The following is a 55,246-nucleotide window of genomic DNA, read 5'->3' on the forward strand; positions in this document are numbered from 1 at the left end:
GTTCGACGCGCGCGACGCCCACGGATGGAACACGATCGTGTTCATCTGCGCGGCCCAGACCGCACCCGCCGGTTCGTCGAGCACGACCTGCGGATGCCGCCGGCCGCTGGGGTAGGTGACGGTCACCGAGCGCAGCCACTCCGGCGCCCCGCGCGGCGGGTTCTTCGAGAAGAACTGCTCGCCGTCGATGCCCTCGGGGAACCGCTGCAACGACACCGGCCGCCCGCCGTTCGCCTCGATGAACGGGCCCCCGACTGCGACGAGGTACTCGGCGAGTTCGAGCTTGGTGATGCCGACCTCGGGCCAGAGCACCCTCGAAGGCGACGACACGCGCACCTGACGTTCGCCCTCGGGGCCCGGAACGGTGAGCTGTGCCGCGTCGCCTGCCATGCCTGCGACGCTACTCCACGCCCCCGACGCCGGGCGAGGGCGGCGACGCGGCGGCCGGGGTCGGCGCAGGCCGGCGCGTCAGCAGCCGGCGACGGCGGTCAGGACGCCTCGGTGCGCCGTGCCTCGCGCGCGCGCTCGCGTTCGGCGTCGGCCGCCGCGGCCTCTTCGGGCGTCGGAGCCGTGCCGCCGAGATGCCGGGGCTGCCACCACTGCCCGGTGCCGTCGACGGGGTACTCGCGCTGCACCCGGTCGACGAGTTCCTGCAGCCGCACCTTCAGCCGCTCGGTCGCGACGTGGGCCTCCTCGTCGGCGCCGACCGTGATCGGCGCCCCGAATGCGAAGCTCACCGGCACGCCGAAGCGTTCGAAGAAGCCGACCTTGTGACGCTTGGTGAGCAGGCGGTGGCCGCCCCACACCGCGACGGGGATGATCGGCACCCCTGCCTCGGCTGCGAGTCGCGCCGCACCGGTCTTGAGGTCGCGGACCGTGAACGAGGCGCTCACGCCGGCCTCGGGGAACACGCCGAGCAGTTCGCCGCTGCGAAGCGCCTCGACCGCCTTCGCGTACGCCGCAGCTCCCGCCTTCATGTCGACCGAGATGTGCCGCATGCCGCGCATGAGCGCACCGACGACCGGCTTGTCGAAGACGCTCTGCTTCGCCATGAACCGGATGCGCCGACGATTGGCGAGCCAGGTCACCCACTCGACGAGCGCGAACTCGAGGTAGCCGAAATGCGTCATGGCGAGCACCGCGCCGCCGCTCGTCGGCACATGCTCGACGCCGGTCACGCGGCGCTTGACCCCCAACGCCCCGAACAGCCCGCGCCCCACGACGATCGCCGTGCTGTAGATGGGCTCGCTCGAGCGTCGTGCGGTCATGCGTCAATCGTACGGCGGCGCCCTGGAGCCCCGCTGCACGGGATCGGGATCACAGTCGCGACGCCTCCGGCTCGCGGTGCTCGCCCGCGTCCGGCCGGCCCGGGGTGCCGGCCACCGGCGCGGTGCCGGCCACCGGCGCGGCACCCGTCACGGGCTGCAGGCGGAACAGTCGCACCACGCGTCCCGAGTCGCGCTCGTACGCCCGGTAGCCGGGCCACTGGGCCTGGATCAGCGCCCAGGCGGCCTCGCGCTCGAGGTCGTCGTCGATGAGCGAGGCGTGCACGGCCAGGTCGCGCCCGCGAACGGTGATCGCGGCATCCGGCCGCTTCATGAGGTTGTAGGTCCAGCCGGGGTGCCGCTCCATCGCGAACGTCGTGCCGGCGACGATGGCGCGGCCGCGTCCGTCGGGCGTGTACATGAGCGGGGTGTCGCGCGCCTCGCCGGTCTTGGCGCCCACGGTGTGCAGCACGAGCGAGGGCACCAGCAGCGCGCTCAGCTGCACGCGCCCGCCCGTGATCCCGCCGAGCACCGCCTCGATCGGCGGCAGCAGCACCGGGGCGACGGCCCGGAACGCGCGGGTCCTCGTCAGCGGCGCGATCACGCTGCGCACGATGCGCTGCACCGCGGACGGACGTCGGCGGGCGTCGGGAAGGCCCTCTCGCGCTCCGACGCCCCGGGCACGACGGTCGCGGGTCCGCACGCGCTGCAGCACCTGCCGGTGCTCACGCCCCGACTCCCGCAGGCGCCGGTCCTCGACGCCCGTCACGATGTACGCCGACGCGATGAGGATGACCTGCGCCGAGAGGTTCAGCCAGAGCAGGAGGGCGATGAGCGAGCCGAACGAGGCGAGCAGCGGATTCGAGGTCGCGCCGCCGACGAACAGGCCCGACAGCTGCTGCAGCACCGTGAGCCCGACGCCGCCGAGCAGGGCGCCGACCCAGAGGGAGCCCGCGTTCGGACGGATGCCCGAGAGCATCAGGAACATTCCGGCGACCGCGAGTGTGTCGATCGCGAAGATCACGAGCACCCCGAGCACGCCCGTCAGGAAGGCGTAGCCGTCTTCGCTGCGCGACAGCCCGAGCCACCCGAACAGCTGGTCGAGCGCGGCCGTGCTGAAGAACGTGACCGCGGCGGCGACCACGAAGGCGGCGCCGAACCCGATGGCGAGCAGCAGATCGCGCAGCATGGTCCAGAGGAAGAACGCCTGCGGATCGGGTTGCCCGCCGATCCTGCGCATCGCGACGCGCATCGAGCCGATCGCGCCGATCGCCGCGGTCACGAGGCCGACGAGCGCGATCGCGCCGGCGATGCTCAGCGTGACCGGTTGCACGAGGTCGTCGGGGTCGATGAGCGCACCGTCGCCGACGAGCCCTGGGATCGCCTGCTGCACGGTCGCGACGAGCGCGTCCATCGCCTTCGGGTTGCCGGCGAGCCAGATGCCCGCGATCGCGAACCCGAGGAAGACGCCGGCGAACACCGAGAAGAGCGTGCGGTAGGTGACGCTGTCGGCGAGCACCGCGCCGTGGTACCGCTGGTAGAGCAGGAAGGCGCGCACCGGCCTGAGCGACATCGCCCAGTCGATCAGGGCGCGGATGCGCGCCGCGAAACCGGTCTGCGGCGGCAGCCGCTCGGGCTCTGCGAGGTCTCCACCCATGCCCGTCAGGCTATCGAGTGCGGATGCCGCGCACAGGTGCTTGACACGGCGCGCGCCGAATGCGGGCCGGTCGTGGTCGCGTCACCCGGGCGAACGCCGGCCCGCGGCATCCGCGAGTCGCACGGCGACGCGCATCCGGAGACGACGATGGCGCCCGAGCCGGAGCCCGGGCGCCATCGAGGCGATCACCGCTGAGCGGTCGAGGGTCAGTACCAGCCCTGCGACTCGGAGGTGTTCCACGCGCCGCAGGCGCTGCCGTAGCGGCCCGCGATGTAGCCGAGGCCCCACGAGATCTGGGTGGCGGCGCTGGTCGCCCAGTCGGCACCGGCCGAGGACATCTTGCTGCCGGGGAGGGCCTGCGGGATGCCGTAGGCGCCGCTCGGGTTCGAGGCGTAGACGTTCCAGCCCGACTCCTTGTTCCAGAGGGCGACGAGGCAGCCGAACTGGTCCTCGCCCCAGCCGTAGCGGGCCGCCATCATGTCGCGGGCGATGGCCTGGGCCTCGCTCGGATTCGACGGCGCACCCGGAGTGGATCCGCCGGTCGAGCCGGACGAGCTCTCGGATTCGGCGGCTTCGGCGGCGGCCTTCTCTGCGGCGGCCTTCTCGGCAGCAGCAGCGGCGGCGGCGGCGGCCTTCTCGGCGGCGACGCGGTCGACCTCGGCCACTGCGGCGCTGACCTGGTCGGCCTGCTGCTTCGTGGTGTCGACGAGCTCGAAGACCTTGCTCGGGCTCAGCCGCTCGTAGGAGTCGAGGGCGGCGACGCTCGACGCGAGCGCCGACGCATCGGTCTTGCCCTGTGCGGAGGCGAGCGCGGCACCGGCGACCGTGAGGGTGTCCTTCGCCTGCTTCGCGGCGCGCATGTCGAGCACGGCTCCGTGGTCGACGGCGAGGCCCTGACGCGAGTCGCGCTCCGCGGCGAGCGCGAGCGCGGCCGTGTCGGCGACGCGCTGCGCCTTGGCGGTGCTCTCGCTCTGCACGGCGTAGCCGCTTCCGACGAGGGCGCCGACGGCGATGATCGCGCCGGCGGTCAGGATCGGGGTGCGGTACCGGCGGAAGGGACCGGTTGCGCGGCGTGCACGGCGGGTGCCTTCGATCTGGGGGGTCGTCTGGACCGTCTCGGTCTGGGTCGTGCTGGGGGAAGGAGTCTGGTTCTGCATGTCTTTCACCTGGGCGGCACGTCGCACCGGTGGGCGCTTCGAACCTTGCTTGGCGTTCCACGGACGCGGGGGCGGCCGGGCGAAGTCGCCAGTCTGCCGAGAGGTTCTGTACAACCCCTCACTTCTTCCTGTGAAAGTCATCCGAGGTATTGACGGATTCTCATTGATCACGTTTTGGAAACATCACCTGATCGGCGACGCAATTCCAGGCTGATCTGCACGGCATCGAGGGCCGCGAGCGCCTCGGTGAGCGCCGTCGAGCTGAATCCGCCTTCGTCGCGCAGCGCCGAGAGCGCCTCCCGCTGCTCGGTGATCACGCGCATGCGCAACGCCAGTCCGCCAGAGGTCCGCGCGCGCACCGCGTCGGCGGGATCGTCGCCCGCGGCGTTCGCGGCGGCGGTCGCCTCGGCGGTGACCCGACGCGCGATGTCGCGCAGCAGGTCGTCGAGTTCGTCGCGGTCCGCGTCGACCGCCGCCTGGTCGAGGCGGGCCGGTCGCACCCAGCGCACGAGCATCGGCAGCGTGCCGCCCTGCAGGATGAGCGACGCGGCCGCCACGACGAACGCGACGAACACGAGCAGCGAGCGTTCGGGGGTGTCGGACGGCAGGGTCTGCGCGGCCGCGAGCGTCACGGCGCCGCGCATGCCCGCCCAGATGATGACCGTGCCCTCGCGCCAGCCGAGCGGTTCGGCGGTGAAGTAGTCGATGTCGGCGACCTTGCGCCGGATCCTGGTGCGGAACACCGCGAGACGCGCCTTCGAGACCTGGCGTTCGGGTCCGGGCTCCCCGGCGCGCGAGCCTCCCGTGTGGTCGAGCCGGACCGCTCGATCCGAGTCGGCCAGGTCGAGCCGGTCCTGCATGTTCGCGAGATGCCCGCGCATCTCGGCTCCGCGGCGCGCCCGCCGTCGCTGCAGGCCGAGCGTCGGGAAGACGTAGGCGGCACGCACGAGGATCACGGCGGCCAGCGCGATGCCGGCGATGACGAGCCCCGTGACGATGCCGGCACGACCGCCCTGCACATCGGCGACGATGGCCGACATCTCGAGTCCCATGAGCAGGAAGACGGCTCCCTCGAGCACGAGTTCGACGGTGCGCCACGCCTGGGTGTCCGAGGCCCGATGCTGCGGCGAGAGCCGTTTCAGCGCCCCGCGCCCGGTGACCAGGCCGGCCACGACGGCGGCGACGAGTCCCGACGCGCCGAGCGCCTCGGAGGGCACCGCGGCGATGAACGGCACGGTGAACGAGATGACGGTGTTCACCGTGGGGTCGGTCGTGCGCTCGCGAACCCAGAGGTTCGCCTTGCCCACGAGATAGCCGATCACGAGCGCGACGACCACGGCGAACACGAAGTCGCCCAGCACCTCCCAGAAGGTGACGGATGCCGCGGTCGCGACGATCGCCGACCGCAGGAGCACGAGCGCCGTCGCGTCGTTCAGCAGGCTCTCCCCCTCGAGCACCGTCACGATGCGGGGGCTCACGCCGATGCGCTTCACGATGGAGGTCGCGACGGCGTCGGTCGGGCTGACGATCGCGCCGAGCGCGATGCCCGCCGCGAGCCCGAGCCCCGGGATGAGCAGCGCGAACACGATGCCGAGCACGACCGAGCTGACGACGACGAGCCCGACCGACAACCCGCCGATCGCGCTGAACTCGCGGCGGAACTCCATCGCGGGCATCGACACCGACGCCGAGTAGAGCAGCGGCGGCAGCACGCCCGCGAGGATGAACTCCGGGTCGATCTCGACCTCGGGCACGAACGGCAGCAGGCTCGCGAAGATGCCGACGATCACGAGCAGCAGCGGCGACGCGACGCCCAGCCGCGGCCCGAACGCGGTGGCGGCGGCGATGCCGAGCAGTCCGAGCACGGCGACGACGAGCAGTTCCACTGGCCCTCCCTCCGCAGCCGCGCCCGGATGCGGCATCCGGCCCGCGGCGCTGGGGAAAGTCTGGCGCACCGTCGGCGACGTGTCACGGCCCGCCGACGTCGAGTCCGCGGCGGCTCACAGCGAAGTCACAGCGTGCAGGCGCGACATCCGGAACAGCACGCCCCGCTCGATGGTTTTCTCTGATGTCGCGCTTCGCCAGGCGACCAGCGACCCAGCGGGTGCCGCAGCCAGCGGTTCCCCATGAAGGAGGAACGAATGTCGAACGACTACCGCAGCACTCCCGAGGCGCTCGCCCGCCTCACGCCCCTCCAGCGCAGCGTCACGCAGGACGACGGCACCGAGCCGGCGTTCCGCAACGAGTACTGGGACAACCACGACGAGGGCATCTACGTCGACGTCGTGTCGGGGCAGCCGCTCTTCTCCTCGACCGACAAGTACGACAGCCGGTCGGGCTGGCCGAGCTTCACGAAGCCGCTCGACGCCACCGCCGTGACCGAGCATGTCGACCGCACCCTCTGGATGAAGCGTGTGGAGGTACGCTCGTCGGGTGCCGACAGCCACCTCGGCCACGTGTTCGACGACGGCCCCGCCGCAGAGGGCGGACTGAGGTACTGCATGAACTCGGCGGCACTGCGCTTCGTGCCCGTCGCCGAGCTCGAGGAGCAGGGCTACGGGGACTTCCTCAGCCTGTTCACGACGACGGATGACGCGGCCGCGGCATCCGAGAAGGAGAACGCATCATGACGAACACCGAGACCGCGGTCCTCGCCGGCGGCTGTTTCTGGGGCATGCAGGACCTGATCCGCAAGCGCCCGGGCGTCGAGTCCACGCGCGTCGGGTACACCGGCGGCGCGAACGCCGAGCCCACGTACCGCAACCACCCGGGTCACGCCGAGGCGATCGAGATCGTCTACGACCCGACCGTGACGAGCTACCGCGAGCTGCTGGAGTTCTTCTTCCAGGTGCACGACCCGTCGACCCTGAACCGTCAGGGCAACGACATCGGCACGAGCTACCGGTCGGCGATCTTCCCGCAGAGCCTCGAGCAGCAGGAGGTCGCGCTCGACACGATCGCCGACGTCGACGCCTCGGGCCTCTGGCCCGCGAAGGTCGTCACGACGATCGAGGAGGCGGCCCCGTTCTGGGAGGCCGAGCCCGAGCACCAGGACTACCTCGAGAAGTACCCCAACGGCTACACGTGCCACTACGTGCGGCCCGGCTGGAAGCTGCCGAAGCGCGACGCCGAGACCGTCGCGTAGCGCATGATCCCCGGATGCCCCGTCGAACCTCGGTTCGGCGGGGCATCCGTCGTTCGCGCTTGGTGCCGACGCGCAGCTTCGCGAACGTAGGCTTGAGGTCATGGCCGTGCCCGATCCGAATCCCCTCGCAGACTCCCTGCCGACGGATGCCGCGCCGCCGACCCTCCTCGAGGCGAACGCCGAGGCGTTCAAGGCCGCGTTCCGCGACCACCCCGCCGGTGTGGCGCTCATCACGGCGATGACTCCCATCGGTCCCGTCGGCCTCACCGCCTCGAGCGTCGCGTCGGTCTCGGCGGAGCCCGCCGCGCTCTCGTTCTCCGTCACGCGCGCCACCGGCTCGGCCGGCGGCCTGCTCGCCGCCGAGTCCGTCGTCGTGCACCTGCTCGCGGCCGACCAGGTCGAGGTCGCGCGGGCGTTCGCGCGCTCGGGCGCCCCGCGCTTCACGGCGGAGCAGGGTTGGGCCTGGCTGCCCACGGGCGAGCCGTGGCTCGCGTCCGCCCCGGTGGCCCTGCGCGCGCGCATCGCCCACACACTGCCGGTCGGCGGCTCGTCGCTCGTCGTCGCCGAAGTGCTCGACGTGCACCTCGGCGACCGCGCCCCGTCGCTCGTGTACCGCGATCGCCGGTTCCACGTGCTCCACGACGACTCGCCGCGGGTCTGATGTCCGAGCCGACTCCCCCGCGACGCCGCCGGCGACGGCGGCCCGTGTCGGTCGCGCTGCTGTCGGTGCAGCTCCGCCGCTACGGCCTGGTCGCCATCATCGCGCTCACCGCGATCGGCACGATCATCGCGGCGCTCGTCAGCTGACGCCCAGCCGGTCGAGTGCGTCCTGCACGATCGTGAGGCCGGCGAGGCCGGGCATGCCGCTGATGCTGTCGTCGACCTTCCGGGCCGACCGTCGCCCCTCTGGCCCGCTCATGAGGTGCGTCATGACGTGCCGCACGTCGTCCTCGGTCGAGATGCTCGACCCGACGGGCGCCCAGAACCGGCTGAGCGCGAACCGCGTCACCTTCTGCGCCTTCGTGTTCGCCGCGAGCCGCTCGCGGGCCTGCGAGGTGTAGAACGCGACGTGCCTGGCCTCCTGCTTGGCGATGCGCCGCAGGAGCTCGGCGAGCACGGGATGCTCCTCGAGCTCGGCCATGCGCTGGTACGCGGTGATCGCCGACCACTCGTTCGCGGCACCCCACGACATGTGCACGGCGACGAAGTCCTGTCCGACGAGTCCGCCGAGCACCGACTGCTTGATCGGGTCGAGCCGGTCCTTCCAGCCGAGCTTCATGCGGTTGGCCTTCAGGGCGTCGTAGTCGACCGTGATGTCGTGCACGGCGAGCACCGCCGCGAGCGCCTCGCCGTGCCAGAACTCCTCGCGGTTCCACATCGTCATGAACGCGCTCACGTCGGCCTCGCGATGCGACGGCGTCGTGAGCAGGTCGCGCGTGTAGCAGACCGTGTGGTACTCGACGTCGGCCATGTACCGCAGTGTGCGGAGCGACGATTCGGGCAACGGGTCGCGCCGGAACACCTCGAGGTCGAGGTCGCTCCAGTTCACGCTGACGGAGGTCTCGGTGTACCGGTCGATGTCGAAGGCCATGGCTCGTTCCCCTGCCCTCAGGCGCCCAGCCGTCGCACGACGGCGGTCGCGGTGCGGTCGTCGAGGCCCGGGAGCGAGCGGATGCCTCGGGCGAGCGCCGCGACCGCCGCTCCGTCGGAGGTCGCGAACCGCACGAACGCCGCACGTTCGGCCGCTCCGACGGCGGCACCGCCGAGCGGCCAGGGCGAGCGCCGGATCTCGCGCCGCGCGAGACGCGCCGCTCGCGGCGACGCGCCGAGCCTGCGGCAGGTCTCGCCCTCGAAGAACGCGGTGTGCCTGGACTTGATCGCGCGGATGCGGGCGATCAAGTCACCGAGCGCCGGCCCGGCTGCTCCCGGATCGGTCGCGATCGGGATCGCCGCCGCCGCGAGCCGTGCATATGCGAGGTCGAGCACGAGGTCGTCGACGTAGCCGAGCGCGAGGTGCGCGCCGATCACGTCGAATCCCTGCACGAAGCCGGCCAGCGCGCGGCGGACCGGGCCCCGCCCCGACGTCGCGATGCCCGCGGCGCGATCCTCGGGATCTTCGGCCTCGCCCGCGATGCGCCGCAGTGCGTCCGCGATCCAGTACTTCTCGTACGCCCACGAGACGAGGAACGCCGTCACCCGGGCGTCCTTGTGCGTGGCGGTCACGAGCACGTTGCGCAGGTACGCCATCGTCGCGCCCTCGAGCTCGGCGAGGGCGGCGAGCGTGCGCCGGCACTCGGGTGCGAGCCCGGCGCGGGCGATCGCCTCGAGGTCGAACTCGTCGCGCAGGCTCCCCTGCGCGGTGCGGGCGAACCCCCGGACGTCGAACGGCGCCGGCCCGCGCCCCACGGTGGGGGCGCGGCCGACGCCGGTGGACGGGTTCATGTGCCGAGGTTACTCCGCGACCGGCCGCCCGGCACGGGGTGCCGGTCGGCAGTTCGCGAGCCGCGACATCCGCCCGCGATTCAGAACTTGCTGCCGAGGGCCTTGGCCTTGATCGCGTCGAACTCGCCGTCGCTGATCACGCCCTGGTCGCGCAGCGCCGAGGCCTTCGCGATCTCGTCGGCCGGGTTCGCGAACGAGACCTTTCGCACCTCCTCGTCGGAGTACTCGACGATGTCCGGCCTGCTGCCCGCCGATCGCTCCCCCATGCCCTGGCCGCGCACGATCAGGTAGACGAGTCCGGTGATGAACGGCAGGAAGACGAGCAGCACGATCCACAGCGCCTTCATCCACCCGTTGATGTCGTGGGAGCGGAAGATGTCGATCGCGATGTAGATCAGCGCGAAGAGGTAGGCGACGTAGGCGAAGATCAGGAAGCTGAACCAGATCCAGTCCCACACGGTGGCGAACATTCCCATATTCGGGGCCCTCTCGATCGGAGCACGCAGCGGGCGTGCCGTCTGGCGCTCAACCTATCGCCGCACCGCCCGCCGAGGAAGAGGCGCGCCCGGGCGTTTCGTCGGCATGCGGGCGCGGTGCCGTCGCGGCGCGCGCTAGGCGATCGCCGGCGCGGTCGCGGCCCGTGCTCGCCGGGCGCGCGCACCCCAGCGCCCGTCGCGGTACTCCACGTCGATCGGATGATCGAACGCCGAGGAGACGTGGGCGCTCGTGATGACGTCGCGTGCCGGGCCGGCCACGACCACCCGACCCTGCGCGACGAGCAGCGCATGCGTCGTCGTGCTCGGCAGTTCCTCGAGGTGGTGGGTGACGAGGATCGAGGCGATCTCGGGATGGGTCTGCTCGAGCAGGTCGATGGTCTCGAGCAGCTGTTCGCGCGCGGCCACGTCGAGCCCGGTCGAGGGCTCGTCGAGCAGCAGCAGCCTGGGTTCGGCCACGAGCGCCCTCGCGATCAGCGTGCGTCCGCGCTCGCCCTGCGAGAGCGTCGGCCAGCGGCTGTCGCCCTTGCCTCCGAGGCCGAGCATCTCGATGAGCGCGTCGGCGCGGGTCGCCTGCTCGGGCGTCGCCTGCCAGCGCATCGCGGTCTCGATCGTGCCGGTCAATCCGGTGAGCACGACCTCGCGCACCGACAACGGCGACCGAACCGGATGCCGCGGGTTCACGTGTCCGATCTCACGGCGCAGCGCCTGCAGCTCGACGTGCCCGAGTCGGCCGCCGAGCACGTCGACGGTGCCCGACGACGGATGGGTGACCGCGCCGCAGAACCCGAGGATCGTGCTCTTGCCCGCGCCGTTCGGGCCGAGCAGCGCCCAGTGCTGCCCGGCCTCGACGACGAGGCTCACGCGGTCGAGGATCGTGCGGCCGTCGCGCACGAACGTGACCTCGTCGAGTCGGAGCACGGGTGTTCGTGCGGGGTCGTGCTGGGCTCGTCCGTTCACCCGTGCGATGCTACGGGACCGGCCGCACCCGCCCGACCGCCCGCCCGCCCGCTCAGACGGTCGCCGGCTGCTCGGCCGCGTCGTCGCCGACGGCGGCCGCGGCGTCCGCCCGATCGCGGATGAGGAACCCGAAGCCGAACGCGATGAAGAACATGAGCACGCCGTAGACCGCGGCCGGCAGGCTCAGCTCGGTCGAGAGCAGCACGGTCTGCGCGATCACGATCGCGAGGGTCGCGTTGTGGATGCCGATCTCGAACGACGCGGCGATGGCCTGCCGCTTGCCGACCCGCAGCCAGCGCGGAACGAGGTAGCCGATCGAGAGGCTGATCAGGCAGAACACCACGGTGATGAGCGCGAGCTGGGCGAAGTTCGCGAGGAGCAGCGCCCAGTTCGACGCCACGGCTCCGGCGATGACGACCACGAGGATCACGACCGAGGCGATGCGCACGGGCTTGTCCATGCGGTCGGCGAACGTCGGCGCGAAGCGTCGCACGAGCATGCCGAGGGCGACCGGCAGCAGCACGATGGCGAACACCTCGAGGGTCTTCGACCATTGCAGGCCGAGCTGGTCGTCGAACGGGTTGAAGAAGAGGATCGCGAGGTTCGTGATGATCGGCAGGGTGAAGACCGCCAGCACCGAGTTGACCGCCGTCAGCGAGATGTTCAGGGCCACGTCGCCGCGGAAGAGGTGGCTGTAGAGGTTCGCGGTCGTGCCGCCGGGCGAGGCCGCGAGCATCATCATGCCGACGGCCAGCACGGGCGGCAGCTGGAAGGCCAGCACGAGACCGAAGCAGATCGCCGGCAGCACGATCAACTGGCAGAGCAGGGCGATGATCACCGCCTTCGGCTGCTTCAGGACCCTGGCGAAATCGCCGAGGGTCAGACTGAGCCCGAGACCGAACATGATGATGCCCAGGGCCACGGGAAGGCCGATGGTGGTCAACGCTGACATGCACACAGTGTGCCGGATGTCGCGGGCGGGCGTGAGGCCCCTGTGGAGGGGGCCGGCGCCGTCGGTCAGTCGAGCGAGTCGAGCCAGCCCTCGAGCGTCGGCAGCGCGAGGTAGGCGATGGTGCTGTGGGTCGCGAGCGGCACGACCTCGTAGGTGACGTCGTCGCCCAGTGCACGCACGTGTTCGACGAATTCCGCGGTGTCTGCCGGCAGCACGAGCGCGTCGTCGGCGCCCTGCGCGATGTACACGGGCGCCTCGACGGCGCGCTGTCCGGCCGAGTTGTCGGCGAGCAGGGTCGCCCACGGCTCGGTCTTCGTCGGGTCGTGTGCGAAGAAGTCGCCGATGAGCGGTTGCCCGATCTCGTGCAGCCGGTCGAGGTTCGTCAGCAGGCAGAGCTCGTTCATCTCGGGCGATGCGGCGACCGCGGCCGGCGTCAGGATCTCGTCGAGCTCGGCGCCCGGCGTGCTCGGCCCGTACACCGAGGCGAACGCCGGGAACGCGTAGGAGCCGATCGTCACGCCCGAGATGTCGTCGAGGTGCGAGCCCATGAGCGCCGTGAGGTCCGCGGCGGGTGCTGCGGCCGCGACTCCGGCGACCGTGAGCTCTGGCGCGTAGTCCGGCGCCTGCTCGGCGGCGAAGAGCACCGCCTGCCCGCCCTGCGAATGACCCCACAGCACGACCCGGTCGCTCGCCTCGGCTGCCTCGAGGTGCTGCGCCGCGCGCACGGCGTCGAGCACGCTCCGAGCGGCGGTCTGCGCGACCAGGTACGAATCGGGGCCCTCGGTGCCCATGCCGGCGTAGTCGGTCGCCACGACCGTGTACCCCCGATCGAGCATGAGCCGGAGCCCCTCGATGCCGATGAACGGGTCGAAGCCGCGCGACGGCGCGCACGAGGCATCCGTTCCCGTCGTCGGATGCCCCCACGCGAGCACCGTGCGCCCGTTCTCGGGCGCGGGGCCGAGCGGGGTCACGACGATGCCCGTCACGACGATCGGGTCGACGTTCAGGTCGGTCGAGCGGTACATGATGCGCCAGGCCTCGGAGGCCGCGGGCACGCCCTCGAGCGGCTCGCTGCGCACGAGGGTGCCCGGCTCGCCGTCGGCCGCGCCGTCGGGCTGTTCGTAGAAGTCGGCGAGGCCCGGCTGCTCGGCGGCGTCACCGGCAACCCGGATGAGCTCGACGGCGACGAGCGCGCCGACCACGGCGATGACGGATGCCGCGACCACGGCGACGACTCGGCGAGCCCGCATGCCACTCCCCCTGCGACGCGCCCGGAGCACCGCGAGTCCAGCATCGCCCGTGAACTCGGCTCGGCGCAATGGGCTCGCCGGGTGCACCGATGCCGCGGCGGCCGGCCGCCCGTCGCGACCGACCGCCCGATCCGGCTCGCGACCCCCGCAGTACGCTGGAGCCGAGTCCCGACGAGGAGGCCCCATGGCCGAGAAGCAGCCCGCGATGTCCCCGTCCGACCTGCCGGTCGAGGTCGTGCTCGACCGGGCGACGGGCGCGCGCCGCGCCGAGGCCGACGAGCTGAACGCCATGCTCTGCGAGATCAGCGGCGAGGAGCCGGTCGTCTGGGCCGGGCGGATTATCGGGTTCGGCGAGTTCGAGTACCGCTACGAGAGCGGACACGGCGGGCGCTCGCCGATGCTCGCGTTCGCGCCGGGACCGACCAAGCACACGATCTACCTCGCGGAGGACTTCGCCGACCGCTGGCCCGACCTCGTGGCCGCCCTCGGCCCGCACCGGGCGAGCAAGGTCTGCCTCTCCCTCACCCGGCTGACGAACGTCGACCGCGCAGCGCTCCGCGGCCTGCTCGAACGTTCGCTCGCCGACGCGCGGTCGCAGGCGGATTCCGCCGACTGACGCGGAGCACCGCGCCCGCGACGAGGAGCCCGCTGAACAGGATCGCCGAGACGGTCCTCCGGTTCGCACGCTCGAGCCGGGCGATCCGCCGTTCGAGGGCCGGGGTCGCGACGACGACGTCTCCCTGCTCGATGCGCGTGATCACGGCGTCGAGCCGCTTCGGCAGACGCCAGGCGAGGCCGACGACCTCGAACGCCTGCTGCGCGACATCCTGCACCACGTTGCCGCGCTCGTCGCGGATCAGCTTCGTCGCGTACGGCTCGATGGAGTCCCACAGGTTGAACTCGGGATTCAGCGCGCTGCACACCCCCGAGGTCAACGACATCGCCCGGATGATGAGCAGGAAGTGCTCGGGCAGCTGGAACGGCAGCGAACGCACGACCTCGCCGAACTGCTCCGCGAACTCGCGGAACTCCCGCGGATCGACCTCGCGCAGCTCGGCGAACCCCATGCCCCCGAACCGGGCGAAGAGCTGGGTCATCGCGCGCTCGAGCTCTCCGGTGTCGGCGGAGGGCAGGAGCACTCCCACGTCGCGCACCGCGTCGATGAGGCCCTTGCCGTCGCGCGAGGCGGCCGCGATCAGCAGTTTGCGGAGGCCGCTGCGGGTGCCGGCCGGAACCTCGCCCATCATGCCGAAATCGATGAAGGTGAGCTTCCACGGGCGGGGCGCCGAGGCATCAGAGCCGGCGACCCGCTCGAGCGGCGTCACGAAGATGTTGCCCGGGTGCGGATCGGCGTGGAAGAAGCCGTTCGTGAACAGCTGGTCGAACATCACGGCCGCGAAGACCGGCGCGACCTCGGCCGGATCGATGCCGGCTGCGGCGAGCGCCGCGGCATCCGTGATCTTGACGGCCGTGACGTCTTCGAGCGTGAGCACGCGTCTGGTCGATCGCTCCCAGACCACGGTCGGCACGCCGACCCGGTCGTCGTCGGCGAAGTCGGCGGCGAAGCGCTCGGCGTTGACGGCCTCGTGCACGTAGTCGATCTCCTCGAGGCTCGTCTGGGCGAACTCCTCGACGAGGGCGTGCGTGTTCACGCGGTCGGAGACCAGCCGCACGTGGCTGAGCCAGCCGGCCACCTTGCGGAGCGCCGCCAGGTCGACGTCGACGATCGCGTCGATGCCGGGTCGCTGCACCTTGACGACCACGCCGCTCAGCCCGGTCTCGGCCGCATCCACCGGACCCAGCAGGGCTCGATGCGCCTGCCCGAGGGAGGCCGCCGCGATCGGCACCTCGTCGACCGACGCGAACGCCCGTTCGAGCGGCATGCCGAGTTCGGCCTCGGCGAGCGCCCGGATCGCGTCGAAGGGCACGGGCGGCACCTCGTCCTGCAGCCCGGCCAGCTCGGCCGTGATCTCGGGCGGCAGCACGTCGAGCCGCGAGGACATGAACTGGCCGACCTTGATCATGAGGCCGCCGAGGTCGACCGCGAGGGCGTGGAAGCGTCGTGCGAAGCGTCGCATCCGCTTCGACCTGGTGCGCTCGGCGAGCCTCGCGAGCCCGATGCGCGGGAGCAGCAGTTCGTACCACCACGTCACGGCGAGGTTCCAGCCCGCGAACCGCAGGATACGGCGGTACCGCGCGCGGGTGTCGCCTGCGCCGGGCATCGACTCGCCTCGATCCCGACGAACGGATGCCACCCTCGTCAGTCCTGGGCGAGGATCGAGTAGAGGCGGCGACGCGCCTCGTCGAGCGCGGCCACGGCCTGCTGCACCTGCTCGGGCGTGCCGGTGCGGCCGACCTGGGCCGCAGCCTGCGCGAGCTCGAAGCCGGCCTTGGGCAGGGCCGCGGCGCCGCCCGCGTCGGAGGCCTGCGGGTTCCACGGTTCGGACCCGGCCGCGTCGGCGACCGCCGCGCGCCCCTCGTCGGTCAGCGAGTAGGTTTTGCGACCGTTGGACTCCTGGGCGCTGATGAGCCCTTCGTCGGCGAGCAGCTGCAGCGTCGGGTAGACGGAGCCCGCGCTGGGCTTCCAGGTGCCGCCGCTGCGCTCCTCGATCTCGTGGATGATCTGGTAGCCGTGCATCGACTGCTCGGCGAGCAGCGCGAGCACGGCCGCGCGCACGTCGCCGCGACCTGCGCGACTGCTGCCTGCGCGCTTCTCGAAGGTGGAGCGCAGCTGCTCCATCGCCTGCCAGATGTTCTCGGCGCCGACGCCGAAACCCCCGGTCGGGCCGAATCCGGATGAGAACGAACCAGTCATGACGACCTCTTCCTCGGAGCGTGAACGATACTCGACGATATATCCGGATCTCTCGCGCCGGTAGGGGTCGGGGCGGTCCCCCAGCATGCTCGCAGGATCGCGCTCGCGGCGCGCCGCGCCCGAACGGATGCGCGATTGCGGTCGAATGGGCGCGTGACCGCAGACGAGATCCGACAGGCGTTCCTCGAGTTCATGGCCGAGCGCGGCCACGTGATCATCCCCCGCTCCCCGTTGATCCCGCACGACGATCCCACGACCCTGTTCACCGGAAGCGGGATGCAACCCCTTCTGCCGTACCTGCTCGGGGCAGCGCATCCGGCCGGCGGTCGACTCGCCGACAGCCAGACGTGCCTGCGCGTGCAGGACATCGAGGAGGTCGGCGACAACCGGCACACGACCTTCTTCGAGATGCTCGGCAACTGGAGCCTCGGCGAGTACTTCAAGGAGGAGCAGATCCCCCAGATCTGGACCTTCCTGACGGAGAAGGTCGGGCTCGACCCCGATCGCATCTACGTGTCGTGCTTCAGCGGCGACCCGGCCCACGGCATCCCGAAGGACGAGGAGGCCGCCGGCATCTGGACGCGGCTGTTCACCGCGGCCGGCGTCTCGACGGGCACGTTCGACGCGGGAACCGAGGAGCACGCGGCCGCCGTCGGCACCGACGGTGCGCGCATCGCGTTCTACGGCAAGAAGAACTGGTGGTGCCGCGGCGGATCGGCGGCCGACATGCCGATCGGCGAGCCCGGCGGACCCGACAGCGAGATCTTCTACCTCTTCCCCGACGTCGAGCACGACCCCGCCTACGGCGCCAACTGCCACCAGAACTGCGACTGCGGCCGGTTCATCGAACTCGGCAACTCGGTGTTCATGGAGTACCGGAAGACCGAGACCGGATTCGAGGAGCTGCCGCGCCGCAACGTCGACTACGGCGGCGGCCTGGCCCGCATCGCGGCCGCGGCCATGGACAGCCCCGACGTCTTCCGCATCACCCTGCTGTGGCCGATCGTCGAGCGTCTGCAGGAGCTGTCGGGCCGGTCGTACGACGACGAGACGCGAGCGATGCGCGTCGTGGCCGACCACCTCAGGGGGGCCGTGTTCCTCGCCGTCGACGGCGTGCAACCGAGCAACAAGGCGCAGGGCTACGTGATGCGGCGCCTCATCCGCCGCGCCATCCGGTTCGCGTTCGACCTCGGGCTGGAGGAGAACTTCTTCGCCGAGGTCGTTCCGACGATCTCGCGCATCTACGAGGCGCACTACCCCGAGGTCGCCGACCACTCCGAGTACGTGCTGCGCGTGCTGGCGAAGGAGGAGCAGGCGTTCCGTCGCACCCTTCGGAAGGGGCTGAAGCAGCTCAACGCGTACCGCGCGACGGGGGTCACGGGCCGCGAGCTGTTCCTGCTCTCCGACACGTTCGGGTTCCCGGTCGAGCTCTCGACCGAGGAGGCGCGACGACAGGGCATCGAGCTGAGCGCCGACTGGCGGGCGGAGTTCGACGAGCAGCTCGACGCGCAGCGGCGGCGTTCGCAGCGCACGACGACGCTGCACGTCTGAAGCGACCCGGTCGGCCTGATCCCTCGCCGTGGGCGTCCTCTTGCCACGATGACGGCTCGCCGCGAGTTTGGCCTGCACTGGGGATGCGCACCTGAGGCGCCTCGCCAGGTGCGAATCCTGGGTCCTCCACTGTGTCGGGTCGTCCTCAGCGCGACCATGGGCGACGGATGCCGGTGGTCGAACTCCTGCGGTTCAGCCGAGCGGCAGCGGCGAGCGCGGCTTCGTGACGCCGAAGGCGAACGTGGTCGTGATGCCCGCGATCGACGGGATGGCGCGGAGCTGCGTTCGCATGAGCTCCTCGTACTCGCTGAACGAGGCGACGGCCACCTTCGCGAGGTAGTCGTCGTCGCCCGCGAGGAGGTACGCCTCGACCACCTCGGGGATGTCCCGGAGCCGCTCCTCGACCTGATCGACCACGTCGGTCGCGTGCGACGAGAGCCGGAGCCGCACGAACGCGGTGATCGCGAGCCCGACCGTGCCGGCGGCGATCTCCGCCGTGTATCCCGTGATGACCCCGTCGTCCTGCAGCGCCCGCACGCGGCGCAGGCACGGCGACGGCGACAGCCCCACTCGGTCGGCGAGCTCCTGGTTGGTGAGGCGCCCATCGTGCTGGAGTTCGAGCAGGATGTGGCGATCGATGGCATCGAGGGTTCGCATTGGCATATTCTGCCAAATCAGCTGCAGATCGTGGCACGATCGGCAATCGGCTGCGCCGACGGATTTCCTATCGTTGCGGCATGCTCGAGAACTCAGCGCGACGACGTCTCCTCGTCGGCATCGTGGCCATGGCGGTCGTGGTGCTGCTCTGGGCATCGTTCGCGCTCACGCTGCGCGGCGTCGAGGGGTCGACGCTGACGACGGTCGACCTGAGCATGGTGCGGTTCGCGATCCCGGTGGCGGTGCTCGCGCCCTGGCTGCCTCGGGCCGTCCGCGAAGTCCAGGCGGAGCGGCCCGCGACCGTGCTCCTGCTCCTCGCCGGCGGGCTGCCGCACTTCCTCGTCTCCGCGCTCGGGGCCCAGCTCGCTCCGGCCGCGCTCGTGGGGCTCATCATCCCGGGCACGGTGCCGCTCTTCGTGACGGCGCTGGCCGTCGCGGGCGGTCGCGCCCGGATCCCCGGGCGGCAGCTGGCATCCGTCGCCCTGATCGTCGTCGGGGTCGCCGTCGCGGCGGTCATGACGAGCGCGACGGTGCCGCCGGTCGGGATCGGGGTGCTGCTCACCGCGGGATTCGTCTGGGCGGTCTACACGACGGGGTTGAAGCGCAGCTCGCTGAGCCTCACCTCGACCGTGCTGGTCGTCTGCGCCCCCGCGGCCCTCGCGGCCCTCGCGCTCGGCCTCTCCGGGGCGATGCCGTCGCACCTGCTGTCCGGAACGGCCCGACCCGGAGACGTCGTGCTCTTCGCGGTGCTGCAGGGGCTCGGCACCGGCGTCGTCTCGACGATCGCGTACGCGCACGCGGTGCGCGTACTCGGCAGCGGCATCGCCGCGACGGCCGGCGCCCTGAGTCCGGTCGCCGCCGCACTGCTCGCGGTTCCGCTGCTCGGCGAACCCCTGACGATCGGCGTCGTCGCCGCGATGACCGTGATCGTGGCCGGCGTGCTGCTCTTCAACGCACCCCGGCGCCGTCGACGGGCACGACGTCGAACGGATGCCGCGCCGCGCCCGCCCCGTCCGGTCGCCGCCCCGGCGCTCGGCGCGTGACAGCATGGGAGACGATGAGCTCCCCCGTCGATCGTGGACCCCGCCGTTCCTCGACGCCCGCCCGCGACATCCGAATCGGCAGGCGGCGGATGCTCACCGCGTGCGCGCTCATCGCGGCCGTCGCGTTCACGGCCGGATGCGCGGCGGATGGCGCCCCCGCGCCTGAGGCTCCGGTACCCGGTACCCCCGCGCCCGGCGCCGTCGTCCTGCCTCCGGCCGGAGCAGCACCCGACTACCAGCTCGGCGGGGCGTACGAACCCGATCCGGCGGTCGGGATCGTCGCCCGTGATCGCACGAGCGCCCCCGCCGACGGCCGATACTCCATCTGCTACGTGAACGGGTTCCAGACGCAACCCGGCGAGCGCGATGCGTGGCCCGACGACCTCGTGCTCGCGCACGACGGCGCCGACGTGGTCGACCCCGACTGGCCCGACGAGGCGTTGCTCGACACATCCACCGCCGAGCAGCGTGCCGGCATCGCCGACGTCGCGGGGCCGTGGATCGAAGGCTGCGCGACCGCGGGCTTCGACGCCGTCGAGTTCGACAACCTCGACTCGTACACGCGATCGGGCGGCGCGATGACCTTCGAGGACAACCTCGCGCTCGCCGCGATGCTCGTCGGCATCGCCCACGACCACGGCCTCGCCGCAGGGCAGAAGAACGCCGCGGAGGAGACCGAGCGGCTGCACGCCGACGCGGGCTTCGACTTCGCCGTGGTCGAGGAGTGCCTCGCGTACGACGAGTGCGAGGCCTACACCGACGTGTACGGCGAGCACGTCGTCGCGATCGAGTACACCGACGCGCTCCCCCGCCCCTTCGCCGAACGCTGCGCCGAGCCCGACGCGCCCACCTCGATCGTGCTCCGGGACCGGGACCTCACGGTGCCGGGCGACTCCGCGTACGTCTTCGAGCTGTGCGAGGCGTGACGTGGGCGCCCCGATCCGTCACACGGCGACACGTGTTGCGTGGGGTGACGAGCGTCCTTGCGAGCGACCCGCCCGCCGCCGCACAGTGGGCCCATGTCCGACCCTGCCCTGACCACGACCGCCCCCGCACCGCACGCCGACGCGACCGTGCTCGACAACGCGCCCTGGTTCTCACTCGCCGGCCCGCACGCCTCGTTCGCGATCGGCAACGACCTCGTGCGCCGATACCCCGAGGACGTCGCACCGTTCGTCGCCGTGCGCACCTGGGACGACCCCGGGGTGTGGGACGCCCTGGTCGACCTCGTCGGCCGTGACGCCGTCATCGGGCTCTCGGGCTTCGAGGGCGAGCTTCCGCCGGGGTGGGAGACCGTCGGCCATGGCGCAGGGGTCCAGCTGGTGCAGACCGACGCCCTCAGCACCCGCCCCGACGAGGAGGCGATCCTGCTCGGCGCCGACGACGTGTCCGAGATGCTCGCGATCGTGAGCCGCAACCAGCCGGGCCCGTTCCTGCCGCGCACCCACGAGCTCGGACGCTACGTCGGCATCCGGCGCGACGGACGGCTCGTGGCCATGGCCGGCGAGCGGCTGCATCCGGAGGGCTGGACCGAGATCAGCGCGGTGTCCACCGATGAGGCGTACCGACGCCAGGGCCTCGCCTCCCGGCTCGTGCTCGACGTCGCCTTCCACATCCAGCAGCGCGGCGACCGCGCCCTGATGCACGCCGAGGCGTCGAACCACGGCGCCATCGCCGCCTACGAGCGGCTCGGCTTCGCGCTCCGCCGGCGCTCGGTGTTCTCCGCGGTGCGCACTCCGGCGTAACGGGAGCGCCGGCTCCGAGACGCAATGCGTCCGAGTCGGCGGCCTCCGCATTGCGACCGGAGTCCCGCGGTTGCGACGCGAGTCGCGCGGTTTCCGGCTGTGACGACGCCCCCTGCGAACCCGTTCGCGCTCGTGCTCTGCTGTCCTCAGTCGGCTCCGCATCCCGCGGGCCGGGGACGGAGGTCACGGTGCGATACGTCATCCGACGGGTGCTCTACGCAGTGTTCGTCGTGTGGGCGGCGTACACGATCACGTGGCTGCTGCTGTTCTACCTGCCCGGAAACAGCGCGTCGATGATAATCAGCGGCGCGGGCGCCGACGTCGACCAGACGCTGCTCGCATCGCTCGAGGCGCGCTACGGACTCGACCGACCGGCGTACGAGCAGTACTTCGGGCTGCTGTGGCAGACCGTCACGGGCGATCTCGGAACGTCGATCACCCTCGGCGTGCCCGTCGCGGTCGTCGTCGGCGGCGCGCTCCCCCACACGCTGGCCCTCGGCGGACTCGCGCTCGCCTTCAGCGTCGTGCTCGGACTCGGCATCGCGCTCCTGGCCAACACCGCACGGGCGACCTGGCTGCGCAACATCCTGTTCTCGCTGCCCTCGGTATTCCTGTCCTTCCCGGTGTTCCTGACCGGACTCATCCTGATCCAGGTCTTCGCGTTCAACCTGCACCTGCTGCCGGCGGTCGGCAACGACGGCTTCCGCGCGCTGATCCTGCCCGCCCTGACATCCGGCATCCCGGCCAGCGCCGCGATCGCCCAGGTGACGGCGAAGAGCCTCTACGAGTACACGCACGGCCCGCAGGCCACCTTCCTCACGGCCCGGGGCGTCGGTCGCGGCCGGATCGTGTACGCCCACGGCCTGCGCAACGCGGTCATCCCCGCGGCCACGATCATCGGCATGTCCGTGGGCGGCATCCTCGCGGGCGCCGTGATCACCGAGACCGTGTTCTCCCGGCAGGGACTCGGGCGCGTGCTGCAGGCCGGGGTGGTCAGCCAGGACGTGCCCGTCGTGCAGGGCGTCGTGATCATCTCCGCGCTGCTGTTCGCGCTCGCCAACCTCGCCGTCGACCTCTTCTACCCGCGGATCGATCCGCGCATCCGATTGGGGATCGCATGACCCTGCAGTTCGAAGACCGCGCCGTCGCCGAGCACGACGAGCACGCCGAGACCGCGCTCGCGGAGGTGCCCGGCGGCATCGCCGTGGTCGGCACGACGCCCGCCAGGGCCCGGCCGCGCCGGTCGGCTCGCGTCGTGCAGCTGACGCAGCCGAGCTTCATCCTCTCCGCCCTGCTCGTCGTCGCCGTCGTGACGGCCGCGTTCCTCCCGACGCTGTTCACGAGCCTCGACCCGTATGCGACCGACCTCGCGAACAAGCTCGCGGCGCCGACCTGGCAGCATCCGCTCGGCACCGACAACCTGGGCCGCGACCAGTACGCACGGGTCGTCTACGGCACCGGCAACACCCTCATCGCGTCGTTGCTCGCCGTCGTGCTCGGGCTGTCCGTGAGCGCCGTGCTCGGCATCCTCGCGGGCTACCTGGGCGGCTGGGTCGACGAGGTCGTCGGACGGTTCGTGGACATCTTCCTCGCCGTGCCCGGCCTGCTCGTCTCGCTCATGATCGTGACGACGCTCGGCTACGGCACGATCAACATCGCGATCGCCGTGGGCATCGGCTCGGTCGCCGCGTTCACGCGCATCCTGCGCGCCGAGGTGCTGCGCGTGCGCGAGTCCGACTTCGTCACGGCGGCGCGGCTCTCGGGCCTGCGGTGGTGGAGCATCCTCCCCCGCCATGTCTTCCCGCACTCGATCGGGCCGCTGATCGCCCTCCTGGCCCTGCAGTTCGGCGAGGCGCTGCTCGCGATCTCCGCCCTGAGCTTCCTCGGATTCGGCGTGCAGCCGCCCGAACCCGAATGGGGCCTGCTCGTCTCCGAGGGACGCACCTACCTGTCGAGCGCCTGGTGGCTCGCGATCCTGCCCGGCATCGTCATCGTGCTGGTCGTGCTCGCCGCGAACCGGGTCAGCAAGTTCATCGAGAAAGTGACCTGAGCGCCATGACCACGCCTCCCCTCCTCCAGGTCGCCGACCTGTCGGTGCGCTACTCGACCGACGGCGACGACGTGCTCGCCCTCGACCGCGTCTCCCTCTCGCTCGAACGCGGTGAACGGCTCGCCGTGATCGGCGAGTCGGGCTCGGGCAAGTCCACGCTCACCCACGTGCTGCTCGGCATCCTCTCGCGGAACGCCCACGTGACCGCCGCCCGGGGCGAGCTCGACGGCGTCGACCTGTTCGGCGGCCTCACCGAGACGCAGTGGACCGAACTGCGGCGCTCGCGCGTGGCGTACATCCCGCAGGATCCGAACATCGCGCTGAACCCCGTGCTGCAGATCGGACGCCAGCTCGACGAGGCGCTGCGACTCTCGCCGCGGAAGGTCGAGAAGCTCCGCCGACGCGACGAGGCCATCGCCCTCCTCGAGCGCGTGGGCATCGCCGACGCCGAACGGGTGTACGCCTCGTACCCCCACCAGGTCAGCGGCGGCCAGCGCCAGCGCGTGCTCATCGCGATCGCCCTCGTCGGCCGCCCCCGACTCATCGTCGCCGACGAACCCACGTCCGGCCTCGACGTGACCGTGCAGAAGACGGTGCTCGACGCCCTCGACGAGCTCGTCGCCGAGACGGGCGTCTCGCTGATCCTCGTGACCCACGATCTCGCCGTCGCGCGCCAGCGGACCGACCGCGTGCTTGTGCTCGAACGCGGTCGCGTCGTCGAGTCCGGTGCGACCGCGGCCGTCACCGACGACCCGAGGCACGCCTACACGCGGCGACTCCTCGACGCCGTGCCCTCGCTGCACGAGGGCAAGCTCGCACCAACTCCTGGGCTGTCGCAGGTCGACCCCGGTCACCGCGAAGGGGGTCTCGTGGCGCAGGGGCTCGTGAAGACGTACGTCACGCGCGATCCGCGTCGCGGGAAGATCCTCACGCCGGCCGTGGGCGGCGTCGACCTCGCCATCGAACCGGGCACCACCTACGGGCTGGTCGGCGAATCCGGCTCAGGCAAGTCGACCATCGCCCGCATCGTCGCCGGCATCGATCGGGCCGACGAGGGGTCCGTGCACTTCCGCGGTCAGGATGTCGCGCGCGCACGCGGTGCCGACCTGCGCACCCTCCGCACCCGCATCCAGTACGTCTTCCAGAACCCGTACACGTCGCTGAATCCGCGGTTCCGCATCTTCGACGTCGTCGCCGAACCGCTGCGTGGATTCAAGGTCGCGAGCGGCGCCGAGCTCGACCGCCGCGTCCGAGACGCGCTCGACGTCGTCGGCCTCGAGCCGTCGATCGCGACCCGCACCCCCACCGAGCTGTCCGGCGGTCAGCGCCAACGAGTCGCGATCGCCCGCTCGATCGTGCTCAGGCCAGAGCTCATCGTGCTCGACGAGCCCGTCTCCGCGCTGGACGTCTCGGTGCAGGCGCAGATCATGCAGCTGCTCATCGACCTGCAGCACGAGTTCGGCGCCGCCTACCTCTTCATCTCGCACGACCTCGCCGTCATCCGCGAGCTCTCCGACCGGGTGGGGGTGCTCCGCCGCGGCGAGCTCCTCGAGGAGGGCCCGGTCGGCGAGGTGTTCGCACAGCCGAAGCACGAGTACACGCGCCGCCTGATCGACTCGATCCCGCAGTTCGCCTGACGGCCGCGGCGCCATCAGACCACCCGAAGCATCCCGCACATCACACGAACAGGAGCCACACCCATGTCCATCTCCCGAACCTCACGCCGGGCCCGCGCGGCCCTCGGCGCCGCCGCCGCAGCAGCTGCGGCGGCGCTCCTCCTGACCTCCTGCGCCGGCCCGGCCGCGAGCAGCGGCGGCGACGTCGGCGACCGCGTCGACGGCGGCAGCATCACCGCGTACAGCGCGAACATCACCTACCTCGACCCGCGCCAGAACCACGGCTTCGTCGGGCGCGCCATCGCCGACTCGCTGCTCGACATCGACCCCGACACGTTCGAGCTGAAGCCGTGGCTCGCGACCGACTGGACGGTGAACGAGGACCAGACCGAGTTCGGCTTCACGCTCCGCGACGACGTCACGTTCTCCGACGGCACGCCCCTGACGGGAGCGGTCGTCAAGGCGAACTTCGACGCCGCGGTGCAGCAGATCGAGGACGGCAACGGCTGGTACATCCGGGGCCTGTTCGACAACTACGTCGAGACCGAGGTCGTCAGCGACACCGAGGTGGTCGTGAAGTTCAGCGAGCCGAACCCGGCGTTCCTGCCGACGGTGCCCACGAGCTTCCTTGCGATCCTCTCGGCGGACACGTTCGACAAGAGCTACGAGGAGCGCCAGTCTGGCGACTTCGTCGGCAGCGGGCCGTTCGAGCTCGAGAGCTACACGCCGAACGAACAGATCACGCTCGTTCGACGCGACGACTACGACTGGGCCTCGGATGTCTCGGAGCACACGGGTGCCGCGAGCCTCGAGAAGGTCACGATCAACTTCGTCGACGAGCAGAGTGTGCGGGAGAACGCCCTGCTGGCCGGAGAGGTGCAGCTCGCGCAGAATCCGACAGTCGAGGGATCCAAGCAGCTCGTCGACCAGGGGTTCAGCCTGATCTCGCGAGCGCAGTCGGGCAACCCGTACAGCCTCGTGCCGAACTTCGCGCGACCGCTGACGAAGGACCTCGACCTGCGCCGCGCCCTGTCGAAGGTGATCGACCGCGACACGATCCAGGCGAGCATCACGACCGACGCCGAGCCGGCGTCCACGAGCGTGCTCACGCCCGAGACGTTCGGCTACGCCGACCAGTCGGCCTTCATCGACTACGACCCCGCAGGCGCCGAGCAGATCCTCGACGACGCGGGCTGGGTCGCCGGCGATGACGGCATCCGCGAGAAAGAGGGTCAGCGACTCACGTTCACGATCGTCAACTGGTGGGAGCCGAAGGCCGTCATCGACGCCCTGCAGCTCATCAAGGAGGACGCCGGAAAGGTCGGCATCGAGATCGACCTCGTGAACGAGGCCCCCGGCGGCAGCACGTGGACCGACGGCGAGGGCGACTTCCTCTACAACAACGCCACCCGCGCCGACGGCGGCATCGCGCTCTACTCCCAGTACACCGACGAGTACCTGCAGACGAACTCGGGGGCGACCACCGACGAGGTGACCGAGCCGGGTTCGGATCTCAGCCGGATCCTCGAGGAGTCCTTCGTGGAGCCCGACATCGACGCCCGTCAGGACCTCCTCGCCCAGGCGCAGGAGATCATCGTGCGCGACGCGGTGCGGATCCCCGTCTTCGACAACGTGAACAGCGAGTCGGGCTACTTCGCCTCGGACCCGAAGCTGCACGGCCTCCGCGAGAACTCGATCTCCGAGCTCGTGCTGTACGACGCCTGGCTCGGCAACTGACCCACGCACGACGGGCCGGTCTCGCGTTCGAGCGAGGCCGGCCCGTCGTGTCGTCTACGCCCACGCACCCCGTGCGTACTGCGGTTGCCAGGTCGAGGACTCCCCTTCGCCGAGCTCGTGCGCGGCGCGCAGCGCGAAGTACGGATCCCGGATCGCCGCGCGTCCCATGAGCACGGCGTCCGCGCTGCCGGAGCGAACGATGCCGTCGGCCTGACGGGCGTCGGTGATGAGCCCGACGGCCGCGGTCGGCGTTCCGGTTCGAGCGCGGATCTCGGCGGCGGCCGCGACCTGGTAGCCGGGCGCGACCGGGATCTCGGCCGGCAGCAGCCCCCCGCTCGAGACGTCGACCAGGTCGACGCCGAGGCCGGTCAGGCCCTCGATGATCGCGACGGTGTCGGCGATCGTGAGCCCCCCGGGCAGCCAGTCGGTCGCCGAGAGGCGCACGAGCAGCGGGACGTCGTCTGGGATCGCCGCTCGCACCGCGCGCACGACCTCGTGCAGCAGCCGCTCGCGACCGCCCTCGCCGCCCACGCCGTACTCGTCGCCGCGACCGTTCGTCAGCGGCGAGAGGAACGAGTGCAGCAGGAACCCGTGCCCGGCGAGGAGCTCGACGGCGTCGAACCCGGCGCGGACACCTCGGGCCGCGGCATCCGCGAACGCGCGCACGATCTCGGCGAGGTCGGCGCGCTCGAGCGGGCGCGGCACGGCGAGCCCGGGCACGGGCCGCGCGTCGACCGAGCGCGGCTGCCACCCGCCCTGCCCGACGGGCACCGTACCGGCCCGACCCGACCAGGGCGAGGCGAGCGACGCCTTGCGGCCGGCGTGCCCGAGCTGGAGCGCGATCGGCGCACCTCGGTCGTGCACGAAGCCGACCACGCGCGCCCAGGCGTCCGCCTGCGCGTCGGTCCAGATGCCGGTGTCGGCGGCGCTGATGCGACCCTCCGGCGAGACCGCGGTCGCCTCGGTGAACAGCAGGCCCCACCCGCCCGACGCACGGTCGCCGAGATGCGCCAGGTGCCAGTCTCCAGGCCGACCGTCGACCGCCGAGTACTGGCACATGGGCGAGAGCCAGAGCCGGTTGCGCAGCTCGAGGCCCCTGAGACGCAGCGGCCGGAACAGCGAGATCCGATCTTCGGATGCCGCGGCATCCGCGATGCCGACCGCGAGATCGGTCACGCGCTCACCGCCGCCGCCTCGAGCAGGGCGGCGCGCTCGGGCACGCGGTGACCGATCGTCTCGGGCAGGCCGAGGTTCTCGCGGAGCGTCGTGCCCGGGTACTCGCTCGGATACACGCCGCGCTCCTGCAACTCGGGCACGAGTCGGTCGACGACGTCGCCGAGGCCGTCGGGGAACGCGTCGGGCGTCACGTTGAGGCCGTCGAACGCGTCGGAGCGCACGAAGTGGGCGAGTTCGTCGGCGACGTCGCCCGCAGTGCCGACGAACGCCCGCGCGCGGGTCAGGTGGTCGACGAGCTCGCGGATGCTGTAGCCGTGCGCGTCGGCGAGCGCCCGCCATTCGCGGACCTTCGCCGACGGCTCGTGCCCGGTGTGCACGATGCCGTGCGTGCGACTCTGGCGCTCGGCGGCCGGGTCGTCGGCCGGAAGCGGGCCGTCGAGGTCGACGTGCGCGAGGTCCTCCTGCCACACCTCCTCGACGATCTGCCGCACCCGCCGGTCGGTGAGGAAGCGCTCGCGCAGGTGGCGCGCCTTCTCGTCGGCGTCGGCCGGGGTGTCGCCGATCACGATCGAGGCGCCGGGGACCACGAGGATGTCGTCGCCGGTGCGTCCGTACGAACGTGCGCGTCGGCGGATGTCGGCCGTGAAGGCCACCGCCTCGTCGAACTCGACGTGGTGGGTGAAGATGCCTTCGGCCCGACGGGCGGCGAAGTCGCGGCCCTCGTCGGAGTCGCCCGCCTGGAAGTACACGGCCTGCCCCTGCGGGCTCGGCGGAACCTGCGGCCGAACGCGGGCCCGGAGGTGGTCGCCGACGCGGTCGACGTCGGTGACGCCGCCGGGCCGCAACCAGGCAGGCTCGTCGCGGGAGTCCGCGGCGGCATCGGCGGCGAACCCGTCCCAGATCGCCTGCACGGCGGCGACGTGCTCCTCGGCGTAGAGGTAGCGGTTGTGCCGGTCGAGGAACCCGCCGCGGCGGAAGTTCTCACCGGTCCACCCGTTGTCGGTGGTGACCACGTTCCAGCCCGCCCGGCCCTCGCTCAACACGTCGACCGTGGCGATGCGGCGGGCGAGGTCGACGGGGTCGGTGTAGGTCGTGTTCAGCGTCGCGACCAGGCCGATGCGGCTGGTGCCCGCGGCGAGGTAGGCGAAGAGCGCGAGCGCGTCGGGGCGCCCGGTCACGGCGATGTCGTTGAGCCGCCCGAGATGCTCCCGCAACCGCAGGCTCTCGCCGAGGAAGACGGCGCTGAAGAGTCCGCGCTCGGCCTCCCGCACGAGCGCGAGGTACGCCTCGGGCTCGTAGTAGTCGCGCAGCTGCGGCGTTCGCGTCCAGTCGTAGATCGGCCCGAACGGCTGGAAGACGTTGAGGTGGAGCCGCGCGTGCGGGCGGGCGTAGTCGTCGGCGTGCAGCCTGCGGTCGTTCATGAGTTCTCCCTGGCGAGTTCGAAGACGTTCGTCGGACGCGGCAGCCCGAGCTGGTCGCGGAGGGTCTCGCCGTCGAGCGGCGTGCGGAGCACGCCGAGCGCGTCGAGGCGGGGCAGCAGTTCGTCGGCGACGACGGGGAGGTCGACGTCGAGCACCGCGGGGTGCAGGCGGAGGCCGTCGACGTGCGTCGCGAGGCCCGCGAGCTGCTCGGCGATCCGGGCGGCCGAGCCGCTGAGGCGCAGCCGGTCACCGACCCTCCACGGCGCGGCCCGGTCGAGGGCGTCCAGGCGCTCTGCGGCCGATTCGCCGCGGGCGTCGAGCACGATCTCCACCGCAGCGACGCGTCGCGGGACGCCGAGTCCTGCCGCGCGGCGTGAGCGCGCGAGCACGGCGTCGACGGATCGGCCGCCGACGACCGCGACGTCCACGAGCGGCGCCAGCACCTCGTCGGGCTCGTCGGCCCACACCACGAGCTGCCCCTGGGGCGGCCTCGGCAGCAGCCCGGGCCCGCGGATGTGGAACGTCTCGCCCTCGGCGTCGGCGTAGTGCCAGCGGTCGAGGTCGAGGAACCGGTCGCCCTCGACATCGGCGATCAGGATGTCGTCCTCCCACGTGTCCCACAGGCGCCGTACCGCGGCCACCACGTCGCGCGCCTCGCGCACGGCGGCGTCGTCGCCCGTGTGCGCCGCCCGCCCGTAGCCGGCGGCGAGATCGGGCGAGTCGACGGCGCGCACGAGCCACCCGGCGCGCCCGCGCGACGCCCAGTCGAGCGTGCTCAGCTGGTTCGCGAGGTGATACGGCTCGGCGTGGATCGCGTTCACGGCGGGCACCAGCCCGACGCGCCTCGTCGATGCGGCCGCGAACACGGCGGCCTCGATCGTGTCGAGGGCGGCAGGAACCTCGGATGCCGGTGCCAACGCATCGAGCTCCGGCACCGTCGCGAATGCGAGGCCCGACGCGTCGACGGCGGCGATGCGCGCCGTGATGCGCGCCGGTGTCAGCAGGCTCGACGGCGGATGGTCGGCGGCCCTCCAGGCGGCCGGGTGGGCACCCTCGCCCTCGAGATCGATGCCGATCGGAAAGCGGCTCATGTGTCTCCTCCGATGCTCCGGGGCATCCGGCACGCCCCCTGTTTCCGCAGCGTAAGCGGGCTCGACGGAACGATCGAGGGGTGTCCGTCGCGGCCGTCAAACAACGTCAGGCCGCGTCACGAGACGACTTCTGCGGCGCTACGCCGGCAGCGAGACCACGGCTCGAAGCCCGCCGGCATCGCGAGGAGCGAGGGCGAGGGTTCCGCCGTGCGCCCGCACGATGCTCTTGACGATCGCCAGCCCGAGGCCGACACCGGCGTGGTCGCCCCTGATGCGCTCGGTGCCTCGCCGGAACGGCTCGGTGAGCGTCTCGACGAGCGCGGGATCGAGCCGATCTCCGGTGTTCTCGACCGTGAGCACGGCCCACCCGGCGCGCATCGAGGTGCCGACCTCGACCGTGCCGCCGTCGAGGTTGTGCACGATCGCGTTGTGCACGAGGTTCGTCGTGAGCTGGAGCAGGAGTGCCGGTGAACCGGCCGCGAAGGCGATCTCGCCGGAGGTCTCGAGCGTGATGCCGCGGCGCTCCGCGAGCGGCAGGAGCGTCTCGGCGGCCTCCTCGGCGACGAGGGAGAGATCGACGCGCTCACTGGCGAACGACTGCTGCTCGGCCCGGCTCAGCACGAGCAGCGCCTCGGTGAGTTCGATGGCCCTGGCGTTGACCGCGCTGAGGCGTTCGACGAGGGCCTCGGCGTCGCGGTTCGGATCGTTGCGCGCGACGTCGAGCAGCGTCTGCGAGATCGCCAGCGGCGTGCGCAGCTCGTGCGAGGCGTTCGCCGCGAAGCGCCGCTGCTCGGCGACGTGGGCCTCGAGCTGGGCGAGCATGGCGTCGAAGGCGTCCGCGAGTTCGCGGAACTCGTCGCGGCTGCCCTCCAGCTCGATGCGATGCGAGAGCGACCCGTTCGCGGCCTCGCGCGTGGCCGCGGTGATGCGCCGGAGCGGTGCGAGCATGCGGCCGGCCAGGAACCATCCGCCCAGCACCCCGAACACGAGCAGGAAGAGGAGCGCCCAGGCCGCCGCCGGAACGAAGGCGCGCACGAGGTCGTCGCGGCCGGGCACGAATCCCTCGATCGTCTGGATCGCGTTCGACGGCACGTACCGCAGGAGGAACACCCAGACGACGGCCAGCAGCAGCGCCCCGGCCAGCATCAGGAAGCCCGCATAGCTGAGCGTGAGCCGCCAGCGGACGCTGAGACCCGGGCGCCGGTCTCCGTGCGGCCTATCCACGGCGCGGCCTATCCACGGCGGCCATCCACATCGGATTCGACACCGCCGGCAGGTGCGGCGTCGATGCGGTAGCCGACGCCCGGCACCGTCACGATCAGCCACGGTTCGCCCAGCCGCTTCCGCAACGCCGAGACCGTGATGCGCACCGCGTTCGTGAACGGGTCGGCGTTCTCGTCCCACGCCCGCTCGAGCAGCTCCTCGGCGCTGATCACTCCGCCCTCGGCGGCGACGAGCACCTCGAGCACGGCGAACTGCTTGCGGGTCAGCGCGACGTACCGACCGTCGCGATAGACCTCCCTGCGGAAGGCGTCCAGACGCAGGCCCGCGAGCTCCCGCACGGGCGGGCGGCTGTGGGCGCGCCGTCGGTCGAGCGCGCGCAGCCGGAGCACGAGCTCGCGGAGTTCGAACGGCTTGGTCAGGTAGTCGTCGGCGCCGAGCTCGAAGCCCGACGCCTTGTCGTCGAGCCGGTCGGCGGCGGTGAGCATCAGGATCGGCATGCCGGTGCCCGAGGCCACGATGCGTCGGGCGACCTCGTCGCCGGTCGGTCCGGGGATGTCGCGGTCGAGCACCGCGAGGTCGTAGGCGTTGACCGCCAGCATCTCGAGGGCCGTGTCGCCGTCCCCCGCGACATCCGCCGCGATCGCCTCGAGGCGCAACCCATCACGGATGGCCTCGGCCAGGAGTGGTTCGTCCTCGACGATCAGCACGCGCACCCTCTCGATGCTACGAGTCGGCGCATATCGTCGGCGTATCCGAATCCGCAGACGCCACGGCAACATGCGACCGCGTGAACTGGATCCCATGATCTTCAGGCACCATCCCAGCCCCTCGCGCCGCGGCATCCGCTCGGCGTTCCTCATCGTGCTCGCCCTCGGCGCCGTGCTGGCCGCGACGGCGATCGTCGGCGTGTTCGGCGAGCAGCTGTCGGCGGCGTGGCCGCAGCGCGCACCTGGGCAGGGCGTACCCGGGCAGGCCGCGCCCGGGCTCGCGGAGTCGGACGGCGGCCGCATGACCGACGACGCCACCGTCTTCGACGACGAGGTCGCGGCCGTGGCGAATCTCGACCCCGAGCTGCGCGACGCGCTCCGGCGGGCGGCGACTGATGCCGCGAGCGACGACATCGTCTTCCTGGTCAACAGCGGGTGGCGCTCGCCCGAGTATCAGGACGAGCTCCTGCGCGAGGCCGTCGCCGAGTACGGCTCCGAGGCGGAGGCCGCACGGTGGGTCGCGACGCCCGAGACCTCCCCGCACGTGCAGGGCGACGCCGTCGACCTCGGCCCGTTCGACGCCACGTACTGGCTGTCGCAGTACGGCGCCGCATACGGCCTCTGCCAGATCTACGCCAACGAGTCGTGGCATTTCGAGCTGCGCCCCGAGGCCGTCGAGGCCGGGTGCCCCGATCTCTACGCCGACCCGACCGAAGACCCGCGGATGCGGCGATGACCCGCGTGCACGGCGAGCCCGTTCACCACCCGCCCGCCACCTCCGACGAAGGGCACCATGCCATGACGGCGACGATCACGTCCGCGAGCACGACGACGACCTCGAGGTCGGATGCCGCGGCCACCCGCTCGCGGACCCCGGTGCGCGGCATCCTGACCCTCTTGTTCGCCGTCTACCTCGCCCTGCTCGTCTGGATCGTGCTCTGGAAGTTCGAGGTGCCGTGGATCGGCGACCCGGGCGAACGCGTGGTGAAGCTCGTGCCGTTCGTCGACACGGCGCAGTTCGGCGCGAGCGCGCCCCGCGAGGTGCTCGCGAACCTCGTGTTCTTCGTGCCGTTCGGCGTCTACCTGGGCCTGCTCGCGCCGAGGTGGTCGTGGTGGCGGGCGACCCTCGTCGTCGCCGCGACGAGCCTCGGCCTCGAGATCGGGCAGTACGTCATGGCCACCGGGAGCTCCGACAGCACCGACGTCATCGTCAACACGGCCGGCGGCCTCGCGGGTCTCGTGCTGCTCGGCGTGGCGCGCCCGGCGCTCGGGTCGAGGACGACTGCCGTCGTCACCTGGCTCTGCGCGATCGGCACCGTGTTCGCGCTGCTCGCCAGCCTGCTGCTCGTCGCCTCGCCCCTCCAGTACGGGCCGCCGATGCGTCACGTGGGCGGCGAGCCGCCGATGACGGTGAGTCGCATGCCACGATGAGTGCTGTGACCAGTGAACGCCCGGACCCCACGATCGTCTCCTCGGCCGACGAGGCGCACCTGCGGCACGCGATCGAGGTCGCCCGGCGATCGCGTGCCGAGGGCAACCACCCGTTCGGTGCCGTGCTCGTCGCACCCGACGCCACCGTGATCGAGGGCGCGAACTCGGTGGTCACCTCGGGTGACCCGACCGGCCACGCCGAGACCAACCTCGTGCGCCTGGCGAGTGCCCGCCTCGACGTCGAGCAGCTCGGCCGGAGCACGCTCTACACGAGCACCGAACCGTGCGCCATGTGCGCCGGGGCCGTCTACTGGTCGGGCATCGGGCGCGTGGTCTACGCGCTGCCCGAGCAGGGGCTCGCGGCCATGGTTCCGAGCCAGGACGGCGAGCCCACCATGGACCTGCCGTGCCGCGAGGTGTTCGCGCGCGGCGGCCGGACCGTGCACGTCGCAGGACCCGCGCTCGTCGCCGAGGCGGCCGAGGTGCACCGGGGGTTCTGGGACGCCTGAGCCTCGAGTCCCTCCCTGGCCGCCCCTGCCCGCATTGCACGATCGGTGCAGTATCCTGCACTGATGGATGCGAGTGCGGAGACCTTGGCCCGAGCCATCGGCGAGCGCGTGAAACACGAGCGACGTGCGCTCGGATGGACGCTCGACCGGCTCGCCGAGCACGCGGGCGTGAGCCGCCGCATGGTCGTCAGCGTCGAGCAGGGCACCGTCAACCCGAGCGTCGGCACACTGCTGCGCCTCAGCGACGCCCTCGGCGTCGGCCTTCCCGCACTCGTCGAGCCACCGGCATCCCGAGCATCGAAGCTGACGCGCAGCGGTGACGGCGCCGTGCTCTGGACCGGCGAGCGCGGCGGCCGCGGCATGCTCGTCGCCGGCACCGAGCCGCCCGACGTCGTCGAGCTGTGGGACTGGACCCTGCACCCGGGCGAACGCCACGAGAGCGAACCGCATTCGGCCGGAACGCGAGAACTGCTGCACCTGCTCGAAGGGGCGATCACCGTCGAGGTCGACGGGCAGACCCACGACCTCGTCGCCGGCGACGCCCTGGCGTTCCTCGGCGACACCGACCACTGGTACGCGAACACCTCGGCCGAGCCCGCGCGCTTCTCGCTCGCGGTCTTCGAACCCGGCGTCGGCGCCGGCCGTCGGAACGGGGAGCCCGATGCCTGAGCGCACCGCCCGCCCCGGCAGCACCGCCGTTCGCGTGCCGGCCTGGTCGATGGCCGTGACGGCGATGCTGCTGATCCAGCTCTCGAACGCGCTCTCGATCGGCGTGATCTCGTTCATCGGCCCGGCCGGCACCGCCTGGCTGCGCATGTGCTTCGGCGCCGTGTTCCTCCTCGCGATCGTGCGGCCGAAGCTCGGTTCGATCAGGGCTGCGGATGTCCCGATGCTGCTCGCCCTCGGCACCGTCACCGGATTCATGACGACGTTCTTCCTCTTCGCCGTCGAACGCATCCCGCTCGGCACCGCCGTCGCGATCGAGTTCCTCGGCCCGCTCACCGTCGCGGGGCTCGCGAGCAAGCGCCGGCGCGCACTCGTCTGGCCGCTGCTCGCCCTCATCGGCGTGGTGCTCCTCACCGAGCCCTGGCGCGGCGAGATCGACCTGATCGGGGTCGGCTTCGCGCTGCTCGCCGGCCTGTGCTGGGCGCTCTACAACGTGTTCACCCAGCTCATCGGCGATCGCTTCTCGGGCATCAGCGGGCTCGCCCTCACCATCCCGGTCGCCGCCGTGGTCACCGGTTTCCTCGGACTGCCGCAGGTGATCGGGGGCGATTTCACCTGGCTGATCCTGCTCGCGGCCGCCGGCATCGCGCTCATCACCCCGGTCACCTCGTTCGCACTCGAGATGCTCGCCCTGCGTCGCATGACGCACACCGCGTTCGGGACCCTGCTCGCGGTCGAACCCGCGTTCGGCATCGTCGTCGGCCTGCTCGTGCTGGGCCAGACACCCACCCTGATGCAGGTCGCCGGCATCTCGCTCGTGATCGCGGCGGGCGCGGCGGCCCAGCGCGGCGGCGCCCGAACACCCGAGCCCGTGCCGGAGTAGCGCCGGAGCGTCGGTAGAGTCCGTCGGGCCGTTCAGGCCTCCGTCAGTCGCTCGAACCCGGCGCCGGATCGGAGGGTTCGACGGTCGACGACGCGCGGCCCAGGAGTGCTTCGAAGTCGTCGTCGGCGACGACGATCCCGGCATCCCGCAGCCGTTGGCGGAGCAGCTCGCGAACCTGCACGTCCGGGCTGCGCGCGAGGTCGGCCCTGGTCTGCGCCACGATGCCCCCGAGCGCCTCATCGACCGTGCGGTCGTTTTGTTCCATGATCGGGGCGTCCAGCTCCTGGCCGGGGCCGTCGGCGTGCTCGGTCATCGCCGGTCCTCCCCTGTGCCGGCACGGGCCGGCCGGATGCGTGCTCATGACGTGCGCGCGACGCGGTTCTCGGCGCTGACCATCCACGCGTACTGCTCGAGCTTCTCGAGGATCGCGTGCAGGATGTCGGCGCTGGTGGGATCCTCCTCGTCGACCGCGTCGTGCACGTCGCGACAGGTCGAGACGGTCGCCTCGAGGCGTTCGGTGACCAGGTCGACGACTGCGGTCGTGTCGACCTCGCCGGACGGGAACTCGGGCAGCGACGTGGTCTCGGCGACCGTGTCGCTGCGCCCGTCGGGAAGCGCATGCAGTGCCCGCATCCGCTCGGCAACCGTGTCGCTGAACTCGCGCGCGGAATCGATGATCTCGTCGAGCTGCCGGTGGGTGTCGCGGAAGTTCGTGCCGACCACGTTCCAATGCGCCTGGTTGCCCTGGGAGGCGAGTTCGATGAGGTCGACGAGCACCCTCTGCAGGTTCTCGCTGAGCGCCTTGGACGCGGTGAATCCGCTCTCGGCGTTCTGCTCGTCGGTCAGGCCGGCCCCTCGGGCGGGACGACGCTTGTTGCGGGTGGCGGGTGAACTGCTCGAACCGCTCTGCTTCGTTGGCATGTCCCGAGGCTACGCAGCGCAGGAGGGTCCGTCACCGGGATTGCCCGCCGCATGGTCGTGTGCCATCCGGAGCCTCGATCACGCCGTGCGCGGCGGAGAGGATGCACGAATGGCCCGGAATCTCGATGAGATTCCGGGCCGCCCGTCTCGGTCCCCCCGGGTTCGCCGGTTGTCTGCCCCTTGTCAGCTCGGCGAAGTCGGTGTCAGCACACGATGGCGGTCCTGCATCGTGTGCGGCAGGTACACCTCGTCCCTGCGGTGGTCGTCCTTCCGGAACGTCTGGGCGTCGATGCGCGAGCTTCGGTGGGCTTCGCGCACCACCTCTGCTCTCGAGACGTGCCACGACGGCGCACCCCGGCGCCCGATCCAGACCGCTTCGAACCCTCCGGTCGCGACGCGTTCGACGTACGCGACGAGCCGCTGCGCCTCGCCTTCGGCGTACCGGGGATCGCACAACCGCCAGCACCCCCGTGCGAGCGGCTCCCAGACCAGCGCCTGTTCCTTCGTCAGCATGTCGACCTCCGAGTACATGATCCTCGCGCGCGCTCGCAGGCGTCGGCCCTTGACAATCCGCACCGGGCGTGCATCGGGCGGCGATGCATCACCCGGTCGTCCCCGCGCCGCCGGAGTCCGGGAGCCCTGAGGCCCGTCGGCGGGGGTGGAGTACGCTGTGCACGCCGGTAGACCCGAACCCGCCGGCAGACGGAGCACGCGTGGACCCGGCCGAACTCGCTCTGGACCCTGACGAGCTCCGCCGACTCGCCGAGTGCGCGAAGGAGCCGATCAGGACCCCCGGCTCGATCCAGGCCCATGGCACCCTCCTCGGCCTCGACCTCTCCGGGGTCATCTCGGTGGTGAGCGAGAACGCGAGCGACTGGCTGGGCCAGCGCGTGGGCGACATCGGCAACGAGGAGCTCGAGTTCGCGGTGCGCACCGGCCGGGCCGTCGACCCCGTCAGGATCGTGTGGCAGGGCGTCGAATCCGACGCGATCGTCCACCGCGCAGACGGCCTGACCATCGTCGAGATCGAGCCGCTGCCCGAAGGCGGCGAGTACGCCCGAACCGCGGTCGTCGGCGCGATCATTCGAGCCTCGCGCACGACGTCCGAGGCGGAGCTTCGCGAGACGGTCGCGGCGGAGATCCGCGAGATCACCGGATTCGACCGGGTCATGATCTACCGATTCCACGACGACGGCCACGGCGAGGTCGTGGCCGACGATCGCGCGGCGGATCTCGAGCCCTATCTCGGACTCCACTTCCCGGCCTCCGACATCCCGGTCCAGGCACGCGCGCTGTACCTCTCGAAGATCGGCCGCACCATCGCGAGCACCGAGGCCCCGGGCATCCCGCTCCTCTCCCTCGCCGACGACCCACGCAAGATCGACCTGTCCGATGCCGAGCTGCGGAGCGTCTCGCCGTATCACCTGCAGTACATGCGCAGCATGGGGCAGGCCTCCACGTTCTCGCTCTCGCTCGTCGAAGACGGCCGGCTCACCGGAATGATCACCTGCGCGGATCGCCGCGAGCGACGCCTGCCGGTGCTGCTGCGTCGTGCCCTCGAGGTGTTGGCCGGGCAGGTCGCGCTCCAGCTCACCTCGATGCGCGAGATCGCGAGGCTCCAGCACCTGGTCGACGTGCGCGCCAGGCGGGCCGAACTGCTGGCACCGCTCTACGCGTCCGACGACATCCACTCGGCCCTGCTCGGGGGCGCGGCCACCGTGCTCGATCTCGTGCCGGCCGACGGCGTCCTCGTCCGCATCGGCGGCACCTCGCGCATGCAGGGCGAGGTACCCCCGCTCACAGCCGTCGTGCGCGTGCTCGATCGGGTCGGCGGCGCCCCGTTCGCCTCCGAGTGCCTTCGCGCCGACCGGCCCGACCTCGCCGACCTGCTGCCCGGCGTCGCCGGCCTCCTGGTCGTGCCGCTCGCCGACACCGGTGACGCGCTGGTGTTCTTCCGCGGGGAGGTCGAGCATGAGATCGCCTGGCTCGGCGACCCCGGCGGCGGGAACCGACCCGACGGCCTCTCCCCCCGCACCTCGTTCGCCGCATGGAAGCGCACGGTCCGCGACCGCAGCGCGGCGTGGGGCACGGTGATCGACGAGACGGTCGAACTCGCGCATGAGCTCGAGATCGCCCTCCAGCGGCGCGCCGAGGCGAGACTGGCGGAACTCGCGATGCGAGACGCCCTCACCGGCCTGTACAACCGCCGATACCTCGTGGAACGCCTCGCGACGCGCGGTCCCGTGGGCGAGAGCGGCAAGGCCATGCTGTTCGTCGACCTCGACGACTTCAAGCAGGTGAACGACACGCACGGACACGACGCCGGCGATGCCGTCATCCTCGAGGTCGCGAGGCGCCTCGGCGAGTCCTCGCGGGAGCAGGACGACGTCGTGCGGCTCGGGGGCGACGAGTTCGTGGTGCTGCTCGACGGCGTGGTCGGCGAAGACGTCGAAGCGATCGCCGAGCGCCTCGTGCACTCCATCGCGCTGCCGATTTCGACGAAGCGCGGGTGGATCTCGGTCACCGCATCGTGCGGCGTGGTGATCGCCGATCCCGGTTCACCGCGCGGCGGACTCCTCGAGGCGGCCGACGCGGCGATGTACCGGGCCAAGCACGCCGGCCGCAACCGGATCTCGCTCTGAGCGATCGCGAGCCCGCGGTGCACGCCGCGGCCGCTACCTCGGCTCGGGCGTGATGCGCATCCCCGCGGCGGCGTTCGCGGAGTCGATCAGTTCTTCCAGCCACACCCGGTTGATGTCCCCGGGGGCTCCGTCGAACTCGAAACGTAGGGTGGACGACGGGTTGATCCACACCTGCTGGCGGCCCTCGCCCTCACGGTCGATCGACAGCGCGAACGCCTCCTTGCGGCGGAGCTTCGCGAGCACCACGAACTCGAGGTGCGCGAGCGTCCGATCGGGGATCGCGAAAGAGGCGGGCGGAGAGCCGTAGTGGAGGTGTCCCATCGGTTCCGATCATAGGGGTCGCTGGGGGTAACCTGAGCCGGTGACCCTTGTGCACCGACTGACCGTTGACGGCCGCGACTACTTCCTGCCCGATCCAGTGACCGAGCTGAAGCAGCAGGTCCTCGACGCGATCCGGGCCGGAGGCGGGTACGTCAACATCCCCCCGCTGCGCGGTGGCCCCGGCATCGACATCCTCTTCTCCCCGGGAATGCCGGTCACGTGGTCCCAGATCGATGTCGGAGGCGATCTGTCCGACCGTGACGACAACCGGGCGGGCGGCGGCACGGGCGACGAGATCGTCCTCTGACGCACGACGCGGCTGCTGCCGAGTGCGATCCGCGATCGAGCGGGGCAGCAGGACCCCGCTGAAGGTCTAGACCGCGGCCAGCAGCCGTTCGACGTCCGAGGCCGGAACAGCGGGCGAGAAGAAGAACCCCTGTCCGCGGTCGCAGCCCCATCCCTTCGCCCGGGCCACGTCCTGCGCCGTCTCGATCCCCTCGGCGACGACGACGGCGTGCCGCATCCGGGCCACGTCGATGGCTTCGATGGCCAGCGCGTCGGCCTCGGCGCCCGGCCTCCGCATGAGGGATCGGTCGATCTTCACCTCGGTGAAGGGCATGCGCCCGAGCGCCTCGATCGACGTGAAGCCGGATCCGAAGTCGTCGACGGAGACGCCGATGCCGGCGGCGATGAGCGCCTGCATGGTCTCGACCTCCTCGCACGTCTCGCTGAGCGCCGGCGTCTCGGTGATCTCGGCGGTGACGGTCCATTCGGGCAGGCCGAGCGCGCGGACGAACTCCACCATGGTCGTGGCGAACTCGGGACGCAGCTGCGACGGCGAGACGTTCACCGCGAGCCCGATCCGCCGGCCGCGTCGGTGCCAGTCGGCGACGCGGCGGCCAGCCTGGGCCAGGATGGTGCGACCGAGTTCGCCGATCAGCCCGGTGCGTTCGGCGACCGCGATGAACCGATCGGGCATCACCAGGCCGCGTTCGGGATGAAGCCATCGGGACAGCGCTTCGAACACCACGGGCCGCCCGGAGACGAGGTCGTACTCCGGCTGGAAGTACGGGACGAGCTCGCCCTTCCTGACGGCGCGCTGCAACTCCTCGGCCGAGTTCTCGGATGCACTGCTCGATGCGCGATCTTCCACCCGACCAGAATCCTCAAGTCGGGCTCCGCTCGCAAGGCCGCCCCGTTTCACAGCACCGGGGTGTATGGTGCGCCCCCGACGGACGGAGCCCGACGGGCGGAGCCCGACGGTCGGCGGTGCCGAGCGGAGGGCCGGAGCAGATATCCTTCCCGTGATGGGAACCCTCACGTACGACTCCAAACTGGTCGTCTCGTTCGACGATCGCGTGCTCGCCCACCTGCAGACGGTGATCTGGGCGAAGCTCCGCCGTGGCGAACCGTTCGCGTTCACCTGGACGGAGTCGGCATCGACCAGCGGGTTCGGACGCACCTCGGTGTGGTTGTCGCCGTCGATCCCGGTCGCGTTCGAGTACTTCGGCGGCCGCGCACCACGGCTGAACCCGGCTTGGGTGCAGGCGATGAACCGGTCGGCGAACTCCGCGGGCGGCTTGACCGTCGTGCCCGAGCCGACGGATTCCGGACCCGAACCCGGAGCATGAACCGGCTTCGCTATCCTTCCGGTGCCGGCGACGGCGTCGCATCGGGCTCCGGCACGAGCACGAGGCCAGCCGGCGAGTTCGCCGAACGCGCGAGCTCGCGAAGCCAGCGGGGGTTGAGCGGGATCTCGCGGCCATCGAAGAACTCGAAGACGATCGGGATGTCGGGCCCGAGCCAGACCGAGTTCCTCCCGCTGCCCTGATCGACCGAAACCTCCCAGGAGAACGCGAAGGACTCGCCTCGGCGGAGCTTGGAGTGGATCACGTTCCGGAGATGGGCGAGCGGCCGATCCTCGATCTCGACGGTCCGGATGAAGCGATAGGTCAGGATGCCCACTGCACCAGCATGCCATCCGCGGGGCGAGACCGCTGCACTCGTCGACGGAGGCGTACGATCCGACCCACTGGGCCCACCGTGCGTCACGGAAGGCGCCCTGATCATAGAGGCGGATCGCGATCGTGTACACCGCCTTCGCTTCGGCAGGCGGCGACCTAGGGTAGAGGAATGCAATCGGTCGATCCGAGCGCGCCCGCCCCGGCGCCCTCCGCCCCGCTGCTGCTCGATCGCTACCGCCCGCTGGCCCGCATCGGACGCGGTGGCATGGCGTTCGTGTTCCGAGGTCGCGACGAGTACCTGGGGCGCGACGTCGCCATCAAGGTGTTCAGCGGCGGCAACGAGCGGGACGTCGAGATGTACCGGTCCGAGCTTCGGATGCTCGCCGCGCTGAGCCATCACGGAGTAGTCTCCATCATCGATGCCGGCGTCGACACCTCCGCTCCCGAGGACCCGCGTCCGTTCCTCGTGATGCAGCTCGTGCGGGGAACCACCGTGTGGGAGCGGCTGGCGGAGCGGCCCCTCTCGGTGCGGGAGATCGGCGAGATCGGCTACGAGGTGTCCGAAACACTCGAGTACGTGCACGCCCAGGGCGTCATCCATCGGGACATCACGCCGTCCAACATCATGATCGTGAACTACGGAACGCCGCATTCGCGCGAGCGCGCGATGCTCACCGACTTCGGCATCGCCGTCGAGGTGGACGACGACGCCTTCCAGTCCGAGTCCGTCACGGGAACGGCCCCCTATCTGAGCCCCGAGCAGGTGCGCAATCAGCCCCTGGCAACGGCATCGGACATCTACTCGCTCGGCCTCGTGCTGCTCGAGTGCTTCACGCGCACGCGGGCGTTCCCGGGAGCGCACATCCCCTCGGCGATAGCGCGCCTCGCCGGACCGCCCGAGATGCCGTCCGAACTCGTCCCCGAGCCGTGGCGGTCGCTGCTGCAGCGGATGACGGCGACCGAGCCCGAACGTCGCCCGACGGCGGCCGAACTCGGCACGGAGATCCGGCAGGCTCTGCGTGACCTCCGCCCTCGGCCGCGCTCGTGATCGCCGCCTGAGCGCGACGAGCCCGGTGGCGTCAGAGCACGACGACGGTCGTCACGTCCTTGCCCGCGTGCTTCGACCGGAACATCGCCGCGTCCGCAGCGGCGAAGAGGTCGGCCGCCGCCGGCGCGGAGCCGGCGCCGTCGTGGACCGCGACCCCGATGCTGGCCGAGATCGAGAAGTCGTCGAGAACCCCGGTGAGCGGGAGGTTGATCGCGCCGCGGAGGCGATCGGCGACCGCCTCCGCCGATGCTGCCGTGGTGTTCTCGCAGATGATCATGAACTCGTCGCCGCCGAAGCGGCCCGCCACGTCGCCAGGGCGGATCGTGCTCCGGAGCCGGTCGGCGATCTCCCTGAGCACGGCGTCACCGGCCATGTGCCCCATCCGGTCGTTCACCGCCTTGAACCCGTCGAGGTCGAGCACGACCAGCGCAGTGGGGCCGGACTCGCGTCGTGCTGCGGCGAGCACCTCGCCCAACCGGGTCTTCAGCAACTGGCGATTGGCCAGTCCGGTGAGTTGGTCGTAGAGCGCCATCCGCTCGAGACGGGACTGCAGCCGGATGCGGGCCAGGGCCTCCGACGCCTGTCGGGCGATCGCCTCATGCAGCGCGATCGCCTCGGCGTCGAAGGTGCGCTCGCGGCCGAACGCGCTGAGCACCACACCCGAGGCGGTTCCTGCGGACGGGAGCGGAGTGGCCGTCAGCGTCTCGAACCGGGCTTCCTTCATCGCCTGCGCCGCGGTCGGCATGCCGTCGCGGATCCCCGAGCGCGACCACACGAGCACGCGTCCCGATCGAAGCGCCTCGGCTCCCGGCCCGTCGTCGGGCTCGACGTCGTCGGCGACCCCGATCGGGTGCGCTCCTGCGACGAGTTCGAGTCGGCCCGACTCGTCGGCGAGGTACACCGCGGCAGCCGTGGCCGCGAAGGCCTCCTGCATGCTGCCGGCGAGGGCCTCGGCGAACGCGGCCTCCGACGCGCTCGCCAGGAACGCAGCCGACGCACGCTGGAGCACGCGAACGCGTTCCTCGGATGTCTCGGCCCGCCTTCGGGCGTTGAGCAGGTCGAGCTCGTAGTCCTGGCGGGAGGTCGCGTCGAAGATCGCCGACCGGATGAGGCCCGGTCCGCCGTCGGCCGCCTCGACCACGACGGAGTTCACGAGGGTCGGCAGGGTCGTGCCGTCGGCCCGGCGGACGGGCAGGGCGACCTCCTTGACGGAGCCTTCGAGCCGAAGCACGGGAAGGTATCGAGTCTCGGCGAAGATCCGGCCACCCGGGGTGAGCAGGTCGGCGAAGGACGAACCGACGAGCTGATCGACCGAGTAGCCCGTCCACTCGAGGAAGGTCGAGTTGACGCGCAGGATCGTGCCGTCGGAGGCCGTGGACAGGTGCCCGCACGGCGCATGCTCGTACAGGTCCTCGAACGAGGACTCGACGGCCGGCGGTCCGATCTCACCGTGGGCCCGACGCCCCGCGGCATCCGTCATCGGAGGAAGTCCGTGATGGCCGCGACCACCTCGTCGGGGCTCGAGAGGTTCGGGCAATGCCCGGTTGCAGCGAGCTGGACGAGTCGGCTGCCGGGGATCTCGCGGTGGACGAACTCGCCGACTGCCCTCGGGGCGATGATGTCGTCGCTGCACTGCAGGATCAGGGTCGGGCTCACCACGGCCCTGAGGTCTTCGCGGTTGTCTGAAGTGAAAGTCACGCGGGCGAAGTGCCTGGCGATGGCCGGGTCGACGCTGCAGAAGCTGGCTGTGAGCTCGTCGCCGAGCTCGGGCACGTCCGGATTGCCCATGATCGCGGGAGCGAGTTCGGACGACCATCCGAGGTAGTTCGCGTCGAGCGCGTCGAGCAGTCCGTCGATGTCCGCCTGCGAGAAACCACCCCGGTATCCGGGCTCGTCGATGTAGCGGGGGGACGGGCCCACGAGAACCAGTGCGCCGAAGCGCTGGGGGCGGCTCGTGGCCGCCAGCACCCCGACCATCGCGCTCACCGAATGACCGACGTAGACCGTGTCATGGAGGTCGAGGGCGTCGAGGATCTCCAGCACGTCGTCGGCATAGCCGTGGAGCGAGTCGTACCGCGAACGATCGTACGCGCGAAGGTCGGAACCGCCCGCGCCCACGTGATCGAACAGCACGACGAGGTGGTCGCGCTCGAACGCGGGGGCGACGAGCCGCCACATCTCCTGGCTGCATCCGAACCCGTGCGCGAACACGATGGGACGACCGTCCGGCTTGCCCGAGATCTTCACATTGTTGCGATGCAGCACATCGACTTCACCTGATGATGCCATCGCCACGGCGCCTCCAGACGCGAGTCTCCGATCGTTCCGACGACGTCGGACCCGAGCATGCCAGCCCAGCCTAGTCGCCGGGCCTCGAGCGTCGAGCGGAACCGATCGCCTCGAAGGCGGCGGCTGTCGCCCCGACCCGGGAAACGGAAAAAGCCCCGGTGAGAAATAGCTTCTCACCGGGACTTTTTCTCTCGGTCGGGCTGACAGGATTTGAACCTGCGACCCCTTGACCCCCAGTCAAGTGCGCTACCAAGCTGCGCCACAGCCCGATGCTCCGGCGAACCCGCCGAGGCAACTTGTCAATCATAGCGCCATCCGAAGAGCGGTTTTGACCATTCGCGTCGTCGTCGCGCCCGTGCGGATGACGATCGACGGTCCGACCAGCACATAACCGATTCATAGCCGATTCCCCTAGGCTCGACGAGTCGCGGTCTTCGACGGCGACGTGGCCCGCATCGCGGGATCCATCCCAGCCCGTCCCTCCGAAGGAATCTCGTGTCGAACAACGCCACCGCTCCCAAGCAGTCCACGCTCAACCTCCCGCTCATCCTGCTCTGGGCCGTCGCAGTGATCGTGACCGCCCTCGGCGCGTACCTCCTCCTCGCCGGCAACGCCGCGCAGGTCGCGTTCTACACCGCGCAGGGTTCCGAGTACGCCCTGTACCTCGCGAACATCTCGCAGTCCACGATCGGCGGCCTGCTCCTCGCCGCCGGCGTCGTCGGCATCCTGCTCGCGCTCGCAACGCAGGCCCGCAACCGTGCCGCGGCGATCCAGGCGCAGGCTGCTGCCGCCGAGTTCGACGCCGTGTTCGGCGACATCGACGACGAGGACTTCGACGAGATCGACGAGATCGAGATCCTCGAGGCGGATGCCGCGGCGGCACCCGTGACCGCAGACGCGCCCGCCGTGGCCGACGCTCCGACCCCCGAGGCACCGGCAGCCCCTGCCGCTCCGGCCGCTCCCGAGGCGCCCGAAGCTCCCGAGGCTCCGAAGGCCGCCAACTAACCAGGCTGCTTCGTCCGAAGGGCGGCGACCAACTCGTGGTCGCCGCCCTTCGGCGTATCCGGCTCTCGCCCCGCAAGGGGCCCCTCGAGCCCCTTGCACTTCGATGAGGGCTTCGGATGTCGCACCCACTCGCTATCGTGGCCCGCATGCGCAGCGTGGCGAGTCCCGAGTCCCCGACGACCGATCTGCGGATCGTCCCCGCCCAGACGGTGCCCTTCGCCGATGTCGAGGCGGTGTTCGGCACGAAGGGCGACCCGGCGACCTGCTGGTGCCAGTGGTACAAGATCCCGGGCAGCGACTGGCGCGACGACCCCGCCGAGCTCGCCGCGAAGCTCGAGCGGCAGATCACGACGGCCGAGCACGGCGGCCCGGGGCTCGTCGCCTACGACGGCGAGACGCCCGTGGGCTGGTGCGCGGTCGAGCCGCGACCTGCGCTCCCCCGCCTGAAGAGCAAGCGCATCGTGACCAAGGGCAGCTCGGAGCCGCAGTTCGACGACGAATCGGTCTGGGCGGTCACCTGCTTCGTCGTGCCCAGGGCGCACCGCAAGCGCGGTGTCGGCGGGGCCCTGGCCGAGGCCGCCGTCGCGTACGCGCGCGAGCAGGGCGCACGGGTGCTCGAGGCCTACGGCGTCGACCCCTCGGCGCGAGCGAAGGTTCCGGCCGCCGACCTCTTCCCGGGCACCGTCTCGATGTTCGAGCGCGCCGGGTTCACCGAAGTGGCGCGGCCGACCCCGAGCCGCGCGGTCATGCAGGTGCGGTTCGACTGAGGCGGTCGCACCCGTCGCAGACGAGATCGGCCGCGCACCGGCATCCGAAGATCCCGATGCGCGGCCGAAACGACGAACGCGAGCCGACTACCGCTGGCGCTTCTCGCGCACGCGCATGTTGACGACGATCGGCGAGCCCTCGAAGCCGTAGATCTCGCGCAGGCGCCGCTGGATGAACCGGCGGTAGCCCGGGTCGAGGAACCCGGTCGTGAAGAGCACGAATGTCGGCGGACGGCTCGCGGCCTGCGTGCCGAACAGGATGCGCGGCTGCTTTCCGCCGCGCAGGGGGTGCGGCGTCTGCTGCGTGAGCTCGGTGAGGAACGCGTTGAACTTGCCCGTCGCGATGCGGGTGTCCCACGACTCGAGAGCGGTCTCGAGGGCGGGCACGAGCTTCTCGAGGTGACGGCCGGTGCGCGCCGAGATGTTCACGCGAGGCGCCCACGCCACGTGGTGCAGGTCCTTCTCGATCTCGCGCTCGAGGTAGCGACGACGGTCGTCGTCGAGCAGGTCCCACTTGTTGTAGGCGAGCACGAGCGCACGGCCCGATTCGAGCACGAGGTCGATGATGCGCACGTCCTGCTCCGAGATCGGCTGCGAGACGTCGAGGAGCACGACGGCGACCTCGGCCTTCTCGAGCGCGGCCTGGGTGCGCAGCGACGCGTAGAAGTCGGCCCCCTGCTGCAGGTGCACGCGACGACGGATGCCGGCGGTGTCGACGAAGCGCCAGATCTTGCCGCCGAGCTCGATCTGCTCATCGACGGGGTCGCGGGTCGTGCCCGCGAGCTCGTTGACGACGACGCGCTCTTCACCGGCGGCCTTGTTCAGCAGCGAGCTCTTGCCGACGTTCGGGCGACCGAGGATCGCGACGCGACGGGGTCCGCCGAACTCGTCCTTCGCCACGGCCGACACGAGCGGCAGCACCTTGAAGACGGCTTCGAGCATGTCGGCGACACCACGGCCGTGCAGTGCCGAGACGGGGTGCGGTTCGCCGAGGCCGAGGTTCCAGAGCGCGGCGGCCTCGGACTCCTGACGGGCGTCGTCGACCTTGTTGGCCACCAGGAAGACGGGCTTCTTGGTCTTGCGCAGCAGGCGCACGACGTGCTCGTCGGTCGCGGTCGCGCCGACGGTGGCGTCGACGACGAAGAGCACGACGTCGCAGAGGTCGATCGCGACCTCGGCCTGCAGGGCCACGGAGGCGTCGATGCCCTTGGCGTCGGGCTCCCAGCCGCCGGTGTCGACGAGCGTGAAGCGGCGGTCGAGCCATTCGCCCTTGTACGCCACCCGGTCGCGGGTGACGCCGGGCGTGTCTTCGACGACGGCCTCGCGACGGCCGAGGATGCGGTTGACGAGCGCCGACTTGCCGACGTTCGGGCGGCCCACGATGGCGATCACCGGCAGGGCCGGGAGGTAGCGGATGCCGTCTTCGCCCTCTTCGGAGTGCTCGAGCACCTCGAGGTCGTCGTCGTCGAGGTTGTAGTCGGACAGCCCCGAGCGCAACGCTGCCGCGCGCTGCTCGGCGAGCTCGTCGTCGACGTCGGCGAGGCGGTCGGCGAGCCGGTCGTCGACGACGGACGCGTCGTCGTACTCGTCGCGCTGGTCGGTCATGGGTGTCTCCTCAAGTCTTCGGGCGCGTCTGATCGAGATGCGCCCCGCTCTATTCAATCAGTGACTGGCTGTGTGAACCTGATGACGTCGATCACGGCCTCGACGGTCTGCTCGAAATCGAGCTCCGTCGAGTCGACCGTGGTGACGCCCTCGGCCGCGGTCATGAAGTCGACGACCTTCGAGTCGGCCTCGTCGCGCTTGCGCAGTTCGTCGCCGACGGCGGCGGTCACCGAGCCGACGAGCTCGGCCGAGCGCCGCGAGGCGCGCACCTCGGGCGAGGCGGTCAACAGGATCCGCACGGGGGCGTCGGGGGCGACGACGGTCGTGATGTCGCGGCCCTCGACGACGACGCCGGGCCGCGGCTCGGCGGCCATGAGGCTGCGGAACAGCTCGATGAGGTGCGCGCGCACCTCGGGCACGCGCGCCACGCGGCTGACGACCGCCGAGATCGCGGGGTCGCGGATGGCCGAGGTCACGTCGACGTCGCCCACGTGCACGGCGTAGCCGGCCGGGTCGGTGCCGATGCGGTAGTCGAAGCTCGCGAGCGACGAGACGACGGATGCCGCGTCATCCGTGTCGATGCCCGAGGCCTGCACGTGCCAGGCGAGCGCCCGATACGCGGCCCCCGTGTCGAGGAAGCCGAAGCCAAGTCGCTTGGCGACCTCCTTCGACACGCTCGACTTGCCGCTGCCGGCGGGGCCGTCGATCGCGACGACGACGGGAATGATCGGGGACACGTTCAGCCTGCAATCCGCCAGCCGCGCGCGGCCAGCTCATCGGTGAGGCGCTCCTGCACCTCGGGGAGCACGAAGATCTCGGCGAGGCCGACCTGGGCGCCCGGCGAGTGCTCGAGGCGGAGGTCCTCGAGGTTGACGCCGGCATCGCCGACGTCGTTGAAGAGCCGGGCGAGCTGACCGGGTCGGTCGTCGACCATGACGATGAGGCTCGCGTACCGGCGGTCGACGCCGTGCTTGCCGGGCAGACGTTCGACGCCCGTGTTGCCGCCGAAGAGCTCCTCGGCGATGCGCCGCCGGGCGCCGGGCGCCTCGAGGTCGACGAGGGCGTCGATGAAGCGGTCGAGGTCGTCGCGGTAACCGCGCAGGATCTCGATGACGGGCGCGGAGTTCTGCCCGAGGATCTGCACCCAGAGCTCGGGGTCGCTCGCGGCGACGCGCGTGACGTCGCGGATGCCCTGGCCCGCGAGGTTCACCGATGCGTGCGGCGCGTCGATCAGCCGACGCGCCATGAGCGTGGAGACGACCTGCGGCACGTGCGACACGAGCGCGACCGCCCGGTCGTGCTGCTCGGGGGTCAGCTCGACGAGCGTGGCGCCGAGATCGAGGATCAGGTCGTCGATGACCGATGCGTCGCGGTACGAGATGCCCTCGTGCGCCGCGACGACCCACGGGCGTCCGACGAAGAGGTCGGCGCGGCCCGACATGGGGCCGCCGAGCTCGCGTCCGGCCATGGGGTGAGTGCCGAGGTAGCGCGAGAGGTCGGCGCCGCGCGCCACGAGGTCGTCGTAGATGGCGAGCTTCACGCTCGCGACATCCGTCACGATCGCCGTCGGGTTGGCCGCGAGTTCGGATGCCACGACATCGGCCGTGACGTCGGGCGGCACGCACACGACCACGAGCTGCGGCACGTCGCCGGGCGCGGCGGGGCGGCCCGCGCCGTAGTCGGCCGCGATCGCGAGATGCGTGGGCGACGCATCGGCCAGGATCACCTCGACGCCCTTCGCCCGCAGTCCGAGCCCGATGCTCGCGCCGAGCAGGCCGACGCCGACGATCCGCACCGGGCCCGTCAGGCGCGCTTCGCTCACGACTCCCCCTCGTCGGCGGAATCGGCGGCGGAGTCCGAGGCCGCGCTGTCGTCGGCGGAGTCCGCGGACGAACCGGATGCCGCATCGCCGCGCCCGCGGGCGGCATCCGCCTCTCGCGAGATGGTCAGGAGCAGGCCGCGCTCGCTGTCGGTCAACTCGCGCATGACGCCGACGCGGAGCGTGCCGAGGTGCAGCGGGCCGAAGCTGCGGCGCACGAGCTCGACGACCGGGTGCCCGACCTCGGCCATCATGCGGCGCACGATGCGGTTGCGACCCGAGTGCAGCGTGAGCTCGACGATCGAGTGCCGGTCGTCGCCCTGGTGCTGGCGGATCTTCGCACGATCGACCTTGATCGGGCCGTCTTCGAGCTCGATGCCCTGCTTCAGCTTCTGCAGCGTCTGCGGCGACACCCGGCCCTGCACCTTGGCGATGTACGTCTTCTCGACGCCGAACGAGGGATGCGCGAGCACGTGCGCGAGGTCGCCGTCGTTCGTGAGCAGCAGGAGGCCGCTCGTGTCGCCGTCGAGGCGACCGACGTTGTAGACGCGCTCCTCGAGCTCGTCGGTGAACTCGCGCAGGTCGGGGCGGCCCTTCTCGTCGCGCATCGACGAGACGACGCCGCGCGGCTTGTTGAGCATGTAGTAGCGCTTGCCGGGGTCGAGCTGCACCGCGACGCCGTCGACGGCGACGAGGTCGTTGTCGGGGTCGATGCGACGCCCGAGCTCGGTCACCACGACGCCGTTGACCTCGATGCGGCCTTCGACGATGTACTGCTCGACCACGCGGCGGCTCGCGACGCCCGCGGCGGCGAGCACCTTCTGCAGGCGCACGCCCTCGGGTTCGGTGAACCAGCCGGCGGCCGCCTGGCCGTCGCTGCCGTTCTTCTCAGTCACGTTCGAATCCTTCCTGACCGTCGTCGAGCAACGGGGAGATGTGGGGCAACTCGTCGATGGAGTTGATGCCGAGGTTGGTGAGCAGCAGCTCGGTCGTGCCGTAGAGGAGGGCGCCCGTCTCGGCGTCCGTGTCGATCTCGGTGATGAGGCCGCGGCCGAGCAGCGTGCGCACGACCGAGTCGACGTTCACGGCACGGATCGACGCGATCTGCGAACGCGAGATCGGCTGCTTGTACGCGATCACCGAGAGCGTCTCCAACGCCGCCTGCGAAAGTCTCGTCGACGTCTGCGCGATCACGAAATCCGACACGAGCGCGTCGTACTCGCTGCGCACGTAGAACCGCCATCCGCCGCCCACCTCGCGCAGCTCGAATCCGCGCCGGATGCCGCGTGCCGCATCGTTCGCGTCGGCCACATCGGTGCGGGGCTCGCCCGACACTCCCGTGCCGTCGTAGTCGGCACGCAGGCGTGCGATTCCCGCACGCACCTCGGCCACCGGACGCTGCACGGCCGCCGCGAGGTGCACGACGCTCTGCGGCTCGTCGGCGATGAACAGGATCGCCTCGAGGGCGCGATCGAGGTCGAGGTGCGGCTGGCCGGGCACGTCGAGCGGCGTGACCACCGAGAGCTCGGGTCCGTCGGTCGGCTCGGCGCGACCCTCGTCGACGACGTCCGCCGCGGCATCCGTCTCGTCGATCTCGTCGATCTCATTCGTCATAGTCGGCCCCCAGGGCTTCGAGGTTGGCGTCGGACCACGTCTCGGCGGCCCAGTGCAGCGTGAGTTCGCCGAGCGGCTCGACCTGGTCGAAGCCGATCGCCGCGTGACGGTAGAGCTCGAGCACCGCGAGGAACCGGGCCACGACGACGCCCGTCTGCGAGACGCCGGCGATCAGCTGGCGGAAGCTCACGGGTTCACCGCGCCGCAGCACCGCGACGACGTGCGCCGCCTGCTCGCGGATCGACACGAGCGGCGCGTGCAGGTGCGTGAGGCCGACGGTCGGGATCTCCCGCGGCGCGAGCGCGAGGGCGGCGAGCGCCGCGAAGTCGTCGGCGCTGAGCGTCCACCGCAGCTCTGGCGCACGCTGGCGGAACCGGTCCTCGAGACGAACGGTGCGCGCGTGCCGCAGCCCTTCGGCGTCGAGGTTCGACTGGAACCACCGCGCGACCTCCTTGAAGGCGCGGTACTGCAGCAGCCGCGCGAAGAGCAGGTCGCGGGCCTCGAGCAGCGCGACGTCCTCGGCGTCGACGAGCTCGCCCTGCGGCAGCAGGCCGACGACCTTCAGGTCGAGCAGGGTCGCAGCGACCACGAGGAACTCCGACGCGCGGTCGAGCTCGTCAGCCGAGTCGACGCCGCGCAGGTACGAGATGAACTCGTCGGTCACCGCCGAGAGCGACACCTCGGTGATGTCCATCTCGTGCTTGGCGATGAGCGAGAGCAGCAGGTCGAACGGGCCCTCGAAGTTCGTGAGGGCGACCCGGAACCCGCCCTCGGCACCGGTCGCTCCCCCGGCCTCGTTCGACGGCTCGGCGTCGCCGACCGGCGCCTGCTCCCCCGAGACCGGAACGGCCTCAGGCGACCGCGCCACGGAAGACCAGCTCCCTCGCGAGCTGCCGGTACGACTTCGACGCCTGGTGATCCGGCGCGAACTGCGTGATGGGCGTCGCCGCGACCGTCGCGTCGGGGAACTTCACGGTGCGCGTGATGACCGTCTCGAGCACGTCGTCGCCGAACGCGTCGACGACCCGCTCGAGCACCTCGCGCGAGTGCAGCGTGCGGGAGTCGTACATGGTCGCGAGGATGCCGTCGAGCGTGATCGCCGGGTTCAGCCGGTCGCGCACCTTGTCGATGGTCTCGATGAGCAGCGCGACGCCGCGCAGCGCGAAGAACTCGCACTCGAGCGGAATGACGACGCCGTGCGCGGCCGTGAGCGCGTTCACCGTGAGGAGCCCGAGCGAGGGCTGGCAGTCGATGAGGATCACGTCGTACTCGGAGGAGACCTTGCGCAGCACGCCCGCGAGGATCTGCTCGCGCGCGACCTCGTTGACGAGGTTGATCTCGGCGGCCGACAGGTCGATGTTGCCCGGGATCACGTCGAGGCCCTCGACACTGGTGTTCTGGATCGCGTCGTTCGGGTCGATCGACCGCGAGAGCAGCAGGTCGTAGATCGTGGGCACGTCGTGCGTCTGCACGCCGAGCCCCGCCGACAGCGCGCCCTGCGGGTCGAAGTCGATCGCGAGCACGCGGCGCCCGTACTCGGCGAGCGTGGCGCCGAGGTTGATCGTCGTCGTCGTCTTGCCGACGCCGCCCTTCTGATTGCAGAGGGCGATGATGCGGGCCGGACCGTGCGAACGCAGCGGCTTCGGCTCGGGGAACTCGCGGTGGGGGCGACCGGTCGGACCGAGATCCTGCGTCAGCGAACCGATGCCGTTCGCCGGATCGTGCGTCTGCTGGGTCACGTGTGGTCTCTCTTCCGCCTGCCGGCCCCTCGTCGGGCGAGTTGCTTGGTCGATTCTAGCGAGCGCGCGGGTGGGCTGACGTGTACATCTCCCGGAGTGTGTCAGCCGTGACGAGCGTGTAGACCTGGGTCGTCGCGACCGACGAGTGCCCCAGCAGCTCCTGCACGACGCGGACATCGGCGCCGCCCTCGAGCAGGTGCGTCGCGAACGAGTGCCGCAGGGTGTGCGGTGAGACGGATGCCGCGAGCCCCGCCCGCTCTGCGGCACCGTGGATCGCCTCCCACGCGGCCTGCCGCGACATCCGTCGCCCGCGCATGCCGAGGAACAGCGCCGGGGTCGCCGTACCCCGCGCCGACAGGAGCGGACGTGCGCGCACGAGGTACACGTCGATCGCGCGCCTGGCGTAGGAGCCGAGCGGCACGATGCGCTGCTTGCCGCCCTTGCCGAACAGCCGGACGACCTCCTCGTCGACGAGGTCGTCGACGTTGAGCCCGATCGCCTCCGACACGCGGGCGCCGGTGCCGTAGAGCACCTCGAGCAGCGCGGCGTCGCGCAGCCGGTCGACCTCCTCGCCCGACGCGGCCGCGATGAGCGCCTCGACATCGGCGACCGAGATCGCCTTGGGCAGCCGCATCGGCAGCTTCGGCGGTCGCAGCTCCCGGGAGACGTCGGCCGGGAGGGTGCCCTCGTCGGCCAGGAACCGGTGCAGTCCCCGCACCGAGGAGAGCACGCGCGCGATCGACGAGGTGGCGAGCGTCGGCACGCGCTCGGCGCCGAGGAACCTGATGAAGTCGGAGAGATCCTGCTCGGCGACCGCACCCGGACCGTCGAATCCGCGCGCCTCGAGCCAGCCCGTGTAGATCGCGAGGTCGCGGCGGTACGAGGTGATCGAGTTGCGGGCGAGACCGCGCTCGACCGTGAGGTGCCTGAGGTAGGCGTCGACCTCCGGTTGCGCGGTCACCGCTCTGCGCTCATGTCCGTGCGGCGCCCTCCACCGCGGCGTCGGCGGCCCTCGTGCCACGGCCCGGCGACCTGGTCGGCCAGGCGGCATCAGCCTCGCCGAGGCTCCGCCATCCGCGCGAGCGCGATGCCTCGGCGGCGAGCACGGCGATCACGAGCGAGGGGTTCTGCACCTGTCGTGCGAGCACGGCGTCGACGCACTCGTCGAGCGGCACCCACCGCGTCTCGATGTGCGCCTCCTCGTCTTCGCGTTCGAACACCTCGACGGTCGGGCGGATGCCGCGGGCGAGGTAGATGCGCAGCGCCTCGTTGCTGCCGCCGGGCGTCGTCAGGAAGTCGGCGAGCACCGACCATTCGGACGCCTCGAGGTCGCCCTCCTCGGCCAGCTCGCGCTTCGCTCCCTCGAGCGGGTCTTCACCCGCGACGTCCAGCAGCCCGGCGGGGATCTCCCAGCCTCGGAGCCTCACCGGATGCCGGTACTGGCGGATCAGGAACACCCGGTCGTCGTCGTCGAGCGCGAGCACCGCGACCGCGCCCGGGTGGTCCATGAAGTCGCGCACGATCGGCCCGGCGCCGAGATCGAACGTCTCGCGCCGGATGTCCCACACGCGCCCCTCGAGGAGGAGCTCGCTCGCCGAGACGGGTACGACGACCCGTTCATCGGCGAGCGGCTCGACCTCCGGACCGCTCGCGGGCGATTCAGGCATTCGCGTCGTCGAAGAGCAGGCTCGCCTTCTGGCGCTCGAGCGAGGCCCCGACGAGGCCGCGGAACAGCGGGTGCGCGTCGTTCGGGCGGCTGCGAAGCTCGGGGTGGGCCTGCGTGGCGATGTAGTACGGGTGCACGTCGCGCGGCAGCTCGACGAACTCGACGAGGTGCCGGTCGGGCGAGGTGCCCGAGAACACGAGGC

Annotated in this window: 60 protein-coding genes and 1 tRNA gene (2 of these 61 cut by a window edge); 23 read left to right on the forward strand and 38 right to left on the reverse strand. The window is 71.2% G+C overall.

Annotated features, from left to right (window positions below; all coding sequences use genetic code 11):
* From ligD to GQR16_RS06925, 5 genes are all read right to left on the reverse strand, one after another.
* Positions 1–390, reverse strand: the 5' end (the start) of a protein-coding gene (ligD, locus tag GQR16_RS06905; RefSeq protein WP_157414418.1) for a non-homologous end-joining DNA ligase. The gene continues 633 nt to the left of window position 1, outside the view; the window shows 390 of its 1,023 coding nt (coding positions 1–390); its start codon is at positions 388–390; its stop codon lies beyond the left edge, outside the window.
* 98 nt (positions 391–488) lie between these two features.
* Positions 489–1,268, reverse strand: a complete 780-nt coding sequence (locus tag GQR16_RS06910; RefSeq protein ID WP_157414419.1) for a lysophospholipid acyltransferase family protein — start codon at positions 1,266–1,268, stop codon at positions 489–491.
* Between the two features lie 49 nt (positions 1,269–1,317).
* Positions 1,318–2,922 (reverse strand): YhjD/YihY/BrkB family envelope integrity protein, encoded by a 1,605-nt coding sequence (locus GQR16_RS06915; protein ID WP_157414420.1) that lies wholly within the window; start codon positions 2,920–2,922, stop codon positions 1,318–1,320.
* Positions 2,923–3,128: 206 nt separating this feature from the next.
* Positions 3,129–4,079, reverse strand: a complete 951-nt coding sequence (locus GQR16_RS06920; RefSeq protein WP_157414421.1) for an aggregation-promoting factor C-terminal-like domain-containing protein — start codon at positions 4,077–4,079, stop codon at positions 3,129–3,131.
* A gap of 167 nt (positions 4,080–4,246) precedes the next feature.
* Entirely contained in the window at positions 4,247–5,965 is a 1,719-nt protein-coding gene (locus GQR16_RS06925; RefSeq protein ID WP_157414422.1) for a cation:proton antiporter, read from the reverse strand.
* Positions 5,966–6,220: 255 nt separating this feature from the next.
* Between GQR16_RS06925 and msrB the strand changes: the two genes are divergently transcribed.
* The 3 genes from msrB (at position 6,221) to GQR16_RS06940 (ending at position 7,885) form a co-directional block, all read left to right on the forward strand.
* Complete coding sequence (gene msrB / locus GQR16_RS06930; RefSeq protein ID WP_157414423.1) at positions 6,221–6,709, forward strand: peptide-methionine (R)-S-oxide reductase MsrB; 489 nt, start codon at positions 6,221–6,223, stop codon at positions 6,707–6,709.
* Positions 6,706–7,224, forward strand: a complete 519-nt coding sequence (gene msrA, locus GQR16_RS06935; protein ID WP_157414424.1) for a peptide-methionine (S)-S-oxide reductase MsrA — start codon at positions 6,706–6,708, stop codon at positions 7,222–7,224. The genes msrB and msrA overlap by 4 nt, the downstream gene beginning before the upstream one ends.
* A 100-nt stretch (positions 7,225–7,324) precedes the next feature.
* On the forward strand, positions 7,325–7,885 hold the full coding sequence (locus tag GQR16_RS06940; RefSeq protein ID WP_157414425.1) for a flavin reductase family protein: 561 nt from the start codon (positions 7,325–7,327) through the stop codon (positions 7,883–7,885).
* A gap of 138 nt (positions 7,886–8,023) precedes the next feature.
* Here the strand turns inward: GQR16_RS06940 and GQR16_RS06945 are convergent, their stop codons facing one another.
* From GQR16_RS06945 to GQR16_RS06970, 6 genes are all read right to left on the reverse strand, one after another.
* Complete coding sequence (locus tag GQR16_RS06945) at positions 8,024–8,815, reverse strand: ferritin family protein (RefSeq protein WP_157414426.1); 792 nt, start codon at positions 8,813–8,815, stop codon at positions 8,024–8,026.
* Between the two features lie 17 nt (positions 8,816–8,832).
* Complete coding sequence (locus GQR16_RS06950; protein WP_157414427.1) at positions 8,833–9,666, reverse strand: hypothetical protein; 834 nt, start codon at positions 9,664–9,666, stop codon at positions 8,833–8,835.
* Between the two features lie 80 nt (positions 9,667–9,746).
* A complete protein-coding gene (locus GQR16_RS06955; protein WP_157414428.1) occupies positions 9,747–10,136 on the reverse strand; it encodes an SHOCT domain-containing protein in 390 nt (129 codons plus the stop codon).
* A gap of 141 nt (positions 10,137–10,277) precedes the next feature.
* The gene (locus GQR16_RS06960; RefSeq protein WP_157414429.1) at positions 10,278–11,120 is read right to left on the reverse strand and encodes an ABC transporter ATP-binding protein; all 843 of its coding nucleotides are present in this window, start codon (positions 11,118–11,120) and stop codon (positions 10,278–10,280) included.
* Between the two features lie 52 nt (positions 11,121–11,172).
* The gene (locus GQR16_RS06965) at positions 11,173–12,072 is read right to left on the reverse strand and encodes a bile acid:sodium symporter family protein (RefSeq protein ID WP_157414430.1); all 900 of its coding nucleotides are present in this window, start codon (positions 12,070–12,072) and stop codon (positions 11,173–11,175) included.
* A gap of 65 nt (positions 12,073–12,137) precedes the next feature.
* Complete coding sequence (locus GQR16_RS06970; protein WP_157414431.1) at positions 12,138–13,322, reverse strand: alpha/beta fold hydrolase; 1,185 nt, start codon at positions 13,320–13,322, stop codon at positions 12,138–12,140.
* Between the two features lie 184 nt (positions 13,323–13,506).
* Between GQR16_RS06970 and GQR16_RS06975 the strand changes: the two genes are divergently transcribed.
* On the forward strand, positions 13,507–13,938 hold the full coding sequence (locus tag GQR16_RS06975) for a DUF1801 domain-containing protein (protein ID WP_157414432.1): 432 nt from the start codon (positions 13,507–13,509) through the stop codon (positions 13,936–13,938).
* On the opposite strand, the gene GQR16_RS06980 is transcribed toward GQR16_RS06975, so the two are convergent.
* On the reverse strand, positions 13,844–15,544 hold the full coding sequence (locus GQR16_RS06980) for an ABC1 kinase family protein (RefSeq protein WP_157414433.1): 1,701 nt from the start codon (positions 15,542–15,544) through the stop codon (positions 13,844–13,846). The two genes, GQR16_RS06975 and GQR16_RS06980, sit on opposite strands and share 95 nt — an antisense overlap.
* 38 nt (positions 15,545–15,582) lie before the next feature.
* Complete coding sequence (locus tag GQR16_RS06985; protein WP_157414434.1) at positions 15,583–16,137, reverse strand: PadR family transcriptional regulator; 555 nt, start codon at positions 16,135–16,137, stop codon at positions 15,583–15,585.
* Positions 16,138–16,290: 153 nt separating this feature from the next.
* Between GQR16_RS06985 and GQR16_RS06990 the strand changes: the two genes are divergently transcribed.
* Entirely contained in the window at positions 16,291–17,688 is a 1,398-nt protein-coding gene (locus GQR16_RS06990; RefSeq protein ID WP_157414435.1) for an alanine--tRNA ligase-related protein, read from the forward strand.
* Positions 17,689–17,880: 192 nt separating this feature from the next.
* Here the strand turns inward: GQR16_RS06990 and GQR16_RS06995 are convergent, their stop codons facing one another.
* Positions 17,881–18,345 carry an Lrp/AsnC family transcriptional regulator gene (locus GQR16_RS06995; protein WP_157414436.1) on the reverse strand — a complete coding sequence of 155 codons (465 nt, stop codon included), beginning with the start codon at positions 18,343–18,345 and terminating at the stop codon, positions 17,881–17,883.
* Positions 18,346–18,425: 80 nt separating this feature from the next.
* Here GQR16_RS06995 and GQR16_RS07000 point away from each other — a divergent pair, with 80 nt between their 5' ends.
* The 7 genes from GQR16_RS07000 (at position 18,426) to GQR16_RS07030 (ending at position 26,536) form a co-directional block, all read left to right on the forward strand.
* Positions 18,426–19,388 (forward strand): DMT family transporter, encoded by a 963-nt coding sequence (locus tag GQR16_RS07000; RefSeq protein ID WP_157414437.1) that lies wholly within the window; start codon positions 18,426–18,428, stop codon positions 19,386–19,388.
* Positions 19,389–19,477: 89 nt separating this feature from the next.
* Entirely contained in the window at positions 19,478–20,314 is an 837-nt protein-coding gene (locus GQR16_RS07005; protein ID WP_157414498.1) for an endo alpha-1,4 polygalactosaminidase, read from the forward strand.
* Positions 20,315–20,407: 93 nt separating this feature from the next.
* Entirely contained in the window at positions 20,408–21,133 is a 726-nt protein-coding gene (locus GQR16_RS07010; protein WP_157414438.1) for a GNAT family N-acetyltransferase, read from the forward strand.
* A gap of 188 nt (positions 21,134–21,321) precedes the next feature.
* On the forward strand, positions 21,322–22,254 hold the full coding sequence (locus GQR16_RS07015) for an ABC transporter permease (protein WP_157414439.1): 933 nt from the start codon (positions 21,322–21,324) through the stop codon (positions 22,252–22,254).
* On the forward strand, positions 22,251–23,183 hold the full coding sequence (locus GQR16_RS07020; RefSeq protein WP_157414440.1) for an ABC transporter permease: 933 nt from the start codon (positions 22,251–22,253) through the stop codon (positions 23,181–23,183). The genes GQR16_RS07015 and GQR16_RS07020 overlap by 4 nt, the downstream gene beginning before the upstream one ends.
* A 5-nt stretch (positions 23,184–23,188) precedes the next feature.
* Positions 23,189–24,820, forward strand: a complete 1,632-nt coding sequence (locus GQR16_RS07025) for a dipeptide ABC transporter ATP-binding protein (protein ID WP_157414441.1) — start codon at positions 23,189–23,191, stop codon at positions 24,818–24,820.
* Positions 24,821–24,883: 63 nt separating this feature from the next.
* Positions 24,884–26,536 (forward strand): ABC transporter substrate-binding protein, encoded by a 1,653-nt coding sequence (locus GQR16_RS07030; protein WP_157414442.1) that lies wholly within the window; start codon positions 24,884–24,886, stop codon positions 26,534–26,536.
* Positions 26,537–26,590: 54 nt separating this feature from the next.
* Here the strand turns inward: GQR16_RS07030 and GQR16_RS07035 are convergent, their stop codons facing one another.
* From GQR16_RS07035 to GQR16_RS07055, 5 genes are all read right to left on the reverse strand, one after another.
* The gene (locus tag GQR16_RS07035) at positions 26,591–27,712 is read right to left on the reverse strand and encodes an NADH:flavin oxidoreductase/NADH oxidase (RefSeq protein ID WP_246200605.1); all 1,122 of its coding nucleotides are present in this window, start codon (positions 27,710–27,712) and stop codon (positions 26,591–26,593) included.
* Positions 27,709–29,133, reverse strand: a complete 1,425-nt coding sequence (locus GQR16_RS07040; RefSeq protein ID WP_157414443.1) for an NtaA/DmoA family FMN-dependent monooxygenase — start codon at positions 29,131–29,133, stop codon at positions 27,709–27,711. The genes GQR16_RS07035 and GQR16_RS07040 overlap by 4 nt, the downstream gene beginning before the upstream one ends.
* On the reverse strand, positions 29,130–30,224 hold the full coding sequence (locus tag GQR16_RS07045) for an LLM class oxidoreductase (RefSeq protein WP_157414444.1): 1,095 nt from the start codon (positions 30,222–30,224) through the stop codon (positions 29,130–29,132). The genes GQR16_RS07040 and GQR16_RS07045 overlap by 4 nt, the downstream gene beginning before the upstream one ends.
* Before the next feature lie 138 nt (positions 30,225–30,362).
* A complete protein-coding gene (locus tag GQR16_RS07050; RefSeq protein WP_157414500.1) occupies positions 30,363–31,370 on the reverse strand; it encodes a sensor histidine kinase in 1,008 nt (335 codons plus the stop codon).
* Positions 31,371–31,456: 86 nt separating this feature from the next.
* The gene (locus GQR16_RS07055; RefSeq protein WP_157414445.1) at positions 31,457–32,161 is read right to left on the reverse strand and encodes a response regulator transcription factor; all 705 of its coding nucleotides are present in this window, start codon (positions 32,159–32,161) and stop codon (positions 31,457–31,459) included.
* Between the two features lie 88 nt (positions 32,162–32,249).
* Between GQR16_RS07055 and GQR16_RS07060 the strand changes: the two genes are divergently transcribed.
* The 5 genes from GQR16_RS07060 to GQR16_RS07080 all read left to right on the forward strand — a co-directional run bounded on the left by GQR16_RS07060 (position 32,250) and on the right by GQR16_RS07080 (position 35,644).
* On the forward strand, positions 32,250–32,891 hold the full coding sequence (locus tag GQR16_RS07060) for a M15 family metallopeptidase (RefSeq protein ID WP_157414446.1): 642 nt from the start codon (positions 32,250–32,252) through the stop codon (positions 32,889–32,891).
* Positions 32,888–33,586 carry a VanZ family protein gene (locus tag GQR16_RS07065; RefSeq protein WP_246200606.1) on the forward strand — a complete coding sequence of 233 codons (699 nt, stop codon included), beginning with the start codon at positions 32,888–32,890 and terminating at the stop codon, positions 33,584–33,586. Before GQR16_RS07060 ends, GQR16_RS07065 begins: the two co-directional genes overlap by 4 nt.
* Before the next feature lie 5 nt (positions 33,587–33,591).
* Positions 33,592–34,095: a nucleoside deaminase gene (locus GQR16_RS07070; protein WP_246200607.1), complete on the forward strand. Its 504-nt coding sequence runs from the start codon at positions 33,592–33,594 to the stop codon at positions 34,093–34,095.
* A gap of 63 nt (positions 34,096–34,158) precedes the next feature.
* Positions 34,159–34,764: a helix-turn-helix domain-containing protein gene (locus GQR16_RS07075; protein ID WP_157414448.1), complete on the forward strand. Its 606-nt coding sequence runs from the start codon at positions 34,159–34,161 to the stop codon at positions 34,762–34,764.
* Entirely contained in the window at positions 34,757–35,644 is an 888-nt protein-coding gene (locus tag GQR16_RS07080; protein ID WP_211373464.1) for an EamA family transporter, read from the forward strand. Before GQR16_RS07075 ends, GQR16_RS07080 begins: the two co-directional genes overlap by 8 nt.
* Positions 35,645–35,687: 43 nt before the next feature.
* On the opposite strand, the gene GQR16_RS07085 is transcribed toward GQR16_RS07080, so the two are convergent.
* The 3 genes from GQR16_RS07085 to GQR16_RS07095 all read right to left on the reverse strand — a co-directional run bounded on the left by GQR16_RS07085 (position 35,688) and on the right by GQR16_RS07095 (position 37,078).
* Positions 35,688–35,957 (reverse strand): hypothetical protein, encoded by a 270-nt coding sequence (locus tag GQR16_RS07085; RefSeq protein ID WP_157414449.1) that lies wholly within the window; start codon positions 35,955–35,957, stop codon positions 35,688–35,690.
* A gap of 44 nt (positions 35,958–36,001) precedes the next feature.
* Positions 36,002–36,565, reverse strand: a complete 564-nt coding sequence (locus tag GQR16_RS07090) for a Dps family protein (protein WP_157414450.1) — start codon at positions 36,563–36,565, stop codon at positions 36,002–36,004.
* A 183-nt stretch (positions 36,566–36,748) separates the two neighbouring features.
* Positions 36,749–37,078, reverse strand: coding sequence for a hypothetical protein (locus GQR16_RS07095; RefSeq protein ID WP_157414451.1), 330 nt, complete (start codon positions 37,076–37,078; stop codon positions 36,749–36,751).
* A 200-nt stretch (positions 37,079–37,278) separates the two neighbouring features.
* On the opposite strand from GQR16_RS07095, the gene GQR16_RS07100 reads away from it, so the two are divergent.
* Entirely contained in the window at positions 37,279–39,207 is a 1,929-nt protein-coding gene (locus GQR16_RS07100) for a bifunctional diguanylate cyclase/phosphodiesterase (RefSeq protein WP_246200608.1), read from the forward strand.
* 33 nt (positions 39,208–39,240) lie between these two features.
* Here the strand turns inward: GQR16_RS07100 and GQR16_RS07105 are convergent, their stop codons facing one another.
* A complete protein-coding gene (locus GQR16_RS07105) occupies positions 39,241–39,528 on the reverse strand; it encodes a DUF7882 family protein (RefSeq protein WP_157414453.1) in 288 nt (95 codons plus the stop codon).
* A gap of 40 nt (positions 39,529–39,568) precedes the next feature.
* Between GQR16_RS07105 and GQR16_RS07110 the strand changes: the two genes are divergently transcribed.
* Entirely contained in the window at positions 39,569–39,835 is a 267-nt protein-coding gene (locus GQR16_RS07110) for a hypothetical protein (protein WP_246200610.1), read from the forward strand.
* 66 nt (positions 39,836–39,901) lie between these two features.
* Here GQR16_RS07110 and GQR16_RS07115 read toward each other — a convergent pair whose 3' ends face one another.
* On the reverse strand, positions 39,902–40,681 hold the full coding sequence (locus tag GQR16_RS07115) for an EAL domain-containing protein (RefSeq protein WP_170298433.1): 780 nt from the start codon (positions 40,679–40,681) through the stop codon (positions 39,902–39,904).
* Between the two features lie 154 nt (positions 40,682–40,835).
* On the opposite strand from GQR16_RS07115, the gene GQR16_RS07120 reads away from it, so the two are divergent.
* Positions 40,836–41,159 carry a DUF7882 family protein gene (locus GQR16_RS07120; protein WP_157414455.1) on the forward strand — a complete coding sequence of 108 codons (324 nt, stop codon included), beginning with the start codon at positions 40,836–40,838 and terminating at the stop codon, positions 41,157–41,159.
* A gap of 10 nt (positions 41,160–41,169) precedes the next feature.
* Here the strand turns inward: GQR16_RS07120 and GQR16_RS07125 are convergent, their stop codons facing one another.
* Positions 41,170–41,493, reverse strand: coding sequence for a DUF7882 family protein (locus tag GQR16_RS07125; protein WP_157414456.1), 324 nt, complete (start codon positions 41,491–41,493; stop codon positions 41,170–41,172).
* Positions 41,494–41,661: 168 nt separating this feature from the next.
* Here GQR16_RS07125 and GQR16_RS07130 point away from each other — a divergent pair, with 168 nt between their 5' ends.
* A complete protein-coding gene (locus GQR16_RS07130) occupies positions 41,662–42,540 on the forward strand; it encodes a serine/threonine-protein kinase (protein WP_157414457.1) in 879 nt (292 codons plus the stop codon).
* A gap of 31 nt (positions 42,541–42,571) precedes the next feature.
* Here GQR16_RS07130 and GQR16_RS07135 read toward each other — a convergent pair whose 3' ends face one another.
* The 3 genes from GQR16_RS07135 to GQR16_RS07145 form a co-directional block, all read right to left on the reverse strand.
* Positions 42,572–44,020, reverse strand: a complete 1,449-nt coding sequence (locus GQR16_RS07135; RefSeq protein WP_157414458.1) for a diguanylate cyclase — start codon at positions 44,018–44,020, stop codon at positions 42,572–42,574.
* The gene (locus tag GQR16_RS07140) at positions 44,017–44,829 is read right to left on the reverse strand and encodes an alpha/beta fold hydrolase (protein ID WP_157414459.1); all 813 of its coding nucleotides are present in this window, start codon (positions 44,827–44,829) and stop codon (positions 44,017–44,019) included. Before GQR16_RS07140 ends, GQR16_RS07135 begins: the two co-directional genes overlap by 4 nt.
* Positions 44,830–45,024: 195 nt before the next feature.
* A tRNA-Pro gene (locus tag GQR16_RS07145) sits at positions 45,025–45,098 on the reverse strand.
* Between the two features lie 226 nt (positions 45,099–45,324).
* On the opposite strand from GQR16_RS07145, the gene GQR16_RS19575 reads away from it, so the two are divergent.
* On the forward strand, positions 45,325–45,834 hold the full coding sequence (locus tag GQR16_RS19575; RefSeq protein WP_170298434.1) for a hypothetical protein: 510 nt from the start codon (positions 45,325–45,327) through the stop codon (positions 45,832–45,834).
* A 146-nt stretch (positions 45,835–45,980) separates the two neighbouring features.
* The gene (locus GQR16_RS07155; RefSeq protein WP_157414461.1) at positions 45,981–46,601 is read left to right on the forward strand and encodes a GNAT family N-acetyltransferase; all 621 of its coding nucleotides are present in this window, start codon (positions 45,981–45,983) and stop codon (positions 46,599–46,601) included.
* 87 nt (positions 46,602–46,688) lie between these two features.
* Here GQR16_RS07155 and der read toward each other — a convergent pair whose 3' ends face one another.
* The 10 genes in view from der to pyrG are tightly spaced (at most 55 nt apart) and all read right to left on the reverse strand, a layout consistent with a single transcriptional unit that may run on beyond the window.
* Positions 46,689–48,206, reverse strand: a complete 1,518-nt coding sequence (gene der, locus GQR16_RS07160) for a ribosome biogenesis GTPase Der (protein ID WP_157414462.1) — start codon at positions 48,204–48,206, stop codon at positions 46,689–46,691.
* A gap of 53 nt (positions 48,207–48,259) precedes the next feature.
* Positions 48,260–48,943 carry a (d)CMP kinase gene (gene cmk / locus GQR16_RS07165; protein ID WP_246200611.1) on the reverse strand — a complete coding sequence of 228 codons (684 nt, stop codon included), beginning with the start codon at positions 48,941–48,943 and terminating at the stop codon, positions 48,260–48,262.
* 2 nt (positions 48,944–48,945) lie between these two features.
* Positions 48,946–50,028 carry a prephenate dehydrogenase gene (locus GQR16_RS07170; protein ID WP_157414463.1) on the reverse strand — a complete coding sequence of 361 codons (1,083 nt, stop codon included), beginning with the start codon at positions 50,026–50,028 and terminating at the stop codon, positions 48,946–48,948.
* Positions 50,025–50,921 (reverse strand): pseudouridine synthase, encoded by an 897-nt coding sequence (locus GQR16_RS07175; RefSeq protein ID WP_157414464.1) that lies wholly within the window; start codon positions 50,919–50,921, stop codon positions 50,025–50,027. Before GQR16_RS07175 ends, GQR16_RS07170 begins: the two co-directional genes overlap by 4 nt.
* Positions 50,914–51,639 carry an SMC-Scp complex subunit ScpB gene (scpB, locus tag GQR16_RS07180; RefSeq protein ID WP_157414465.1) on the reverse strand — a complete coding sequence of 242 codons (726 nt, stop codon included), beginning with the start codon at positions 51,637–51,639 and terminating at the stop codon, positions 50,914–50,916. The genes GQR16_RS07175 and scpB overlap by 8 nt, the downstream gene beginning before the upstream one ends.
* Entirely contained in the window at positions 51,629–52,507 is an 879-nt protein-coding gene (locus tag GQR16_RS07185; RefSeq protein ID WP_246200613.1) for a segregation and condensation protein A, read from the reverse strand. Before GQR16_RS07185 ends, scpB begins: the two co-directional genes overlap by 11 nt.
* Entirely contained in the window at positions 52,491–53,378 is an 888-nt protein-coding gene (locus tag GQR16_RS07190; protein WP_157414466.1) for a ParA family protein, read from the reverse strand. Before GQR16_RS07190 ends, GQR16_RS07185 begins: the two co-directional genes overlap by 17 nt.
* Positions 53,379–53,433: 55 nt before the next feature.
* Positions 53,434–54,339, reverse strand: coding sequence for a site-specific tyrosine recombinase XerD (xerD, locus tag GQR16_RS07195; RefSeq protein WP_246200615.1), 906 nt, complete (start codon positions 54,337–54,339; stop codon positions 53,434–53,436).
* Between the two features lie 10 nt (positions 54,340–54,349).
* Positions 54,350–55,045 carry an NUDIX domain-containing protein gene (locus GQR16_RS07200; RefSeq protein ID WP_157414468.1) on the reverse strand — a complete coding sequence of 232 codons (696 nt, stop codon included), beginning with the start codon at positions 55,043–55,045 and terminating at the stop codon, positions 54,350–54,352.
* On the reverse strand, positions 55,038–55,246 hold the 3' portion of the coding sequence (pyrG, locus tag GQR16_RS07205) for a CTP synthase (RefSeq protein ID WP_157414469.1). Its footprint extends 1,474 nt past the window's final position; only the last 209 of its 1,683 coding nucleotides appear in the window; the start codon falls outside the window, past its right edge — the gene reads right to left on this strand; its stop codon occupies positions 55,038–55,040. The genes GQR16_RS07200 and pyrG overlap by 8 nt, the downstream gene beginning before the upstream one ends.

It is taken from the genome of Agromyces allii (assembly GCF_009749385.1).
In the GTDB taxonomy this organism is placed as follows: domain Bacteria; phylum Actinomycetota; class Actinomycetes; order Actinomycetales; family Microbacteriaceae; genus Agromyces; species Agromyces allii.

Bases quoted from the DNA above. Each gene is read 5' to 3' on its own strand.
- GQR16_RS06910 (WP_157414419.1), bottom strand. From the start codon at position 1,268: ATGACCGCACGACGCTCGAGCGAGCCCATCTACAGCACGGCGATCGTC.
- GQR16_RS06915 (WP_157414420.1), bottom strand. From the start codon at position 2,922: ATGGGTGGAGACCTCGCAGAGCCCGAGCGGCTGCCGCCGCAGACCGGT.
- GQR16_RS06920 (WP_157414421.1), bottom strand. From the start codon at position 4,079: ATGCAGAACCAGACTCCTTCCCCCAGCACGACCCAGACCGAGACGGTC.
- msrB (WP_157414423.1), top strand. From the start codon at position 6,221: ATGTCGAACGACTACCGCAGCACTCCCGAGGCGCTCGCCCGCCTCACG.
- msrA (WP_157414424.1), top strand. From the start codon at position 6,706: ATGACGAACACCGAGACCGCGGTCCTCGCCGGCGGCTGTTTCTGGGGC.
- GQR16_RS06940 (WP_157414425.1), top strand. From the start codon at position 7,325: ATGGCCGTGCCCGATCCGAATCCCCTCGCAGACTCCCTGCCGACGGAT.
- GQR16_RS06945 (WP_157414426.1), bottom strand. From the start codon at position 8,815: ATGGCCTTCGACATCGACCGGTACACCGAGACCTCCGTCAGCGTGAAC.
- GQR16_RS06950 (WP_157414427.1), bottom strand. From the start codon at position 9,666: ATGAACCCGTCCACCGGCGTCGGCCGCGCCCCCACCGTGGGGCGCGGG.
- GQR16_RS06955 (WP_157414428.1), bottom strand. From the start codon at position 10,136: ATGTTCGCCACCGTGTGGGACTGGATCTGGTTCAGCTTCCTGATCTTC.
- GQR16_RS06965 (WP_157414430.1), bottom strand. From the start codon at position 12,072: ATGTCAGCGTTGACCACCATCGGCCTTCCCGTGGCCCTGGGCATCATC.
- GQR16_RS06970 (WP_157414431.1), bottom strand. From the start codon at position 13,322: ATGCGGGCTCGCCGAGTCGTCGCCGTGGTCGCGGCATCCGTCATCGCC.
- GQR16_RS06975 (WP_157414432.1), top strand. From the start codon at position 13,507: ATGGCCGAGAAGCAGCCCGCGATGTCCCCGTCCGACCTGCCGGTCGAG.
- GQR16_RS06980 (WP_157414433.1), bottom strand. From the start codon at position 15,544: ATGCCCGGCGCAGGCGACACCCGCGCGCGGTACCGCCGTATCCTGCGG.
- GQR16_RS06985 (WP_157414434.1), bottom strand. From the start codon at position 16,137: ATGACTGGTTCGTTCTCATCCGGATTCGGCCCGACCGGGGGTTTCGGC.
- GQR16_RS06995 (WP_157414436.1), bottom strand. From the start codon at position 18,345: ATGCGAACCCTCGATGCCATCGATCGCCACATCCTGCTCGAACTCCAG.
- GQR16_RS07000 (WP_157414437.1), top strand. From the start codon at position 18,426: ATGCTCGAGAACTCAGCGCGACGACGTCTCCTCGTCGGCATCGTGGCC.
- GQR16_RS07005 (WP_157414498.1), top strand. From the start codon at position 19,478: ATGCTCACCGCGTGCGCGCTCATCGCGGCCGTCGCGTTCACGGCCGGA.
- GQR16_RS07010 (WP_157414438.1), top strand. From the start codon at position 20,408: ATGTCCGACCCTGCCCTGACCACGACCGCCCCCGCACCGCACGCCGAC.
- GQR16_RS07020 (WP_157414440.1), top strand. From the start codon at position 22,251: ATGACCCTGCAGTTCGAAGACCGCGCCGTCGCCGAGCACGACGAGCAC.
- GQR16_RS07025 (WP_157414441.1), top strand. From the start codon at position 23,189: ATGACCACGCCTCCCCTCCTCCAGGTCGCCGACCTGTCGGTGCGCTAC.
- GQR16_RS07030 (WP_157414442.1), top strand. From the start codon at position 24,884: ATGTCCATCTCCCGAACCTCACGCCGGGCCCGCGCGGCCCTCGGCGCC.
- GQR16_RS07040 (WP_157414443.1), bottom strand. From the start codon at position 29,133: ATGAACGACCGCAGGCTGCACGCCGACGACTACGCCCGCCCGCACGCG.
- GQR16_RS07045 (WP_157414444.1), bottom strand. From the start codon at position 30,224: ATGAGCCGCTTTCCGATCGGCATCGATCTCGAGGGCGAGGGTGCCCAC.
- GQR16_RS07050 (WP_157414500.1), bottom strand. From the start codon at position 31,370: ATGCTGGCCGGGGCGCTGCTGCTGGCCGTCGTCTGGGTGTTCCTCCTG.
- GQR16_RS07060 (WP_157414446.1), top strand. From the start codon at position 32,250: ATGATCTTCAGGCACCATCCCAGCCCCTCGCGCCGCGGCATCCGCTCG.
- GQR16_RS07065 (WP_246200606.1), top strand. From the start codon at position 32,888: ATGACCCGCGTGCACGGCGAGCCCGTTCACCACCCGCCCGCCACCTCC.
- GQR16_RS07075 (WP_157414448.1), top strand. From the start codon at position 34,159: ATGGATGCGAGTGCGGAGACCTTGGCCCGAGCCATCGGCGAGCGCGTG.
- GQR16_RS07080 (WP_211373464.1), top strand. From the start codon at position 34,757: ATGCCTGAGCGCACCGCCCGCCCCGGCAGCACCGCCGTTCGCGTGCCG.
- GQR16_RS07085 (WP_157414449.1), bottom strand. From the start codon at position 35,957: ATGACCGAGCACGCCGACGGCCCCGGCCAGGAGCTGGACGCCCCGATC.
- GQR16_RS07090 (WP_157414450.1), bottom strand. From the start codon at position 36,565: ATGCCAACGAAGCAGAGCGGTTCGAGCAGTTCACCCGCCACCCGCAAC.
- GQR16_RS07095 (WP_157414451.1), bottom strand. From the start codon at position 37,078: ATGCTGACGAAGGAACAGGCGCTGGTCTGGGAGCCGCTCGCACGGGGG.
- GQR16_RS07105 (WP_157414453.1), bottom strand. From the start codon at position 39,528: ATGGGACACCTCCACTACGGCTCTCCGCCCGCCTCTTTCGCGATCCCC.
- GQR16_RS07120 (WP_157414455.1), top strand. From the start codon at position 40,836: ATGGGAACCCTCACGTACGACTCCAAACTGGTCGTCTCGTTCGACGAT.
- GQR16_RS07130 (WP_157414457.1), top strand. From the start codon at position 41,662: ATGCAATCGGTCGATCCGAGCGCGCCCGCCCCGGCGCCCTCCGCCCCG.
- GQR16_RS07135 (WP_157414458.1), bottom strand. From the start codon at position 44,020: ATGACGGATGCCGCGGGGCGTCGGGCCCACGGTGAGATCGGACCGCCG.
- GQR16_RS07140 (WP_157414459.1), bottom strand. From the start codon at position 44,829: ATGGCATCATCAGGTGAAGTCGATGTGCTGCATCGCAACAATGTGAAG.
- GQR16_RS07155 (WP_157414461.1), top strand. From the start codon at position 45,981: ATGCGCAGCGTGGCGAGTCCCGAGTCCCCGACGACCGATCTGCGGATC.
- der (WP_157414462.1), bottom strand. From the start codon at position 48,206: ATGACCGACCAGCGCGACGAGTACGACGACGCGTCCGTCGTCGACGAC.
- scpB (WP_157414465.1), bottom strand. From the start codon at position 51,639: ATGACGAATGAGATCGACGAGATCGACGAGACGGATGCCGCGGCGGAC.
- GQR16_RS07200 (WP_157414468.1), bottom strand. From the start codon at position 55,045: ATGCCTGAATCGCCCGCGAGCGGTCCGGAGGTCGAGCCGCTCGCCGAT.